At 70.4% G+C, this 57671-nt stretch carries 44 protein-coding genes (2 of these 44 running past the window's edge); 22 read left to right on the top strand and 22 right to left on the bottom strand.

Going from position 1 to position 57671, the window contains the following annotated elements; translation table 11 throughout:
- From DEU36_RS06930 to DEU36_RS06910, 5 genes are all read right to left on the bottom strand, one after another.
- A protein-coding gene (locus tag DEU36_RS06930; RefSeq protein WP_120263508.1) for a beta-galactosidase family protein crosses the window boundary here: on the bottom strand, positions 1 to 1106 show its 5' portion. 646 nt of this gene lie to the left of the window's left edge; only the first 1106 of its 1752 coding nucleotides appear in the window; its start codon is at positions 1104 to 1106; its stop codon lies beyond the left edge, outside the window.
- Positions 1103 to 2641 carry an alpha-N-arabinofuranosidase gene (locus DEU36_RS06925; protein WP_120263507.1) on the bottom strand — a complete coding sequence of 513 codons (1539 nt, stop codon included), beginning with the start codon at positions 2639 to 2641 and terminating at the stop codon, positions 1103 to 1105. Before DEU36_RS06925 ends, DEU36_RS06930 begins: the two co-directional genes overlap by 4 nt.
- Before the next feature lie 73 nt (positions 2642 to 2714).
- Positions 2715 to 4052: an extracellular solute-binding protein gene (locus DEU36_RS06920; RefSeq protein ID WP_120264413.1), complete on the bottom strand. Its 1338-nt coding sequence runs from the start codon at positions 4050 to 4052 to the stop codon at positions 2715 to 2717.
- A gap of 88 nt (positions 4053 to 4140) precedes the next feature.
- Complete coding sequence (locus DEU36_RS06915; protein ID WP_120263506.1) at positions 4141 to 5019, bottom strand: carbohydrate ABC transporter permease; 879 nt, start codon at positions 5017 to 5019, stop codon at positions 4141 to 4143.
- On the bottom strand, positions 5016 to 5939 hold the full coding sequence (locus DEU36_RS06910) for a carbohydrate ABC transporter permease (protein WP_120263505.1): 924 nt from the start codon (positions 5937 to 5939) through the stop codon (positions 5016 to 5018). The genes DEU36_RS06915 and DEU36_RS06910 overlap by 4 nt, the downstream gene beginning before the upstream one ends.
- 111 nt (positions 5940 to 6050) lie before the next feature.
- Between DEU36_RS06910 and DEU36_RS06905 the strand changes: the two genes are divergently transcribed.
- Both DEU36_RS06905 and DEU36_RS06900 read left to right on the top strand, forming a co-directional pair.
- Positions 6051 to 7094: a LacI family DNA-binding transcriptional regulator gene (locus tag DEU36_RS06905; protein ID WP_259455259.1), complete on the top strand. Its 1044-nt coding sequence runs from the start codon at positions 6051 to 6053 to the stop codon at positions 7092 to 7094.
- A gap of 220 nt (positions 7095 to 7314) precedes the next feature.
- Positions 7315 to 11217, top strand: a complete 3903-nt coding sequence (locus DEU36_RS06900; RefSeq protein ID WP_147374368.1) for a glycoside hydrolase — start codon at positions 7315 to 7317, stop codon at positions 11215 to 11217.
- 191 nt (positions 11218 to 11408) lie between these two features.
- Here DEU36_RS06900 and DEU36_RS06895 read toward each other — a convergent pair whose 3' ends face one another.
- From DEU36_RS06895 to DEU36_RS06860, 8 genes are all read right to left on the bottom strand, one after another.
- Positions 11409 to 13667: a beta-galactosidase gene (locus DEU36_RS06895; RefSeq protein ID WP_183045308.1), complete on the bottom strand. Its 2259-nt coding sequence runs from the start codon at positions 13665 to 13667 to the stop codon at positions 11409 to 11411.
- Positions 13664 to 14635, bottom strand: a complete 972-nt coding sequence (locus DEU36_RS06890; protein ID WP_120263501.1) for a serine hydrolase — start codon at positions 14633 to 14635, stop codon at positions 13664 to 13666. The genes DEU36_RS06895 and DEU36_RS06890 overlap by 4 nt, the downstream gene beginning before the upstream one ends.
- 48 nt (positions 14636 to 14683) lie before the next feature.
- Positions 14684 to 16123, bottom strand: a complete 1440-nt coding sequence (locus DEU36_RS06885) for an aldehyde dehydrogenase (NADP(+)) (protein WP_120263500.1) — start codon at positions 16121 to 16123, stop codon at positions 14684 to 14686.
- 25 nt (positions 16124 to 16148) lie between these two features.
- The gene (locus DEU36_RS06880; protein WP_259455258.1) at positions 16149 to 17282 is read right to left on the bottom strand and encodes a mandelate racemase/muconate lactonizing enzyme family protein; all 1134 of its coding nucleotides are present in this window, start codon (positions 17280 to 17282) and stop codon (positions 16149 to 16151) included.
- On the bottom strand, positions 17279 to 18178 hold the full coding sequence (locus DEU36_RS06875) for a 5-dehydro-4-deoxyglucarate dehydratase (protein ID WP_120263499.1): 900 nt from the start codon (positions 18176 to 18178) through the stop codon (positions 17279 to 17281). Before DEU36_RS06875 ends, DEU36_RS06880 begins: the two co-directional genes overlap by 4 nt.
- The gene (locus DEU36_RS06870; protein WP_120263498.1) at positions 18175 to 19110 is read right to left on the bottom strand and encodes an NAD(P)-dependent oxidoreductase; all 936 of its coding nucleotides are present in this window, start codon (positions 19108 to 19110) and stop codon (positions 18175 to 18177) included. Before DEU36_RS06870 ends, DEU36_RS06875 begins: the two co-directional genes overlap by 4 nt.
- Positions 19107 to 20441, bottom strand: a complete 1335-nt coding sequence (locus DEU36_RS06865; protein ID WP_120263497.1) for a Gfo/Idh/MocA family protein — start codon at positions 20439 to 20441, stop codon at positions 19107 to 19109. The genes DEU36_RS06870 and DEU36_RS06865 overlap by 4 nt, the downstream gene beginning before the upstream one ends.
- 129 nt (positions 20442 to 20570) lie before the next feature.
- Positions 20571 to 21563 carry a LacI family DNA-binding transcriptional regulator gene (locus DEU36_RS06860; protein ID WP_120263496.1) on the bottom strand — a complete coding sequence of 331 codons (993 nt, stop codon included), beginning with the start codon at positions 21561 to 21563 and terminating at the stop codon, positions 20571 to 20573.
- Positions 21564 to 21628: 65 nt separating this feature from the next.
- Here DEU36_RS06860 and DEU36_RS06855 point away from each other — a divergent pair, with 65 nt between their 5' ends.
- A complete protein-coding gene (locus tag DEU36_RS06855) occupies positions 21629 to 22714 on the top strand; it encodes a Xaa-Pro peptidase family protein (protein WP_259455257.1) in 1086 nt (361 codons plus the stop codon).
- A 112-nt stretch (positions 22715 to 22826) separates the two neighbouring features.
- The gene (locus DEU36_RS06850) at positions 22827 to 24224 is read left to right on the top strand and encodes a glycoside hydrolase family 30 beta sandwich domain-containing protein (RefSeq protein ID WP_259455256.1); all 1398 of its coding nucleotides are present in this window, start codon (positions 22827 to 22829) and stop codon (positions 24222 to 24224) included.
- Positions 24225 to 24320: 96 nt separating this feature from the next.
- Here DEU36_RS06850 and DEU36_RS06845 read toward each other — a convergent pair whose 3' ends face one another.
- Positions 24321 to 25601, bottom strand: a complete 1281-nt coding sequence (locus tag DEU36_RS06845; RefSeq protein ID WP_120263495.1) for an ABC transporter substrate-binding protein — start codon at positions 25599 to 25601, stop codon at positions 24321 to 24323.
- 152 nt (positions 25602 to 25753) lie between these two features.
- Positions 25754 to 26911 (bottom strand): acetylxylan esterase, encoded by a 1158-nt coding sequence (locus tag DEU36_RS06840; protein ID WP_120263494.1) that lies wholly within the window; start codon positions 26909 to 26911, stop codon positions 25754 to 25756.
- Positions 26912 to 27032: 121 nt separating this feature from the next.
- Between DEU36_RS06840 and DEU36_RS06835 the strand changes: the two genes are divergently transcribed.
- Both DEU36_RS06835 and DEU36_RS06830 read left to right on the top strand, forming a co-directional pair.
- The gene (locus DEU36_RS06835) at positions 27033 to 27965 is read left to right on the top strand and encodes a carbohydrate ABC transporter permease (RefSeq protein WP_120263493.1); all 933 of its coding nucleotides are present in this window, start codon (positions 27033 to 27035) and stop codon (positions 27963 to 27965) included.
- Positions 27955 to 28872, top strand: a complete 918-nt coding sequence (locus DEU36_RS06830; protein ID WP_120263492.1) for a carbohydrate ABC transporter permease — start codon at positions 27955 to 27957, stop codon at positions 28870 to 28872. The genes DEU36_RS06835 and DEU36_RS06830 overlap by 11 nt, the downstream gene beginning before the upstream one ends.
- A 17-nt stretch (positions 28873 to 28889) precedes the next feature.
- Here the strand turns inward: DEU36_RS06830 and DEU36_RS06825 are convergent, their stop codons facing one another.
- A complete protein-coding gene (locus DEU36_RS06825) occupies positions 28890 to 30848 on the bottom strand; it encodes a DUF6807 family protein (RefSeq protein WP_120263491.1) in 1959 nt (652 codons plus the stop codon).
- A 223-nt stretch (positions 30849 to 31071) separates the two neighbouring features.
- On the opposite strand from DEU36_RS06825, the gene DEU36_RS06820 reads away from it, so the two are divergent.
- The 8 genes from DEU36_RS06820 to DEU36_RS06785 all read left to right on the top strand — a co-directional run bounded on the left by DEU36_RS06820 (position 31072) and on the right by DEU36_RS06785 (position 40138).
- Entirely contained in the window at positions 31072 to 31815 is a 744-nt protein-coding gene (locus DEU36_RS06820) for a hypothetical protein (protein WP_120263490.1), read from the top strand.
- 49 nt (positions 31816 to 31864) lie between these two features.
- Positions 31865 to 33631: an ABC transporter ATP-binding protein gene (locus DEU36_RS06815; RefSeq protein WP_120263489.1), complete on the top strand. Its 1767-nt coding sequence runs from the start codon at positions 31865 to 31867 to the stop codon at positions 33629 to 33631.
- A gap of 97 nt (positions 33632 to 33728) precedes the next feature.
- Entirely contained in the window at positions 33729 to 34676 is a 948-nt protein-coding gene (locus DEU36_RS06810; protein WP_220700899.1) for a family 43 glycosylhydrolase, read from the top strand.
- Between the two features lie 184 nt (positions 34677 to 34860).
- On the top strand, positions 34861 to 36159 hold the full coding sequence (locus DEU36_RS06805) for an ABC transporter substrate-binding protein (RefSeq protein ID WP_120264409.1): 1299 nt from the start codon (positions 34861 to 34863) through the stop codon (positions 36157 to 36159).
- Between the two features lie 71 nt (positions 36160 to 36230).
- Positions 36231 to 37223: a carbohydrate ABC transporter permease gene (locus tag DEU36_RS06800; protein ID WP_120263487.1), complete on the top strand. Its 993-nt coding sequence runs from the start codon at positions 36231 to 36233 to the stop codon at positions 37221 to 37223.
- Entirely contained in the window at positions 37220 to 38146 is a 927-nt protein-coding gene (locus tag DEU36_RS06795; RefSeq protein ID WP_120263486.1) for a carbohydrate ABC transporter permease, read from the top strand. The genes DEU36_RS06800 and DEU36_RS06795 overlap by 4 nt, the downstream gene beginning before the upstream one ends.
- 2 nt (positions 38147 to 38148) lie before the next feature.
- A complete protein-coding gene (locus DEU36_RS06790; RefSeq protein ID WP_120263485.1) occupies positions 38149 to 38817 on the top strand; it encodes a hypothetical protein in 669 nt (222 codons plus the stop codon).
- Positions 38818 to 38857: 40 nt separating this feature from the next.
- Complete coding sequence (locus DEU36_RS06785; RefSeq protein WP_120263484.1) at positions 38858 to 40138, top strand: ABC transporter substrate-binding protein; 1281 nt, start codon at positions 38858 to 38860, stop codon at positions 40136 to 40138.
- Positions 40139 to 40145: 7 nt separating this feature from the next.
- Here the strand turns inward: DEU36_RS06785 and DEU36_RS06780 are convergent, their stop codons facing one another.
- A complete protein-coding gene (locus DEU36_RS06780; protein ID WP_120263483.1) occupies positions 40146 to 40907 on the bottom strand; it encodes a GntR family transcriptional regulator in 762 nt (253 codons plus the stop codon).
- A 152-nt stretch (positions 40908 to 41059) separates the two neighbouring features.
- On the opposite strand from DEU36_RS06780, the gene iolC reads away from it, so the two are divergent.
- The 7 genes from iolC to iolG are packed head-to-tail and all read left to right on the top strand — an operon-like array spanning position 41060 to position 49263.
- Positions 41060 to 42028, top strand: a complete 969-nt coding sequence (iolC, locus tag DEU36_RS06775; RefSeq protein WP_120263482.1) for a 5-dehydro-2-deoxygluconokinase — start codon at positions 41060 to 41062, stop codon at positions 42026 to 42028.
- The gene (locus DEU36_RS06770) at positions 42025 to 42903 is read left to right on the top strand and encodes a deoxyribose-phosphate aldolase (RefSeq protein WP_120263481.1); all 879 of its coding nucleotides are present in this window, start codon (positions 42025 to 42027) and stop codon (positions 42901 to 42903) included. Before iolC ends, DEU36_RS06770 begins: the two co-directional genes overlap by 4 nt.
- Before the next feature lie 26 nt (positions 42904 to 42929).
- Complete coding sequence (locus tag DEU36_RS06765) at positions 42930 to 44480, top strand: CoA-acylating methylmalonate-semialdehyde dehydrogenase (protein WP_120263480.1); 1551 nt, start codon at positions 42930 to 42932, stop codon at positions 44478 to 44480.
- Positions 44480 to 45391 carry a 5-deoxy-glucuronate isomerase gene (gene iolB / locus DEU36_RS06760; protein WP_120263479.1) on the top strand — a complete coding sequence of 304 codons (912 nt, stop codon included), beginning with the start codon at positions 44480 to 44482 and terminating at the stop codon, positions 45389 to 45391. The genes DEU36_RS06765 and iolB overlap by 1 nt, the downstream gene beginning before the upstream one ends.
- The gene (iolD, locus tag DEU36_RS06755) at positions 45388 to 47316 is read left to right on the top strand and encodes a 3D-(3,5/4)-trihydroxycyclohexane-1,2-dione acylhydrolase (decyclizing) (protein WP_396652156.1); all 1929 of its coding nucleotides are present in this window, start codon (positions 45388 to 45390) and stop codon (positions 47314 to 47316) included. The genes iolB and iolD overlap by 4 nt, the downstream gene beginning before the upstream one ends.
- Entirely contained in the window at positions 47313 to 48230 is a 918-nt protein-coding gene (locus DEU36_RS06750; RefSeq protein WP_120263477.1) for a sugar phosphate isomerase/epimerase, read from the top strand. Before iolD ends, DEU36_RS06750 begins: the two co-directional genes overlap by 4 nt.
- A gap of 22 nt (positions 48231 to 48252) precedes the next feature.
- Complete coding sequence (iolG, locus tag DEU36_RS06745) at positions 48253 to 49263, top strand: inositol 2-dehydrogenase (RefSeq protein WP_120263476.1); 1011 nt, start codon at positions 48253 to 48255, stop codon at positions 49261 to 49263.
- Positions 49264 to 49279: 16 nt separating this feature from the next.
- Here the strand turns inward: iolG and DEU36_RS06740 are convergent, their stop codons facing one another.
- The 5 genes from DEU36_RS06740 to DEU36_RS06720 are packed head-to-tail and all read right to left on the bottom strand — an operon-like array spanning position 49280 to position 57173.
- Entirely contained in the window at positions 49280 to 50992 is a 1713-nt protein-coding gene (locus DEU36_RS06740) for a hypothetical protein (RefSeq protein WP_120263475.1), read from the bottom strand.
- Positions 50989 to 54051 (bottom strand): glycoside hydrolase family 38 C-terminal domain-containing protein, encoded by a 3063-nt coding sequence (locus tag DEU36_RS06735; protein ID WP_120263474.1) that lies wholly within the window; start codon positions 54049 to 54051, stop codon positions 50989 to 50991. Before DEU36_RS06735 ends, DEU36_RS06740 begins: the two co-directional genes overlap by 4 nt.
- Positions 54051 to 54944: a carbohydrate ABC transporter permease gene (locus DEU36_RS06730; RefSeq protein ID WP_120263473.1), complete on the bottom strand. Its 894-nt coding sequence runs from the start codon at positions 54942 to 54944 to the stop codon at positions 54051 to 54053. Before DEU36_RS06730 ends, DEU36_RS06735 begins: the two co-directional genes overlap by 1 nt.
- The gene (locus DEU36_RS06725) at positions 54938 to 55885 is read right to left on the bottom strand and encodes a carbohydrate ABC transporter permease (protein WP_220700898.1); all 948 of its coding nucleotides are present in this window, start codon (positions 55883 to 55885) and stop codon (positions 54938 to 54940) included. Before DEU36_RS06725 ends, DEU36_RS06730 begins: the two co-directional genes overlap by 7 nt.
- 22 nt (positions 55886 to 55907) lie before the next feature.
- Positions 55908 to 57173 carry an ABC transporter substrate-binding protein gene (locus DEU36_RS06720; RefSeq protein ID WP_120263472.1) on the bottom strand — a complete coding sequence of 422 codons (1266 nt, stop codon included), beginning with the start codon at positions 57171 to 57173 and terminating at the stop codon, positions 55908 to 55910.
- A gap of 224 nt (positions 57174 to 57397) precedes the next feature.
- Here DEU36_RS06720 and DEU36_RS06715 point away from each other — a divergent pair, with 224 nt between their 5' ends.
- Positions 57398 to 57671 carry the beginning of an alpha-N-arabinofuranosidase gene (locus tag DEU36_RS06715; RefSeq protein WP_120263471.1) on the top strand. 1247 nt of this gene lie beyond the right edge of the window, so 274 of the gene's 1521 nt are visible here — the first part of the coding sequence; its start codon is at positions 57398 to 57400; its stop codon lies beyond the right edge, outside the window.

Raw genomic sequence — 57671 nt, 5'->3', positions numbered from 1 at the left:
AACGTCGGGGGAGCGACCGCCGCGCCCGCGCCGGCACTCGCCGCGGGCAGCCAGTCGCCCGTCGCCCGCAGCGCGACGGAGCGCACCGGTGCCGCCGGCCGAGCGGGGGGAACCTCGTCGGGGACGGGAGCGTATCGCGCGATGACCTCGCGGAACGCGTGGTACTTCTCGGTCGGGTGGCCCGATTCGTCGAGGGGCGCGTCATAGTCGTACGAGGTGACGATGGGGGCGTAGCGGCCCTTGTCATTGGCGCCGTTCGTGGTGCCGAAGTTGGTGCCGCCGTGGAGCATGTAGATGTTCACCGAGGCGCCGGCCGCGAGCAGCGCGTCGAGCTCGGATGCCGAGGCTGCGGCATCCGTGGTGTGGTGCACGCCGCCCCACCAGTCGAACCAGCCGTCCCAGAACTCCGAGCACATGAGGGGCCCGGTCGGCTGGTGCTCGCGCAGGGTCGCGAGCCGCTCGGTCGCGCGCGATCCGAACGACCCGGTCGTGTGCAGGTCGGGGAGGGTGCCCGCCGCGAGCATGTGGGGCTCGGGCTGGTCGACGGTGGTCAGGGGCACCGTGATGTCGCAGGCGCGGGTCAGCTCGGTGAGCGTCCGGAGGTAGTCGTGGTCCGAGCCGTAGGCGCCGTACTCGTTCTCGATCTGAACCAGCACGACGTTGCCGCCCCGGTCGATCTGACGTGGTGCCACGATCTCGTAGACGCGTCGCAGATACGCGCTGACCGCTTCGACGTACTGCGGCTCGGACCGGCGCAGCCCGATACCGGGGGTGCTGGTGAGCCACACCGGCAGGCCGCCGTTGTGCCACTCGGCGCAGATGTACGGGCCGGGGCGGACGATCGCGTGCATGCCCTCGGCCGCGATGAGGTCGAGGAAGCGTCCGAGGTCGTTCCAGCCCGTGGCATCCCATTCGCCGCGCACCGGTTCGTGGGCGTTCCAGGCGACGTAGGTCTCGATCGTGTTGAGCCCCATGAGTCGCGCCTTGCGGATGCGGTCGGCCCACTGGTCCGGGTGGATGCGGAAGTAGTGCAGCGCTCCGGCGATGACCCGGTGGGGGCGCCCGTCGAGGAGGAAGTCGGTCTCGCCGATGCTGAAGGTCGTCACGGGGTCACTCGATTCGTTCCGGGGTTCAGGCGCACGCTCACGCGCGCCCAGGAGAGCGGGGGAAGGGTCAGGGTCACGGCGCCGTCGCGGATGTCGACGGCGAGGGAGGCCGGTGCGACCGGCTGCGACGATGCGCTGTTGACGGTGTGCCGGTCGCCTCCCGCGGGGACGGTCAGCACGAGTGCCTCGGCGCTCGCGGCTGGTCGGTCGAGGTCGATCGTGACCGGCGTCTCGGCCTCGAGCCCGCGGTGAACGACGAAGACCGTCAGCTCGTCGCCCTCGAGAGTCGCGACGGCGTCGACGGCGCCCACGTCGCCGTAGCGCGCGGTCGCGATGACGCCGGTCTCGATGCTCGGGACGACGACGTTACCGGATGCCGCGGCCGCGGTGAGCTGGAACGGGAAGAAGGTGGTCTGCCGCCAGGCCACGCCACCCGGTTCGGTGCGGATCGGCGCGATGACGTTGACGAGCTGGGCGAGGTTCGCCATCGACACGCGGTCGGCGCGCCGGAGCATCGTGATGAGCAGGGACCCGACGACGACGGCATCGGTGACGGTGTAGTCGTCCTCGATGAGGCGCGGGGCGACCGGCCAGTCGCCGGTGAACACGGCGGGCTTGTCGACCTCGTTCCAGCGGGTCTGGTTCCAGACGTTCCACTCGTCGACGCTGATGCCGATGGGGGTCGTGATGCCGCGCTCGGCGCGCACCTCGTCGATGATGTCGGCGACCTCGCCGATGTAGGCGTCGAGGGCGGCGCCGGAGGCGAGGAAGCTCGCGGGGTCGCCCGGCGTCTCCTCGTAGTAGGCGTGCACGGAGATGTGATCGACGAGTCCCGCGGTGTGGCGGAGCACGGTGCGCTCCCACTCGCCGAACGTGGGCATCTCGTGGTTGGAGCTGCCGGCGGCGACGAGCTCGATGTCGGGGTCGATGAACCGCATGAGGCGGGCGCTCTCGGCGGCGAGGCGGCCGTACTCGTCGGCGGTCTTGTGGCCGATCTGCCAGGGGCCGTCCATCTCGTTGCCCAGGCACCAGAGGCGGATGCCGAAGGGCTCGGCGCGCCCGTTCTCGCGGCGGCGCTCCGACAGTGCGGTGCCGCCGGGGTGGTTGGCGTACTCGAGCAGGTCGGCCGCCTCGGCGACGCCCCGCGTGCCGAGGTTCACGGCCTCCATGAGCTCGAGTCCGGCCTGCTCGGCCCACGCGGCGAACTCGTGCAGACCGACCTGATTGGTCTCGGTGCTGTGCCATGCGGCATCCAGGCGCACAGGGCGCTGGTCGCGCGGCCCGACGCCGTCCTCCCACCGGTAGCCCGAGACGAAGTTGCCCCCGGGGTAGCGCACGACCGTCGCGCCCAGCTCGCGCACGAGCTCGAGCACGTCGGCGCGGAAACCGGCGTCGTCGGCGGTGGCGTGACCCGGCTCGAAGATGCCGTCGTACACGCAGCGGCCCATGTGCTCGACGAAGGTGCCGAACAGGCGTCGGGGCACGACGGGGCCGGGGGTCGCCGTGTCGAGCGAGATGCGGGTGGGGGAGGTCATTGCTCTTCTCCTGGGGGACATGGCGAGGGGCGGGCCGGACCGAAGCTCGATGCGACCCGCCCCTCGTCGGGCGTCACTTGTTGACGGTGAAGCCCTGGTCGTTGCCGTACTGCACGAGCTGGTCCTGCCAGGTGGCCAGACCCTCGTTCAGGTCGGACTTGGAGGCGTAGGACTGTCCGACGGTGTCGCTGAAGATGCTGTTGGCGTACACCTGGAAGGGCAGGTACTGCCATCCCGGACGCACGTCCTTGGCCGCCTGCACGAGCACCTCGTTGATCTTCTGGCCACCGAAGTAGTCGGGCGCCTTGTTCAAGAACTCGTCCGACTCGAGCTGTGCGTTCGTCGAGGGGAAGCCGCCGCTCTCGGCGAAGATCGTCAGGCTCTCCTCGTCGTTGTTCAGCCACTTCAGGAACGCGGCCGCGAGGGCCGGGTTCTCGCTCTGCTTGGTGACCGCCTGGCCGCCGCCGCCGTTCTCCGCCGACACCGGGGTGCCGTCGTAGGTCGGCATGGGCGCGACGCGCCAGTCGCCCGCAGCGTCGGCCACCGACGACTCGAGGTTGCCGGGCATCCAGGCGCCGATGACGAGGGTCGCGATCGAGCCGTCGCCGAGGCCCTTGAACCACTCGTCGCTCCAGCTCGGGGTGCTGGCGATCAGGTCGTCCTCCACGAGCGTGTTCCAGGTGTCGGCCCACTTCTTCGAGCCCTCGTCGGCGACGTTGATCGTCACGTCGGTGCCGTCTGCGGAGAAGGGCTGGCCGCCCGCCTGCCAGATCATGCTCGTGGCGAAGCCGGCGTCGCCGGTGTCGTTCGTGATCTTCTTCGTCGGGTCGGCGGCGGTGAGCTGACGTGCGGTGGCGATGTACTCGTCCCACGTCGTCGGCACCGTCAGACCGTACTGGTCGAAGACCGTCTTGTTGTAGAACAGCGCCATGGGGCCCGAGTCCTGCGGCAGGCCGTAGATCTTGCCGTCGAAGTCGACGGAGTTCCACGTCGAGGCGGTGTAGTCGCTCTCGAGGTCGCCGAAGCCATAGGGCGCGAGGTCGAGCAGGCCCTCGGTGAGCGCGAACTGCGGGAAGGCGTAGTACTCGATCTGCACGACGTCGGGAGCGCCCGAGCCCGCCTTGATGGCGTTCTGGAGCTTGGTGTACTCCTCGGTGTTGGTGCCCGCGTTGACGACGTTGACCTTGACCTCGGGGTACTTCTTCATGAACGCCTCGGCCTGCGCCTCGGCGGACGGGGTCCACGACCAGTACGTGATCTCGCCACCGGCCTTCAGCGCGGCGTCGAGGTCGTCGGGGTTGCCGCTGCCTGCGGCCGGGCCGGAGGACGAGCAGGCGGCCAGCACGAGGCCGGCGGCTGCGGTCAGGGCCACGACGGATGCGGCGCGACGCAGCGCCGATCCCTTGCGCATGGGTGTCATGGGAGTTCCTTCACTTCGTTGTTGTGGATTCGGGTCGTTGTGGATGGGGGTGGTGCGGGATACAGGGTCTCGGTTGTGCTCACTGCTTGACGCTGCCGGCGCTGAGGCCGGACTGCCAGAAGCGCTGCAGCATGAGGAAGGCGACGACGATGGGGATGATCGACAGCAGCGATCCGGTGATCACGAGGTTGTAGATCGGCTGCGCCGCGGCTCCCGTGGCCTGCGCGTTCCACTGGTTGAGGCCGACCGTGAGCGGGTACCAGGCGGGATCGCTCAGCATGATGAGCGGGAGGAAGTAGTTGTTCCACGTCGCCACGACGGCGAACAGCAGCACCGTGACGATGCCGGGCATGAGGAGCTTCGTCGAGATGGTGAAGAAGGTCCGCATCTCGCTCGCTCCGTCCATGCGAGCGGCCTCGAGCAGCTCGGTGGGCACCGCGTCGCTCGCGAACACCCACATCAGGTACAGGCCGAACGGGCTGATGAGCGAGGGGATGATGATCGCCCACGGGGTGTTCGTCAGGCCCAGCTGGCTGAACATGAGGAACGTGGGGACCGCGAGGGCGGTGCCGGGAACGGCGACGGCGCCGATGACGACGGCGAAGACCGCCTTGCGACCGCGGAAGTTGTACTTCGCCAGCCCGTAGCCCGCCATCGTCGCGAGGACCGTGGCCCCGCCCGCGCCGACGACGACATACAGCAGCGTGTTGCCCAGCCACCGCAGGAAGATGCCGTCGCGGTAGGTGAACGTCTCGACGATGTTGTTCCACAGGTTGAAGCTGTCGCCGAACCACAGCCCGAAGGTCGTGAAGAGATCGCCCTGGGTCTTGGTGGCGTTGATGACCAGCCAGAACAGCGGCAGGAGCGTGTAGAGGATGAACAGGCTCATCACGATGGTGAGCACGACCGACTTCCGCCGGGCGAACGGCGTGCTGCGGGCGAGGGCGGGGGCGGTCATCGCATCTCCTGACGGGATCCGCGCAACTGGACGACGTAGGCGATGACCGCCGTGATGACGCCCATGATGATCGCGACGGTTGCGGCGTAGTTGTACTGCTGGCCGGCGAACGAGAGGTTGTACGCGTACATGTTCGGCGTGAAGAACGTCGTGATGGTGTTCGGGGCCAGGGGCTTGAGGATGTTCGGCTCGTTGAAGAGCTGGAAGCTGCCGATGATCGAGAAGATCGTGGCGATGACGATCGAGCCGCGCAGGGCCGGGATCTTGATCGAGAGGATCGTGCGCCACGCGCCGGCGCCGTCGAGGGATGCCGCCTCGTACAGCTCGCCGGGGATGGTCTTGAGCGACGAGTAGAAGATCAGCATGTTGTAGCCGACGAACTGCCACGTCACGATGTTGCCGATCGAGACCATCATCCATTCGGGCAGGAAGGGCCGCAGGACCTGGGCGCCGAGGAGGTCGTTGATGTTCCCGGCCAGACCGAACTGGTCGCCGTAGATGTAGCCCCACATGAGCACGGCGACGACGGCCGGCACGGCGTAGGGCAGGAAGATGATGATGCGGTAGAAGCCCGAGGCGTGCAGGCGCGCGCTGTCGATCGCGAGGGCCGCGCCGAGGGCGAGCACGAGCATGATCGGCACCTGGATGAGCAGGAACAGCAGCACGCGGAGGAAGCCGTCCCACAGCTTCGGGTCGGCGAACGCCGTCAGGTAGTTCTCGAGGCCGACGAAGGCATTGCCGCCCACGATCTGCTCGCGGAAGAAGCTGAGGTAGAGCGCGTATGCGAGGGGAGCCAGGAAGACGAGGGCGAAGACGACGGCGAACGGGCCGACGAAGAGCCACCCGCGTTGTTCGACGCTGATCCGCCGCCGCTTCCGCGCGGTGCGCACGGCCGGAGGGGGTGCCGTAGTGGTCGTCATCGTCCGTGCCTCTTCTGTGATGCAGGCGCTCGCCGATTGAGCGCGGATGTTGACGTAAACATAACTCGGGCACGCTAGCATGTCAACGTCAACATCGAGGAGGATCCGGGCATGGGTGAAGCACGACCAGCCGCAGGCCCGGACACACGGCCGCGGCGTCGCGAGGTGTCGATGGCAGACGTGGCCGCGATGGCCGGGGTGTCGGGCCAGACGGTGTCGCGCGTCGCGAACGGCCGCGAGAATGTCGACCCCGAGACCCGCGCCCGCGTCCAGGATGCGATGGCGAAGCTGGGATACCGGCCCAACAGTGCGGCCCGCGCGCTGCGCTCGGGGCGCTTCCGCAGCATCGGCGTGATCATGTTCTCGCTGGCGAGCTACGGCAACACGCGCACGCTCGACGCCGTGGCATCCGTCGCCGCCGAGGCGGGGTACTCGCTCACCGTCATCACCGTGCAGTCGGCGACGCAGTCCGACGTCTCGGGAGCCTTCGTGCGCCTGGCCGAGCATGCGGTCGACGGCGTCATCATCCTGATCGAGACCCATCGGCTCGGCGAGCGCGAGCTCGCGCTGCCGACGGGTCTGCCCGTCGTCGTGGTCGACTCGAGCGCCGACTACCCCTATCCCGTCGTCGACAACGATCAGGCTCTGGGGGCGCGCCTCGCGACGGAGCACCTGCTCGACCTCGGCCACGACACCGTGAACCACATCTCGGGGCCGCGCGAGTCGTTCGCCGCAGAGCGCCGGCGCGCCGCCTGGCATGACACGCTCGTCGCGCGCGGAGCGCGGGTGCCCGAGGTGCACGTCGGGGACTGGACGGCGGAGTCGGGCTACGAGATCGGCCGCGCCCTCGCGGCGGACGACGCGGTCACGGCGGTCTTCGCCGCCAACGACCGCATGGCGCTCGGGCTGCTCCGGGCGATGCACGAGGCCGACCGCCCGGTTCCGGCGAGCATCAGCGTGGTCGGATACGACGATGCTCCCGAGTCGGCGAACTTCTGGCCGCCGCTGACGACCGTGCGTCAGCACTTCGATCGCATCGGTGCGGCGGCCGTGCGCTCGCTGCTCACCGAGATCGACGGGGGAGAGGTGCCGGCCGAGCGCACGCTCGTCCCGACCGAGCTCGTCGTGCGCGCGAGCTCCGGCACCCGCGCTTAGCTCGGGCCGGACTGCCCGGCCCGCCAAGCTCGGAGAATCGCGCGTTCCTCGGGCCGTTCGCGACATTCGCTCCGACTTTTGCGTGATCGTCCGAGTTTCGTCGTGAGGAACGCACCATTGCACCCGCGCACAGGAGTCGCTTAGGCTCGCTGTTGACGTCAACATGTTTACGTCAACATCACCCCTGAGGTCGCATCGGAGCGACCGGATAGGAATGACGATGAAGTCAGCTCGACTGTTGTCGATGACCTGTGCCGCTGCGCTCGCGGCCGGCGGACTCACCGCCGCGGCGGCTGCCACGCCCCCGCCGGCGCAGGCGGCGGGTCCCGCCGCCGTGCGCATCACCCCGAATCCCGCCACCGCCTCCGAGAAGCCCTTCGAGGGGTGGGGGACGAGCCTCGTCTGGTTCGCCAACGCGACCGGCGACTATCCCGAGGACGTCCGGCAGGACCTCTTCGACGCCGTGTTCGGCGACGACGGGCTGAATCTGAACATCGCGCGGTACAACATCGGCGGCGGCAATGCCTCCGACGTCCCGCCCTACCTGCGACCGGGCGGTGCCGTGCCCGGGTTCTGGAACCCCGACCTGCAGGCGACCGACGACGAAGGTGCGATCACGTCGACCTTCGCGGACCGTGACCGCTACCGGGATGCCTGGGATCCCGACGACCCGGACGCCTACGACTTCTCGCAGGACGCGGCGCAGCGCTGGTGGCTCGAAGCCCTCAAGGACAAGGTCACGCACTGGGAGGCGTTCAGCAACTCTCCGCCGTACTTCCTCACGCAGAGCGGCTACGTCTCGGGCGGCATCAACGACGCGACGAGCGAGCAGCTCGCCCCTGCCGACATGGACAAGTTCGCCGGCTACCTGGTGAACGTCGTCGATGAGCTCGAGCGTGCCCACGGCATTTCGTTCGACACGATCGACCCGTTCAACGAGCCCAACACCAACTACTGGTCCACCCAGATCCCCGACGGCGCGACCTGGCCCACCGGCGGACGTCAGGAGGGTGCGCACATCGGTCCGCAGGCGCAGGACGCGATGATCACGGCCCTCGCCGAGCGCCTCGCGCAGCCGGGGACGAACACGGATGCCGTGATCTCCGCGATGGACGAGACCAACCCCGGCATCTTCGCGACCAACTGGAACACGTGGTCGGCGCAGGCGAAGGACCTCGTCGACCAGTTGAACGTGCACACCTACGGCACCGGTGGGCGCCAGGTCGTCCGCGACATCGCGAAGGCCGCCGACAAGCCGCTGTGGATGAGCGAGGTCGAGGGCAACTGGACCGATCGCAGCAAGGGCTTCGTCACCGACGACATCGAGAACGGCCTCGGCATGGCTCAGCACATCGTCGGCGACCTGCGCGAGCTCGAGCCGGATGCCTGGGTGTTCTGGCAGCCGGTGGAGGACCTCTACAACATGGAGAAGGTCGAGAAGCTCAACTGGGGCAGCGTCTTCATCGACTTCGACTGCAACGCCGACGGGCAGTCCGAGCGTCGGCTCCGCGACGGTGACGCCGACCCCTCCTGCAAGGTGCTGACGAACGAGAAGTTCAACACCGTCCGCAACTTCACCCACTACATCACCCCCGGCGACCGGCTGATCGCCACCGACGACGCGCAGTCGACCGCGGCGATCGACGCTGACGGTGAGGGCGCCACGATCGTGCACGTCAACGCCGAGGCCGCCGACCGCACCGTCGAGATCGACCTGAGCGACTTCGGCACGGTGGCCCCCGGGGCGACGGTGACCCCGATCGTCACGACGCAGTCGACGGCGGCGGAGCCCTCGGTCAACGCACTCCAGCAGGGGCAGCCGGTCGCCGTGGATGCGGCATCCCGCACCGCCACCCTCACGGTTCCCGCCAAGTCGGTCGTGACCTTCGTGATCGACGGCGTCTCGGGCGTTTCATCGGATGCCGCCGCCTTCCGCGACGGCGAGACGGTGCAGCTCACGGGCCTGCAGAGCGGGCTCGCCCTCGACGGCAGCTCGACTCTCGCGGTCCGTTCGCTCGCCACCACGGCCGAGGCCGCCCGCGGACAGGCCTGGACCGTCCGCACGATCGAGGGCGCGGGCACCAACCGCCACCGCTTCACGTTGCAGAACGGTTCGGGGCAGTTCCTCGCTTCGCGCGGCACGGCCATGGCGCTCGTGGATGCCGACCCGGCGGCAGCCGCGGCCGATCCCGCACTGCAATGGATGGCCTCGACGACGGACGGTACGTACTACTCGGTGCTGAACGTCGCCGCGGAGCGCGTCCTCGACGTGAACGGCGGCAGCACGACGTCGGGCGCCGCAGTGGGCCTGTGGACCTCGAACGGCGGCGGGAACCAGCAGTGGCGCATCGCGAGCACGAGCGTGGTGGGCACCGAGCCCGTCACGGTCGCCACCGCGGTCGGCGTCGCCCCGACTCTGCCCGCGACCGTCGATGTGCGGTACACGGGAGGGATCGTTCGCACGGCGCCGGTGACCTGGCAGCTCGATGGGGTCGACTTCTCGCGCGCCGGTTCGGTGGAGGTTCGCGGCACGGGAACCGAGCTGTTCGGCGGCTCGTTCGACGCCACCGCGACGGTCGAGATCGGCGCATACACCGCGACGCGGCCGGCATCCATCACGGTGCCCGCGGGGAGTGCCCTCGACACCGTCAGGAGCATGGCCGACACCACGGTGCAGGCTGAGCTGCGCCCCTCGGGAGCTGGCTTCTCGGTCCCGGTCGAGTGGACGTGGGACGGCATCGCCGACGACGCGTTCGCGGGGCCCGGAACGGTGTCGGTTCCCGGCGTCGCGACCGGCCCGAGCGGTGAGAAGCTGGATGCTCGCCTGACGGTGATCGTCACGGTGGCGTCCGCGCGGAACGTCGCCCCGGAGAGCACCCCGAGCGCGACGTTCACCGAGAGCGCGCAGTACGACGTGCGCAACACGATCAACGGCAGCTCGACCGACAAGGGCTGGTCGAACTGGCGGTCTGGCACGAAGAACCCGCAGGACGCACTGAGCTACGTCCTCGCGCAGCGCGAGACCCTCACGCGTGTCGCCGTGCAGTTCTACCGTGACGGCAGCTCCCTGAGCTGGCCCGCGACCATCCGGGTCGACCACCGTGTGAGCGGCGGCGACTGGATCGAGGGTGATCTCGTCACGGTGCCCGAGCTCGCGACGGGTGCGCCTCGCGTCGAGGTCCCGGTCGCGGGCGCCGCAGACGAGGTCCGCGTCGTGATGAACGCTCGCCCCGACACGCACATGATCGTGTCGGAGGTCGAGATCTTCGCCGCAGCGCCCGCGCCGGCCGGAGTCGCGGATCTGGCACGCCTCACGGTCGGTGACGAGCCCGTCGACGGCTTCTCGCCCGACACGCTCGAGTACGCCGTCACCTCGACGGGGTCGGCGTGGCCTGTGCTCCATGCGGTCGCGGTCGACGAGGACGCCACGATCGTCGTGACCCAGCCCGGCGAGGAGGGGGCCGGCGACGCGCAGCTGATGGCGGCGGATGCCGCGGCAGCGGCCGATGACGTGGTCAGCAGTGCCGGGACGGTGACCGTGACGGCTCCCGACGGTGCCTCGCGCACGTACTCGGTGACGGTGAGTCGCGCGGTCGGCGTCGAGACGCCGGTGGTGTCGGGAGAGCCCCGCGTGGGTTCGACCGTGCGTGCGGTGGCCGCCACCGATCCGGCGGACGCGGCATCCGGGTACGTCTGGATGCGGGACGGGGTCGCGATCGACGGCGCCGTCGGCGACAGCTACGCGCTGGCCGCCGCCGACGAGGGGCGCGAGATCTCCGTCGAGGTGATCGCCGAGGCGCCCGGCTTCATCGACGGCAGCGCTCGCTCGGCGGCGATCGTTCCGACCGCCCCCGTCGTCGATCCCGGAACGGGCGGCGGCACGGACGGCGGCACCGACGGCGGTACCGACGGCGGTGCGGGAACGCCGGGCTCGAGCTCAGGCTCGGGTGGTGTGTCGGCGGGCGCGAACGGCTCCGCTGCCTCGAGGGACGCCCGCGACCTCGCGCGCACGGGAGGCGATGCCGACATCGCCGCGACGGTGTTCGGCGCGCTCGCGCTGCTTATGCTCGGCGCCGGAGCGCTCGTGCTCCGTCGCCGTCGCGTCGGAGCCCGAGACGCCTGAGCGCCTGAGGACCTGACGGCGGAGGTCGTGCCGATCGGCACGGCCTCCGCTTCGTCGCGACGCAGCCCCCCGGTGTCGCCGTCTTCGGAGAATCGCACGCTTCTCGGAGCCTCAGCCCGCGCAGCATCCGGTTTTCGCGTCATTCTCCGAGCTCGCGTACCTCGCCTACCTCGCCGGGCGCTGCCGGACCCTCAGGCGAGCCGTTGCCAGGGGCGCAGTCGCACCGTGGCTCGGAGGGATGTCGCCGCAGCGTCGGCTCGCCGTGACACCGCACCGGCGGCGAGGGCGATCGTCGAGGCGGGAGACAACGCCAGCACATCGACCATGATCTCGCTGGTCGCGGTCGCTCCGGCATCCCGCAGCGACAGCGACCAGCGCGTGCCGTCCCAGAAACGATCGTCGACCACGCGGCCGTCGACCACGACCCGTCCGACGTCGCCTGCCCAGTCGAGGTCGAGCGCGGCATCGGCTTCGGGATCGAGCGACGCCGCGGGGAGGTGAACCCGGTAGCGGGCCGCCCGCTCGCGGAACGCCTCGGCCGACGGGGCGCGGTGGCGCGGTCCGCCGAAGCCGTAGTCCGCGGGTGGCGCGTGCGGCTCGCGCAGCAGCTCGACCGACGCGCGCTCGCTCCCCGCCGCGGGCGGGGCCGATGCGTCGGCCGCGACCGTGGCGGTCGACCACTCCCGGGCGTGCGGGTCGTACCGCTGGGCCTCGACGGTGCCGCGCCCGAGGGTGCCGTCGGCATCCCAGGCGAGCTCACCGTCGGTCAGCCACAGCTCGGGGTGTGCGCCCGGTCGCACCCAGAGGCGGTCGGCATCGGACGCGGGCAGCACCACGACGTCGACGTCATCGAAGCGGATCGGGCGGTGCCCGGGCGTGACATCACGCGGCGCATCCCCGCCGACCGCGATCTCGACGGGGATGCCGTGGTCTTCGATGAGCACCAGCGTGGGGCGTGGCGCTCCGGTGAGGACCGTGACGAGGGACGCCGTCGCCCAGGCGATGCGCGCCCGCCCGACCGCGAGCCCGACGGGCCATCGCGCGAGAGTTCCGGCAGGCACCGTGACCGGCCGGGACGGGAAGACCGTCTCGGTGTCGCCGCGGACCACGCGCAGCTGCACGTCGGTCGCGTCCGTGACCTGGTCGAACGGCTGGTGGTGCGAGATCACGACGATGCCCTCGTCGGCCGCAGAACGGAGCGCCCACCGCAAGGTCGTCCCGTCGTCGAGCGACGCGGGGCGGACGTCGGGAAGCGACGACGACATGCCGGACAGGCGGTCGCCGAACGCCGAGAGGAAGGCGTGCTGAGCGCGCAGCAGCGGAGCCGATCCGGCGAGGTCGCCCGACTGCCCGATGGGCGCGTGGAAGTCGTACCCGAACTCCGGCATGTCGTTGGGATATCCGGTGTCGATCGTCTCCTGCAGGCCGGGACCCGGGTTCCGGCCGCCGACGAACATGTAGTACCCCTGCCATGCGGAGCCGTTGCCGATCTTCACGTGCGCGAGGGCGGCCACGTCGCGCCCGGCCAGGACCGGACGCCGGTGATACGCCGTGGCCATGCCTCCGCCCAGCTCGCACGTGGCCGGTGGGAAGCCGTGCAGATCGGCCGTGGCGCTCGCCGCGGCGAAGCCCTGGCTGGCCCGGACGTCCGCGCCCACGCCCGGGTCGTCCCAGTCGTGCGAGGGGAAGTAGTGCGCCCGGAACGTCGGGTCCCACGGTGCGCCGGGATCGACCCAGAAGCCGTCGGCGTAACCGCCGAAGACGGGCAGCACGTCGCCGTCGGGGAGCATCGCCCCGCCCCAGGCCGTCGCCGTCCACAGGGGTGCCGACATGCCCGCCTCGCGGGCGAGGCGCTGAAGGGTCACGAGGTGCTCGGGTCGGTCGTAGAGCTCGTTCTCGAGCTGGATGCCGATGACCGGGCCACCCGGCTGGGCGCGGCCGTCGAGGGCCGTGGCGAGCTGACCGAACCACTCGCGCACGAGCTCGAGGTACGCGGGGTCGTCGCTGCGGTGGGCGACCGGCGTCTCCTGCACCCAGTCGGGGAATCCGCCGTGGCGTGACTCGCCGTGCGCCCATGGCCCGATCCGCAGCATGACGTCGAGTCCGGCCGCGGCCGCGTCGTCGATGAACGCGCCGATGTCGAGGTGGCCGTCGAAGCGGGGCCGCCCGCGCTCGGCGACGTGGTGGTTCCAGAAGGCGTAGGTCGAGGCGACCGAGACGCCGGCGGCGCGCAGCTGCCGCATCCGTTCGGGCCAGCGATGCCTCGGCAGCCTGCTGTAGTGCACCTCACCCGACACCGGCACCCATCCCTCGCCGTGGCGGTACAGGGCGCGATCGGTGACGGAGATGCCGCGGGCGCGCTCGTGGGGAGCGGGCAGCGGCGCGGGCCGCTCGGGGTGGGGCCAGGCGACGTGGCGGACGGTCAGCGGCGCGGTCACGGGCTCGATCACCGTGCTCCGATGATCGCGTTGTCGAGTTCGTCGATGTCGACGCCCGGGCGCATCGCGCGGTTGGTCAGCAGCACCCACGCGATGCCCGCGCCCGGGTGGACCCAGAACTCCGTTCCCGCCCAGCCGCCGTGGCCGTAGGCGTCGCGATCGATCAGCCCGGGAGCCCGGGTGCGGAGGTTCCAGGCGAGCCCCCAGTCCTGGCCGCGCTCGGCCGGGTAGGGCTCCAAGCGCGGGATGTCGCCGGTGAGGGGTCGCAGCATCATCGCGAGGGTCGCGGGCGAGAGGATGCCGTCGCGGGCGCCGGCGTGGATCCGCAGCAGTTCGGTTCCGAGGGCGAGCAGGTCGTGCGCCCGTCCGGCGAGGCCGGCTCCGGGGTTGCGCTGCGCGGCGAAGGCCGCCATGTCGGCGCCCGCTCGGGCGGCATCCGCGATCGGTGCCGTGCCGTCGAGGTCGACGGACAGGCCGTCGGCGCCGATGCCCGACGCCCAATCGGCGATGTCATCGTGCCACGTGTGGCCGTTCACGCTCTCGACGAGCGCCGCAACACCCTCGAACGCGAGTGTGGAGTACCGCGAGGCCGTGCCCGCGGAGAAGTCGCGGCCGCGGGTCAGGAGCTCGGTGCGCAGCGGCACGCGGGTGTCGAGCGGCGGTTCGCTGATGCCGCTCGTGTGGCTCACCAGGTGCGAGAGGCGAACGGTGTCGTCCCGATCCTGGCCGAAGTCGGGCAGGGCGCGGGTCAGCGGCGTCTGCAGGGTGAGCCGGCCGCGCTCGATGGCGCGCGCGGCGGAGATGCCGAGCAGCGGCTTCGTGATCGAGAAGAGCGCGTACCGGTCGTCGACGTCGGCGGCGACGGCGTCGAGGGCGAGGATGCCGCGCGCGTCCGCGATGCCGACGACCGCGGACGGCAGCCGGCCGTCTCCCACATGTCGACGGGCCCAATCGAACGCAGCGGTGAAGCTCGAGGTCATCGCGCCAGCCTACGGGAAGCGTTTTCCGTCCGCGAGGAGCCCGACTGGCTACGGGAGCGCGAGCACGCCGTTGCGACGGTGCGGGATGCCGGGCAGTGCGTCGTCGCGCAGCTCGCGCGGCAGCAGGGCGGAGGGCGCGTCCTGGAAGACGAGCGGGCGCAGGAAGCGACGGATGGCGGTGGCTCCGACCGACGTGTGCAGGGAGGTGGTCGCGGGCCACGGCCCGCCGTGGTGCTGCGACCAGGTCACCGCGACACCGGTCGGCCACCCGGCGAACAGCACACGGCCGGCACGCTCCTGCAGCAGCGCGAGGGTCGCGGCGACATCGTCGGCCGGCTCGGAGTGCAGGGTGGCGGTGAGGCTTCCGGGCACGGCGGCGAGGGCTGCGCGGAGGTCGTCCTCTCCGGTGTACTCGACGAGGAGGGTGACGGGGCCGAAGCACTCCTCGAGCAGGACCTCCGGGCGGGCTGCGACGGCCGACGCGTCCGACACGAGCACGACGGGGCGTGCCCCTTCGCCCGCGACGCCCTCCGCCGCCACGCGCACCGACGCGTCGGCCTCGAGCGCTGAGATCCCGGACGGGAAGGCCTCGGTGATGCGGTCGGTCAGCAGCGGGCCGCCGGTCGTGCCGGCGGCTGCGCCGGCGACGGCCTCGACGAATCCACTGCCGCGGGGCACGAACACGACGCCCGGCTTGGTGCAGAACTGGCCCGCGCCGAGCGTGAACGAGGACACGAGTCCGCGGGCGAGCTCGTCGCCGCGGACCGCGACGGCCGCGGGCGTGACGACCACGGGGTTCACGCTGCCGAGCTCGCCGTAGAACGGGATCGGATCGGGGCGCCCCGACGCGAGGTCGAACAGGGCGCGTCCGCCCGATACCGAGCCGGTGAACCCCGCTGCTCGGACGAGAGGATGCTGCACGAGCGCGTTGCCGGCCTCGCGGCCCTCGACGAGCGCGAACGAGCCCTCCGGGGCGCCCGCACCGCGGAGCGCTTCGGCGGCGATCTCGGCCGTGCGGCGCGAGAGCTCGGGGTGCCCGGAGTGCGCCTTGACGATCACGGGGTTGCCGGCGGCGAGGGCCGAGGCCGTGTCGCCGCCGCACACCGAGAAGGCGAAGGGGAAGTTCGACGCCGAGAACACCGCGACGGGTCCGACCCCCACGAGCATGCGGCGCAGCTCGGGGCGGGGCGGCGTCGCGGCGGGGTCGGCGTCGTCGATCGTGATCTCGCGGAAGGACCCCTCTGTCACGACAGCGGCGAACAGCCGAAGCTGTCCCGACGTGCGGCCGACCTCGCCCCGCAGGCGCGTCTCGCCGAGGCGGGTCTCGCGATCGGCGATCGCGACGAGCTCGTCGGCGGCCCCGTCGAGGGCGTCGGCCAGGGCGCGCAGCCAGGCGGCGCGGGTCGCGGCATCCGAATCGCGCCAGATCGGGGCTGCCGCTGCCGCGGCGGCGGTCAGTTCGTCAATGCGATCGGGGGTCGTGGTCATCGCTGTTCCTCGTCGTGTTCGGTGGTCAGGCGTCGGTGATCGACGGATCGGTGATCGACGGATCGGTGATCGACGGATCGGTGAAGCGCAGGCCCAGGCCGAGATGGTCGGCTTCGCGCAGTCGGCCGCCGACGATCACGACAGGACAGGGGTCGCGCAGGGCGCCGAGTTCGGCGAAACCGGCGTCCTCGACGTCCTCCACCCAGGGTTCGGCGACGCCGCCGGGGAGGGTCAGTGCCAGCTGGCCCGACAGCTCCGGCAGCAGGTGCGGGTGCAGTTCGGCGCCGGCATCCTCGGCGACCGCGGCGATGCGCTGCAGCGGCGTGATCCCGCCGACGCGTACGACGTTGGGCTGGACGATCTGCGCGGCGCCCCGCCGCAGCATCTCGGCGAAGCGGTAGGCGGTGTGCAGGTTCTCCCCGACGGCGATCGGAATGCGCGGCCCGCCGCCGAGCCGACGTGCGAGCTCGGCGTGACCGTCGATGTCGTCGGCGCGCAGGGGCTCCTCGATCCAGCCGGGCTGAACCTCCGCGAGGACCTCGATCGACCGCGTCGCGCGGTCGAGCTCCCAGCGCTGATTGGCGTCGATCATCAGGCCGCGGTCGGGTCCCAGCACCGAGCGCACGGCGCGGAGCCGGTCGAGGTCTTCGGCGACGTCCGCCTTGCCGACCTTGATCTTCACCGCGCTGAATCCCCGGTCGACCCATCGCTCGACCTGGGCGACGAGTTCATCGATCGAGTAATGCAGGTTGACGCCGCTGCCGTACGCGCGCGCGCTCTCGCGCCGCCGTCCGATCAGCGTCGAGACCGACGAACCCGCTGCGCGCGCCGCGGCATCCCACAGCGCCAGGTCGAGGCCCGCGAGTGCAATCGTGGTCACACCGCCGCCGCCGGCCTCGTGCACGTGCTCCCAGAGCCCCTGCCACGCGTCACCGGGGTCGGCGGATCGGCCGACCGCGGCGGGGGCGATGTCGTGGCGCAGGAGCGCGAGCACCGCCTCGGCGCCGATCTGGGGTGTCCAGGCGAAGCCCCAGCCCTCGGCGCCGTCGCTGCGGCGCAGATGGGTCGCGATGACCCCGACCGAGGTGACATCGGCCGCCCACGGCCGGGTGAGCGGGATCCGGATCAGACGCGCGTCGAGTGCTGCGATCGTCGTCACAGCAGGGCGCGTCCGGCGTCGAGGATGGCCGCGAGGCGCGCTTCCTGATCGGCGGTGGGGTCGACGAGCGGGGCGCGCACGCCGCCGACGGCCTGGCCGCTCAGACGCAGCCCCGCCTTGATGAGCGAGACGCCGAAGCCGGGCGTCTCGTCGCGCAGCGCCACGAGCGGGGCGTAGAACGCGTCGAGCAGTACCAGGCGGCGCTCTTCGTCGTGCTCGATGTAGGCCCGGTAGTACGCGTTCGCGACCTCGGGGACCATGGCGAAAGCAGCGGACGAGTACAGCGGTACGCCGATGCCGCGGTACGCGGCCTGGGTGAGCTCGGCGGTGAGGAGCCCGTTGAAGAAGGCGAAGTCGTCGCGACCGGTGGCGGCGATCGCGCGGACGATGAGCTGCGTCGCGCCGATGTCGCCCGTGCCGTCCTTGAAGCCGACGACCCGCGGGTTCTGGGCGAGGCGGCGCATCGACTCGGGGGTGAACTGCGCGTTGGCGCGGTGGTACACGATCACGGGCAGATCGGATGCCGCAGCGATCGCCTCGATGTAGGCGACGAGTCCAGCCTGCGGTCCGCCGACGAGGTACGGCGGCAGGGCGAGCAGGGCGTCGGCCCCGGCGTCGGCGGCTGCGCGAGCCGTCTCGAGGGCGTGGCCGAGCGGACCGCCGGTTCCGGCGACGACGGGAACGGCGCCCGCGACGCTCGCGACCGCGGTGCGGACCACGGCGGCCGCCTCGGCGGTCGAGAGCGCGTGGAACTCGCCCGTCCCGCAGGCCGGGAACACGCCGCCGGCGCCGTGGCGGACGCCTCGGCCCACGTGCGACGCCAGCAGGTCGTGGTCGACGGCGCCGGAAGCGTCGAAGGGGGTGACGGGGAAGAAGAGGATGCCGTCGAAGTTCATGCCGGCACGTCCTTTCGGGTGTCGGTGAGGGAGGGGTCATCGGCCAGGGCGTCGCGCCACGAATGACGCGGCGCCCAGCCGAGCAGACGCCGCGCCTTCTCGTTGGAGAAGGCGGGAGTCGTGCCGGTGAGAACGGCGGCGACCTCGTGCGTGCCGGGGTGGAAGCGGGGGATGAGCTCGGCGAGCGGGTGGCGCGCGAGGGCGTCGTCGGCCCCGACGAAGAACGTCTCGGCATTCGGGATCGTCGGCAGGGCGGCCAGGAGAGTGTCGGCGAACGAGGCTACGTCACGTGCGTCGACGTAGTTGAACAGCGCAGGCGCGGCGAGGGCCGGGTCGTCGAGGCGTTCACGGACGGTGTGGCCCTGCTGCGTCGGCGCTCCGCGCCACTCTTCGGGCGCGATGACATAACAGGGGCGGAACGCGGCGAAGCGCACGGCGTCACCGGTCTGCCGGTGCAGCATCCGCATCGTCTGCTCGATGACGAGCTTCGACAGCGCGTAGCTGTTCCACGGGCGGGGCGGGGTGTCTTCGTCGAGGGGGAAGCGGTCTGGCACCCAGCCGCGCGGCGCGCCGTAACCCAGCACGGTGGGGCTGGAGGCGGCCACGACCCGGGGGATCCCGGCGGTGACCGCCCCGCCGAGCACCGAGACGGCCAGCGCGGCGTTCGTGCGCATGATGACGTCTTCGGGGGCGCTGAAGGGAACCGCGATGGCGGCGAGGTGGATGACCGCGGTCGCGCGCTGCGCGCGGAGTGCGGCGGCGGTGGCCTCGGCGTCGAGCAGGTCGATCGCGAGCTGATCGGCGCCCTGGAGCTCGGGGGCGTCGGAGACCGCGCGGTCGAAGGACACCACGCGATGGCCCGCGGCGACGAGGCCGCCGACGAGGCTGCGACCGAGGCGGCCCGCGCCGCCGGTGACGACGACCCGGCTCATGGGCGGCCGTCGAGCAGGCGGATGCCGAGCTCGGAGGTGTGCACGGGAAGCCCCGAGGCCAGCGACAGGTTGCCCGCGATGCCCACCGCGATCGACCGCACGCCGTCGGCCCACCCGGCGGGCCGGGCCAGCGGGTCGTCGCCGGGGCCGACGAAGACGTCGGCGAGCAGCAGCTCGTCTCCGCCCCCGTGGCCGCCCTCGCCCGACTCGATCGGGATCTCGACGGCGTCCTCCCAGTGTCGCTGGACGATCAGCCGCTCGCCCTGCGGGCGGAGCGAGACCGGGCCCCCGGCCTCGACCGCCGAAGGGTCGAGCACGGGGTGCAGACCCTCGTCCTCGAGGACGGCGCCGCGCTCGACGACCTCGAGCTCGGCGCGGCCCTCGGTGCCGTTGACGGCGACGCGGTATCCCTCCCACGGGGCGTGGGCGTTGAGCGAGTACGACATCGTCGCACCGCCGGCGTAGTCGACGACGAGTGCGAGGTTGTCCTCGATCGTGATGCCCGCGCCGAAGACGTCGCGATCGCGCAGGTAGCCGTCATGGCTCTCGGCCTCGAGGTACAGGGCGCGCAGGCGATCGTCGTCGCGCAGGTCGAGCTCGAACGGGTCGTGGCGTCCGTCGTGCGTGCCGCGCAGGGGGCGCTCGCCGAGTTCGCGGGCGCGGGCGTTCTCGGCCCCGTAGAAGCGCAGGCCGCCGGAGGCGAAGACGCGGCGCGGCTCGTCGCGGATCCACCAGTTGACGAGGTCGAAGTGGTGGCTCGCCTTGTGGACGAGCAGCCCGCCCGAGTGCACCTTCTCGCGGTGCCAGCGGCGGAAGTAGTCGGCGCCGTGCTTCGTGTCGAGCATCCACGAGAAGTCGACCGAGGTCACCCGTCCGATGCGGCCGTCCTGGATCACCTGGCGGAGCGCGCTGTTGCGCGGCGAGTAGCGGTAGTTGAAGGTCAGCACGACCGAGCGGCCCGTGCGCTCGACGGCATCCTCGATCGCGGCGGCGCTCGGCGCGTCGATCGTGAGTGGCTTCTCGACGACCACGTCGGCGCCGGCGTCGAGCGAGCGGACGATGAGCGAGGCGTGCAGGTCGTCACGCGCGGTGATGATCACTCGCTCGGTCTCGGAATCGCGGATCATCCGCTCGAGGTCGTCGGGCGACCACAGCGTCGGGGCCGGCAGGCCGCGCGCGATCAGCTGGTCGCGGTAATGCTCGGCCCGCACCGGGTTCGGCTCGCAGATCGCGACGAGCTCCGCCCGATCGGCGTGCGTCCCGGTGATGGCGTCGACGTACATCTGGGCGCGGTGTCCCGCGCCGATCAGGGCGTAACGCGTGCGGGTCATGGCTCTCCTTCGTGCCAAGAGCTGAGACGCCGCCGATATGGGAAAGCGCTCTCAGGAAACGTTTTCTCAGCGTAGCACGAGCCGCGTCGCAGGCGCGAGGGTGCGATGCGCAGCGCGAGGGCGCGGAGCTCAGGCGGCCGGGGCTCCGGTGCTGCCGCGCACGATGACCTCGGGCGAGACCGTGACAGCCGGCTCGGGTGTGCGGCCCTCGAGGAGATCGTGGAGCGCCGACCAGGCTCGAGCGCCGAGCTCTCCCATCGGCACGGCGGCCGTCGTGAGCGCGGGGGAGGTGTAGCGGGCGAAGGGGATGTCGTCGAAGCCGGCGATCGAGAGCCGGCCGGGAACGGGGATGCCGCGCTCGGTCGCCGCGCTCAGCAGGCCCATCGCCGACAGGTCGTTGAAGGCCAGCACCGCCGTCGCCCCGGATGACAGCACGTCATCGAGGGCGCCCGCTCCGCTGGCGAAGTCGACGCCGGCGGGGATCTCGACGATCTCGCAGTCCGGCAGCTCCCGCCGCGCGTCCTCGAGCGCGGAGAGTCGCTGCCCGCTCGAGGCGCTGCGTGCTGCGCCGGCGAGGTAGGCGAATCGGCGGTGGCCCTGTGCGTAGAGATGATCGATGATCGCGCGCAGCGGCGTCCGGTAGTCGGCGGCGACGCTCGGGGCATCGCCGGTGCGGTTGACCAGCACGACGGGTGCGACGTCGGCGACGACCTCGGCGAGCTGCTCATCGCTCATACGCGGCGCGCACAGGATCAGTCCGTCCGAGCGTCGACGAGACTCGAGCGCGAGCAGACGCTCTTCGTCGACGTGCTCGTCGGAGTCGGCGATGAGCACGTGGTACCCGTCGGCGACCGCTGCCCGGCTGAGGCCGCGCAGCATCCCCTGGAACGTCGGGTTCGCGAGGTCGGGCACCACGACCGAGATGGTCTGGGTGCGCCCGAGCACGAGGCTGCGGGCGAGCGGATTGGCCGAGTACCCGAGCTGGGCCGCCGAGGCCCGTACCCGCTCGGCAAGGGCTGGGTCGACGGTGGCGTTGCCGTTCATGACGCGCGAGACGGTGGCCAGCGACACGCCCGCGTGCGCGGCGACGTCGGTGATCGTGGTCTGCTTCGCTCCGGCCATCGTGCCCCCGCCCTCTCCGGTCCGGCCATACTATGCGAGGAAACGTTTTATGACAGGAGACGATGATGTCTGCGACGACCGCCGCGCGAGCGGTTCCCCCGGTGTCGACGGCAGAACGCGAGGTGAAACGCCGCCGCCTCGTCGCGGTGCGGGAGGATGCCGGCGCGGCAGCGCTCGTGCTCACGTCGCACGAGGCGCTGTCGTGGTACCTCGGCGGAGCGCGTACGCACGTCTCGCTCGCGGGCCCGCCCGTTCTGGCCGTGCGTGTCGCCGAGGACGGCGACACGCTCTTCGTCTCGGCGAACGAGGCCGACCGTCTGATCGCCGAGGAGCTCGACGCGGCCGGTGCCGCACGGGTCGTGCGGGTGCCCTGGTACGAGTCGGTCGTCGCCCGAGCCGGTGCCGGCGACGGCGACGACCGTGTGGTCGGTGAGGCGGAGGTCGGGGTGCAGCTGCGAGCGGCGCGAGCCGAGCTGGTTCCGGAGGAGGTCGATCGCTATCGCGCGCTCGGTCGCGACGTGGCCGAGACGCTGACGGATGTCGCTGCCGGGCTCTCGCCGGCGACATCGGAGCGCACCGCGGCATCCGCGCTCGCCGCCGAGCTCGTCGAGCGTGGGATCGACCCGCTCGTGCTCCTCGTCGCCGGGCACGCGAGGCTTCCGCACCGGCACCCGCTGCCGACCGAGGCGGCCCTCGGTGACCGGGCGATGCTGGTCGTGTGCGGCCGGCGGCACGGGCTGATCGCCAACGCGACCCGTTGGGTCGGCGCAGCCGGCGCCGACGACGACCGCATCCTCGCGGTCGAGGCAGCGTTCTTCTCGGCGACGCGTCCCGGGACGCGGCTCGACGAGGCGTTCCGCGCGGGGTGCCGGGGTTATGCGCAGGCGGGGTTCGCGCCGGACGAGTGGGAGCGACACCACCAGGGCGGTCCGACGGGCTACGCGGGGCGCGATCCCCGGGCGACCGCCGAGACGCGCGACATCGTCCGGTCGCCGCACGCGTTCGCCTGGAACCCGAGCGCGCCCGGTGCGAAGGTCGAAGACACGGTGCTCGTGTCGGACGCGGGTGTCGAGGTTCTGACGGTCGATCCGCGCTGGCCCACCACCACCGTCGGTGGCCTCGCCCGGCCCGTGGCGCGTCCGTTCGGCTGACGGCGCGTCTGGCGTCCGGCGCCCGTCGGGTTGCGGGGCTGCCATGATGGCGGGAGAACGCAGTGTCGCGTCGTCATGACGCGGGGCGTTCGCCTCCACCCGAAAGGCCCGCATGTCCGAGACCGCCGCAGCCCTCGACCGCAGCATCAGCTGGGTCAGCACCGATCGCGAGCATGCGTGGGTCGAGATGCCCGCGCCGCAGTTCGCGCCGTTGACGGGGATGCCCAACCTGCTGTTGCGCACGGACCGCCGGTACCAGACCGTCGAGGGGTTCGGTGTCTGCTTCAACGAGCTCGGCTGGCGGGCGCTGTCACGTCTGGGCGAGGCCGATCGGGCCGAGATCTTCGATGAGCTGTTCACGCCGGGTCGGGGCACGGGCTTCTCGGTGTGCCGGATGCCGGTGGGCGCGAACGACTTCTCGACCGATTGGTACTCCTACGACGAGGTCGCGGGAGACTTCGGGCTCGAGCACTTCTCGATCGAGCACGATCGCGCGTCGCTCATCCCGTACATCCATGAGGCGCTGCGGCGGCGGCCGGATCTGAAGCTGTGGGCATCGCCGTGGAGCCCGCCGTCGTGGATGAAGACGAACGGTCATTACGCCGCCGCGCTGCCGTGGCGGGGAAGCGACGTCGACAACGGCCTGCGGCCCGACCAGGTCGGTGTCGAGGGCACGGACATGATGATCCAGGAGCCGCGCTATCTGGACGCGTACGCGGAGTACTTCGCCCGATTCGTCAAGGCGTACCGTGCAGAGGGCATCGACATCTCGATGGTCATGCCGCAGAACGAGTTCAACTCGCCACAGGTGTTTCCGAGCTGCACGTGGACGCCCGAGGGGCTGGCCCGATTCATCGCCGTTCTCGGGCCCCGGATGCGGGAGCTGGGCGTCGACGTGTTCTTCGGAACGCAGGAGCGTCCGGCGCCGGAGCACCTCGCGACCGTGCTCGCCGAACCGGATGCCGGGCCGTTCATCTCGGGCGCGGGATTCCAGTGGGCAGGCAAGGGCGCCATCGCCGATGCCCATCGGATCGCGCCTCACCTGTCGCTCTACCAGACCGAGCAGGAGTGCGGGGACGGCCGGAACGACTGGCGTTTCGCGCGTTACACCTGGTCTCTCATGAGGCGCTTCTTCGAGGCCGGCGCCAACGCGTACACCTACTGGAACCTCGCTCTCGACGAGGGAGGAGTCAGCCGGTGGGGATGGGCGCAGAACTCCCTGGTCGTCGTCGATCCGGCGACCAACCGATTCCGTTACACCCACGAGTTCTTCGTGATGAAGCACCTCGCGCACCACGTGCAGGTCGGCGCGACGCGCATCGATGCATTCAGCTGGACGGGTCACGAGAACCAGCTCGCGTTCGAGAACCCGGACGGCTCGATCGTCATCGTCATGCAGAACGACCTCGCGGACGAGATGCCGGTGACGATCGCCCTCGACGGTGCGGCGTTCGACGTGGTCCTGCCCGCGGACTCGTTCAGTACGATCCGCATCGCCGCCCCCGCCTGACGCTGACCCGACGCGAATAGTCGTTTCCGCGTCGGGTTCGGCGCCGTTCGCGTCGGCTCGCGCGCCGGGATGTCGGACGGGGGCGAGTGGTGCTCGTCAGCTCGCGTCGAGCGCGGTCTGCACCTGCGAGACGAGTTCCGAGGCCGCCTCGGCGGAGGTCGCCTTGTCGAAGGTGACGTCGTCGAGCAGCTTCGTGATGATCGGGCCGAGCTGCGAGGTGGGCAGCGCCAGCGGGTTCTGCGCCGCCCCGCCGGCAGCGGAGAGGCGATCGATGAAGGCGACCTGGGCCTTCTCGGAGTCCGTGAACTCGGGGGTGATCGCCTCGAGCACAGCGGGCGTCGCGGGGATGCCGAGGGTGAGCTTGTTGAGGGGCCCGGCCTCGTCGCTGTTGAGGAGGAAGTCGATGAGCATCGCCGCTTCGCGCGGGTGCTTCGACTTCGACGAGACGGCGTACTGGACGGTCGGCTGGATGACGAGGCCGACCTTGCCGGCGCTGTCGCCCGGCACGTTGAGGATCTGCAGATCCTGACCGGATGCGGTGGCGTAGATGCCGGTGAAGTTGAGCGGGGCGAACGCCATGCCGATCTTCCCCTGGCCCATGAGGCTCTGCTCGAGGGAGGCCGACGCGTCCTCGGCCGCAGTCGACGCGTCGGGCGACCCTCCGCTGGCCTGGAGTTCCTTCGCGAACGTGAAGAACGCGTTCGCCGTCTTCTCGCTGACTCCGAACTCGCCGTCGGCGGTGTAGAGGTCTTCGCCGTTCTGGCGGGCGAAGGCCATGAGTGACTGGTCGTTCGCGATCTGCGCCGACCCGTAGACCCCGTCGCCGCTCTTCTCGGAGATCTGCGTGGCGATATCGATGTAGTCGTCCCACGTCCACGTCGTGTCGTCGGGCAGGGGGACGCCCGCCGCTTCGAACACCGCAGGGTTGACGATGATGCCGCGTGAGCCGACGCCGGTCGGTAAGGCGTAGAGCTTGCCGTCGATGATGCCCGCGTCGAGTGATCCGGGTGTGAACGAGTCCTGATCGACGTCGGATGAGATGTCGGCGATCGCGTTCTTCGCGACGTAGAGCGGGAGGGCGTCGTAGGTGATCTGCAGGGCATCCGGGGCGCCGCCGCCGGCGACCTGGGTCGCGAGCTTGTCGTAGTAGCCGTTGTACTCGCTCGGCTCGCCCGCGACGGTGATGTTCGGGTGGGCCTTCTCGAAGAGCGCGATCTGCTCGTCCTTGATGGCGTTGAGCTCGTCGCTGCCCCACCAGGCGAAGCGCAGGGTGATCTTCTCGTCGTCGTCACCGCCGGTGCCTGCGGCGCAGCCGGACAGCGAGACCGCGATCGCGACGCCGGCGGCGGCGAGGGCGAGGAGTCGTCGGTTGTTCATGGGAGGTCCTCTCGGGCGGGTGCGCCGCGGCGTCGGCGTCGACGTTCGCGGGAAGCGTTTTCTCGTCAGCGTCCCTCGACCGTGAGAAAACGCTTACTGACGGACGTTAACGCTCGCCCACCGCAATGTCAACGATGTGCCCCGAGGCGATCTCAGGCGCCGAGCCGGTCGGCCAGGAAAGCGCGGGCCTCGTCCTGCATCTCCCGCGAAGAGACGTGCCCCGCATCGTGGAACGAACCGGCGTACCCCGCCGACCCGACCAGAGCAGCGTCGGCGGCGCGCATCCCCGCGGCGGGGAACAGCGGGTCGTGCCGTCCGTACTGCACGAGCACAGCTTGTCCCTCGCGCGGTCGAGCAAGATCCGGCCAGTCTCCGGCCACCCGGATGCCGGGGCTGTGCAGCAGCCATGAATGGGTGTCGATCTCGGCGGGGACGAGCGAGGCGAAGGTGGCCATCATGCAGGTGACGACGGTCGCGGAGATGCGCCGGTCGAGGGCGGCCGCGAGCACCGCCCGTCCGCCGCCACCCGACAGGCCGAACACTCCGAGTCGGCCGGGGTCGACCCCCGGCATCTCGGCCAGGACGTCGAGCGCCGCGAGGTCGTCGCTCGCGACGGCGCCGGCGAGGCTCGACCCGAGCATCCCGGCGGCCTTGGCGAGCGAGTCCTCGTGCAGTGTCGAGATCGCATCGAACCGGTCGTCGGCGCTCGGGTCCTCACCGCGTTCGCGCCAGAGCGCTTCGCGGGCCGCGATGTGCTCGGCCAGGCGCGGCGTCGGCTGCGAGAGATCGAATGCGCGGCTGCCCCACGAGAACGTGTCGTGCACGAGCACGGCGAACCCGGCGCGGGCGAGGTCGTTCGCGGGCGCCCGACCGTCGTAGATGTCGCGTCTCAGCCTGGCGGCGGTCGGGTGTGCGGGGCGGTCGGTCTCGACCAGCTGTTCCGCCCCGACCGATCGGACCCCGCCGTGGCAGTGCAGCCCGAGCAGGCCGGGGAGGGGGGAGCGGATGCCGGCCGGGCGCAGCAGCCAAGCTCGGGTCCGCGGCCCGTACGGGAGCTGCCAGCTCACCTCCGAGCCGTCGACACCGCCGCTCGACCAGGTGCGCTCGACGCGGATACCGTCGGCGACCGGGCGTCGCACGCCGAGGACGTGGGCGAGCGTGTCGCCGCGCTCATCGCCGGGCCGATGCGGTGCAGTGCGCTCGAGGTATGCGGGCCAGTCGGTGTAACCGGTCAGGGGCCCGGCGGGGTGGGATGCGGCGTGTGCGGCGCCGCCGTCGGCGAGGGCGGGCGAGGGGTCAGGCGACGTCATCGTGGCTCCGATCGAGGGGACGCTTGTGTGTCCACGTCGATAGTGTATCTTCGCAGAAAGCGCTTTCTGAGCGCTCGGCATCGCTCGACGACGAAGCGATGGATGTGTCGAGGAGGACCGGATGAGCGCCATCGGCGAGCTGTCCCGGCTGCGGCGTCCCGCAGGGCGGGCTGCGCGGGAGAAACCGCGCGACACGAAGGCGGCGATGGTCTTCCTCGCACCGTGGCTCCTCGGTCTCGTGCTCGTGACCGTGCTCCCGATCGCGGCGTCGCTGTACCTGTCGTTCACCAAGTACGACCTGTTCAACGCCCCCGAGTTCATCGGGATCGACAACTACGTCCGCATGGCCCAGGACCCGCGCCTGGCGGCATCCCTCGGCGTCACCTTCGTGTACGTCCTCGTCGGCGTCCCGCTCGCCATGGGTGCGGCCCTCGGCATCGCACTGCTGCTCGACAAGGGGCTGCGCGGCCTGGCGTTCTACCGCTCGATGTTCTACCTCCCTTCCCTGCTCGGCTCCTCGGTCGCGGTGGCGATCCTGTGGAAGCAGATCTTCGGCGTCGACGGACTCGTCAACCAGTTCCTCGCGATCTTCGGCATCGAAGGCCCTGGGTGGATCTCCAACCCCGACACGGCACTGTCGACGATCATCCTGCTGAGCGTCTGGGGATTCGGCGCGCCGATGGTCATCTTCCTCGCGGGCCTGCGCCAGATCCCGGTGATGTACTACGAGGCCGCGGCGATGGACGGCGCGGGGTCCGCCCGGCAGTTCTTCTCGATCACGCTGCCGCTGTTGAGCCCGATCGTCTTCTTCAACCTCGTGCTGTCGATGATCGGCGCCTTCCAGGCCTTCACGCAGGCGTTCATCATCTCGAACGGATCGGGTGGGCCGTCCGACTCGACGCTCTTCTACACGCTGTACCTCTACCAGAAGGGGTTCACGGCGTTCGACATGGGCTACGCCTCGGCCATGGCCTGGCTGCTGGTGGCCATCATCGCGGGCTTCACCGCCGTGAACTTCGCTCTCTCCAAGCTGTGGGTGTTCTATGACGACTGAACTGATCACGACCGCCGATCGCAGGAACGCCCGCGAGCGTCAGCGTGCGCGTCGGCGCGAGGAGCTCGGCCTCGGACGTCGGAGCCGGGCGGGCGCGCTCGCGCGGCACATCTTCCTCATCGCGACGTCGCTGCTGATGCTCTACCCGCTGCTGTGGATGATCGTCAGTTCGCTACGGCCCAACGACGAGATCTTCCGCCTCCCGGGCCTGTGGCCGCTGTCGTTCGAGGTCGACAACTACATCCAGGGATGGAACGCGCTCTCGCCCTCGTTCGGCACCTACCTGTGGAACTCGCTCGTCGTGGTCGCGGGGTCGATCGTGGGAAACCTCGTGTCGTGCGCGATGGCCGCCTATGCGTTCGCCCGGCTGAACTTCCACTTCAAGCGCACGCTCTTCGCGATCATGCTCGTCACGATCATGCTGCCCGTGCACATCGTCATCGTGCCGCAGTACATCATGTTCAGTCAGCTCGGGCTCGTGAACACCTTCTGGCCGCTGATCCTGCCGAAGGCCCTCGCGACCGACGCGTTCTTCGTCTTCCTGATGGTGCAGTTCATCCGCGGCATCCCGCGTGAGCTCGACGAAGCGGCCCGCATCGACGGCGCCGGCCATGCCCGCATCTTCCTACAGATCCTGCTGCCGATGATGACCCCGGCGCTCGCGACGACCGCCATCTTCACGTTCGTGTGGGTGTGGAACGACTTCTTCGGGGCACTGATCTACCTCAACAACCCCGACCTGTTCACCGTGCCGCTCGCGCTCCGCCAGTTCATGTCGGCGCAGGGGGCCTCGAACTTCGGCGGCATGTTCGCGATGTCGGTGGTCTCGCTCGTGCCGGTGTTCCTGGCGTTCCTGTTCGGCCAGCGCTTCCTCATCCGAGGCATCGCGACGACCGGCATCAAGTAGCTGCCGGTCGCGCGGGGTCAGGCGAGGAGCGCGCCGACCTCCGCGTCGGTCACACGGCCGTCGGCCACGAGCAGGCGGTAGGCGCGCCGGACCGGGGCGTCGGGGGATGCCGCCACCGCGCGGTCCCACGCGAGCGCTGCGCCGATGCCGGGGTAGCCCGCGACGCGGACGAACCACGGATCCGCGGCAGACACCTCGTCGGCGGCCGCGAGCGCCACGGTGGCTTCGGCGGGTGCGCCACCGGTCGGTCCGGCGAAGGCTGCCGACCACGCGAGCCAGGGAGCGATCGTCCCGTGCACCGCCTCTTCGCCGCGAGCCGAGGGCGTACGCACGTCGACGTCGCCGCAGGCGGGGAGGCGCCAGGCGAGACCGCCGTAGCCGCCCCCGACGCGTCCGTTGCTGCCCGGCCCGCCCAGCATCACGGCGCGGTCGGTCGACGGCGACAGCTCGAACGACAGGCCGATGACGGCGGCGCGATCGTCGCGGTGGGTCACCCGCAGCTCTCGCCGTTCGCGGACGACGACGCTGCCGTCGGGACCGATCCAGCGCAGGTCGAGGACCGCGCCATCGTCGAGCTGCTCGACGCGGGCGATCTCGATGCGTCCGTGATCGCCTCGCCAGATGTAGTCCTCGCCCGGCGTGTAGGTGCGGCCGCCCCAGAAGTTGGTGCCGTCGACATCCTGCAACGCGACGCTGACCCCGAGATGCCAGTCGTGGTCGGCGGGATGATGATCGGTCACGACGACGCCGCCCGGTGTGCGCAGCGGATGCAGGTAGGGGCGCGGGCTCGACGAACGCGCTGCGTCGGCACCGTCGACCAGCTCGGCGAGCGGCGAACCGGTACCGGGCAGGGTCAGCACGACCTCGGGGGCCGTGCGACGCGCCCACGGCAGGTGCAGCTCGCCGAAGGTCGCTTCGGCGTCGACGGCGCGGATGATCGTGTCCTCGATGCCGTCCACGACGAGCCGGCGCGCGGGGCCCTCGCCGCGCGCCGTCACGAACGCGGGGTCGATCTCGTGCGGCGCGGTGCGTCCCACGGCGTCGATGACGGCGACGAAGGCGCCCGATGCCGACAGGGGAGACAGCAGGGCGACGCCATCGTCGCGGTGATCGAGGAGGTTTTCGAAGAGGTCGTCGCGCTCGAAGTGCTCGCTGCGGCCGTCGACCTCGACGACGTCCTCCGTGTAGAAGAAGCGTGCCGTGCGGCGGCGTCCGTGCACCTCGACGTACGGGTCGACCTGTTCGTCCGCGCACAGCGTGAGTCCGGCGGTGACGCGGATGCCGCGGGTGGTCGACACTCGCAGCAGGCTCGTGTCGTCGCCCTCGATGGCGTTGGCGCGGTAGAGGTCGGCGGCGACCTGGGTGATGTCGGCGACGGCGGTCGTGCCGGCGATCGCGAGCGCGGTGGCGGTGGCGTGGGCGAGCGGGTTGGTCGTGACGCCGTCGACGACGGCGACGCCGTCGAGCTCGCGGCGTCCGGCCCAGCGGCTGCGCTCCCAGTACGCGCGATCGCGCGCCCAGAGGCCCACTGCCCCGATGGCGCGGACCGGACCGAGGTCGAAGCGGTCTTCAGCGAATGCTCGGAGCGCCCGTGATCCGAGGCTCTGGAAGCCGACCTGGATGCGCGCCCCCGAATGTGCGGCGGCGTCCTCGAGCACGCGCAGGTCGGCGAGCGTCAGGACGGGGGGCTTCTCGAGGTACAGGTCGATGCCGCGGCTCACGACCGTGCGCGCGAGTTCGAGGTGCGTGTGCAACGGGGTGGCGACGATGACGACGTCGATGTCGTCGGTCGCCGCGAGCAGCGAGGTGAGGTCGGGGAAGACGCGCGTCTCGGCAGGCAGGGCGCCCGGTGCCGGCGGACGGGGGTCGGCTGCCGCGACGAGCCGCACCCGATCGCCCAGGCGGCGGAGGTTGTCGAGGTGCACGGTTCCGTAGCCGTGGACACCGACGAGGGCGATGGTGGTGGTGCGTGGCATCCGATTCTCCTGACGTCGCTCCCATCATGTCAGCAAGCGCTTTCCGTCGCCCCATCCCGCGCCATTGCGGCGTGTGTTCCGGTGCGTGGCTCGGCGCTCCGGTCGGAGGCGGCGAAGCGACACCATACGGCAGTCGGCGCGGACGGTCGATGGGGAGGGCTGCCCACGACGCGGCGGACCCGCGCGCGTTAGCGTCGAGGCACATCGATCCGAGGAGACCGCCATGGCATCACCCGCATCCCGCATTCCGCACGCTCGGCTGCGCGCCGGTCTGGTCGTCGCAGCCCTGGGTCTCGCGGCGTTGACGGGCTGCACTCCGTCCGCCGCGCAGGGCGGCGAGTCGCCGAGCGCGGCGGCCACCGCGACGACCGCGCCCTCGACCACGGCGACGGCGCCCGCGGCGGCATCCGGTGCCCTCGATCGTGATGAGCTCGCGGGTCTGTTCAGCGGCATCCAGTTCCGCGCCGCCGAATACGACTCGATCGCGGCGATGCTCGAGTCGATCTATCCCGGGCTGACGGTGTCGGATGCCGCGTGCCTCGCGCCCTTCGGGGCCGGGTGGGAGTCGGCGGGCGACGCCGTGGAATGGGGCACGAGCAACGATCGGTCGATGACGGCGGTCGTGGCGTCGGCGGCCGACGACGCGGCTGCCAAGGCGCTCGTGGCACAGGCCGAGGAGGCGATCGCACGTTGCGCGAACGGGCGGGAGTTGTTCGCCATGCAGGGCGTGCCCGTGACGACCGCGGTCGAGCCCTTCGACGTCGCCGTGACCGGAGCGGACGACGTGCAGGGGTGGCGCGTGACGGGAGACGTCGGCGGCTCGCCGTTCACCCTCGTCGGCGCGACCGTGCGCACGGGGCAGAACGTGCTCGCCCTCGTGGGCTGGGACCCCGAGACGAGCGCGGACTACGTGCCGCAGGCGACGCAGCTGTTCGTCGATCGCATCGCGAGCGCGACCGCGAACTGATTCGCGCCGAGGGGTGTGCCGCCGCGCGGTGTGCGCTTAGCATGGTCACGTGGCTCGGAAACCGCTTTCCCGTCCCGCGGACCTGATCGACGGCGCTCGTCCGGCTCGATCCGTCCTGCGGCTGCTCGCCCGTCGGCCCGGACGCATGAGCATCGCGATCGGCGCCTTCGCGCTGAAAGAGATCCCGATGTGGTTCCTCCCGGTCATCACGGCGGCGATCATCGACATCGTCGCGGGCGGGGGAGAGGTGACCGCGGTCGTCGGGTGGTTCCTCGTCGCGGCCGCGTTGCTGCTGCAGAACTACCCGAACCACATCCTCTACACGCGCAGCTTCATGACCGTCGTGCGCGACACCGGCGCCGACCTGCGCAACGCGCTCGCCGCGCGGCTGCAGAGCCTGTCGATCGGCTATCACTCGCGGGTGAGCTCGTCGATCGTCCAGACGAAAGTCGTGCGCGACGTCGAGAACGTCGAGCTGATGCTGCAACAGGTCACCCACCCGCTGCTCTCGGCGACGATGGTGATGATCGGCGCCCTCACGATGACCGCGATCGCGGTGCCCCAGTTCCTGCCGGTCTACGCTCTCGCGGTGCCGATCGCGATCGGCATCCGGTACGGCATGCGCAACCGCTCGCGGGAGCGCAACGCCGTCTTCCGCCGCGAGGTCGAGGTGCTCTCGGCGCGGGTGGGAGAGATGGCGTCGCTCATGCCGGTCACCCGCGCCCACGGCCTGGAGGAGACGGCGGTCACCCGCGTCTCGCACGGCGCCGAGGGGGTGCGGCGCGCAGGGCTACACCTCGACATGCTCAACGGTCACGTCGCGTCGATCTCGTGGGTGGCGATGCAGCTGCTCGGCGTCGGATGCCTCGTTCTCGCCGCGATCTTCTCGCTCACCGGCATCCTGCCGATATCTCCCGGCGAGGTCGTGCTGCTCTCGACCTACTTCACTCTGCTCACGCAGGGGCTCACGCAACTGCTGATGCTCATCCCGGTGGGCGCTCGCGGACTCGAGTCCGTGCGCTCGATCGCCGAAGTGCTGCAGGAGCCCGACCTCGAGCAGAACGAAGGCAAGCGCCGCGTCGACCGCGTCATCGGCGACATCCGCCTCGAGAGAGCGAGCCACCGTTACGCGGGGGCGAGCGAGGACGCGCTCCACGAGATCGACCTGCACATCCCCGCGGGGTGCACGTACGCGTTCGTCGGCTCGTCGGGATCGGGTAAGTCGACGCTGCTCAACCTCGTCCTCGGTTTCGTGCGGGCCACGAGCGGGCGACTGACGATCGACGGAGCCGACGTGCAGGAACTCGACCTGCGCACCGTGCGGCGCTCGGTCTCGGTCGTGCCGCAGGAGTCGGTGCTGTTCGAAGGCACGATCCGCGAGAACATCGCCTACGGGCTGCCCGACGTCGCAGACGAGCGCATCGAGCAGGCGCTGCGCGATGCCAACGCGTGGGAGTTCGTCAGCGGCCAGCCGGACGGCTGGGACACGGTGGTCGGCGAGCGGGGAGCGCGTCTGTCGGGAGGGCAGCGTCAGCGGCTCGCGATCGCCCGTGCGCTGGTCCGCGACCCCCGCATCCTGCTGCTCGACGAGGCGACCTCGGCGCTCGACCCCGAATCGGAGGAGCTCGTGAAGGAGGCGCTGGGCAGGCTCATGACCGGTCGCACCACCCTCGTCGTCGCCCACCGCCTCTCGACGATCCGCCAGGCCGACCGCATCGTCGTGCTCGAGCGGGGCCGCATCGTCGAGCAGGGCTCGCACGACGATCTTCTGGCCGCCTCCGGCCGCTACGCCCACCTGCACGCCACCCAGTCCTGACCCCCCACCCCCCCCGTCGACTCGCCAGAAAGCGCGGATGTCGGCGCCCCCGCACCCGCGATACGTGGCGAGTCGACGGGGGAAGAGAGGAGAACCCGTGCTCAGAGAGATCTACCGGGATCCGGTGTACGACGGGGCGACCGATCCGGTCGTCGTCATCGACCGGGGTGCGTGGTGGATGTTCTACACGCAGCGCCGCGCGACGCACCCCGACCCCGGACCGGGAGTCGCCTGGGTGCACGGCTCGCGCATCGGAGTCGCACGCTCGCGCGACGGCGTCGACTGGACATACGCGGGCACGCTCGAACCGGATGCCGGCGGCCTCACTCTCGTCGCCGGGGCGCCCCCGGCGATGGTCGACCGCACGCACTGGGCGCCCGAGGTCGTGTTCGACGGCAGCGGATGGCGGATGTACCTGACCGAGATCGACGGTGTTCCCGATCGCTGGCCGGGTCACGCCCGCGCGATCGTGGAGTACCGCTCGACCGACCTCGTCTCGTGGCATCGCACAGGCCCGCTCGATCTCGCGAGCGACCGCGTCATCGATGCCGGGGTCGCGCGCGGCCCCGACGGGAGGTGGCGGCTCTGGTACAAGGACGAGGCCGCCGACTCGATCACGCGGGTCGCCGTCTCGGACGACCTCGCGTCGTGGGTCGACGGCGGCGTCGCGATCGGCGGGCGTCCGCACGAGGGACCCAGTGTCTTCGAGCTCGATGGGCGGTGGTGGATGATCGTCGACGAGTGGCGGGGGATGGGGGTCTTCGTCTCGGACGACACCGTCCATTGGGTGCGCCAGGGCGGTGCCGACGAGGTCGTGCTCGGAGCCGGAACCGTGCCCGGCCAGGGGTTCGGGCACCACGGAGCCCCGGTCCGCGACGGAGACGCCCTCTGGTACTACTTCTTCGCGAAGCCGGCCACGACTCCGGATGCCGGTGGCGACGGGGCCCATGCCGACGACGTCGAGGGCCGCCGGTGCGCGGTGTACCGGGTGCGGCTGGGTGTCGACGGGGGTCGTCTGATGTGCGAGGCTGAGCCGGCGGACTGAGACCGGTCACAGCCGCGAGATCACGGGTGCGAATCGGTTGGCCCGAGTTTCTTGCGAAACGTTTCACGGCGTAGTACCGTTGCCGGCAAGCGCTTTCCCGACAGCGGGGCGGCGCGCACCTGCACACACGGACAATGGACGTTCGCGCGCACCGAGACGACGACGTTCGGCAGAGAGGACAATGATGTTCAGCAGAAAGCGGGCACTGGCCACGGTCGCCATCGCGACGGGCGCCGCGCTCACCCTGGCGGGCTGTGCCGGCGGCGACACCCCCGCCGCGGACGCGACCTTCGATCCCGACGAGAAGGTCACCCTCAACCTCGCGTTCTGGGGCAACGACGTTCGCGCGGAGCTCTACAACGAGGCGATCGCGGCCTTCAACGAGGAATACCCGAACATCACGGTCAACGCGACGTTCCTGACCTTCCCCGAGTTCTGGGAGAAGCGTCAGACCGAGGCCGCCGGCGGCGGGCTCCCCGACGTCATGCAGTTCGACTACTCGTACCTGCGGCAGTACTCCGAGAACAACCTCCTGCTCGACCTCGAGCCGTACCTCGGCGACATCATCGAGACCGACGCGCTGCCGCAGAACATCCTCGACATCGGTGTCGTGGGTGACACGACCTACGGCATCGCGACGTCGACGAACGCCTGGGGCATGTTCACGAACCCGAAGCTGATCGAGCAGGCCGGTGTCGAGGAGTTCGACGGCGGTTCGTGGGACGACTACTCGGACTGGATCGCCAGCGTCACCGACGCGTCCGGGGGAGCGTACTGGGGCGGCACCGACTACACCGGGCGCATCCAGAACTTCGAGCTCCAGCTTCGCGCCGAAGGGTCGCAGCTGTTCGACGAGAACGGCGAGCCCGGCTTCGACGAGGCGCGACTGACCCAGTTCTGGGAGGACGGCGCCGAGCTCCGCGAGAGCGGGGCCGTCATCGGCCAGCAGCGCCTCGAGGAGGCCCTGCCGCTCTCGGGCTTCGACGCCGCTCTCACGGCGAGCGAGCTGACGTGGGACAACTTCGGCGGCGGCTACCTGGGCAACCTGGGCGAGGGATACACCGAGCTCGGACTCGTCGCCCCGCCGGTCACGAAGGAGGGCGCGAAGGACCTGTACCTCAAGCCCTCGATGCTCCACACGATCTCGGCGAAGACCGAGCACCCCGCTGCCGCGGCGACGCTCGTCAACTTCCTCGTGAACTCGCCCGAGTCAGGCGAGATCTTCGGCACGAACCGTGGCCTGCCGGCCTCGCAGACCGCTCTCGACGCGGCCGACCTCGACCCGCTGAGCCAGCAGGTCAAGGAGTACGAGGAGTCGATCGCCGACCGCCTCGGCGACGCGCCGCCCGTTCCGATCGTCGGCTACGGCACGATCGAGGAGGAGTTCCGCAAGCTCGGCACCGAGCTCGCCTTCGGCACGATCACCGTCGACGAAGCCGTCGATCGCTTCTTCTCGCAGATGGACATCACCCTCAACGGATGACCCGCTCCCGCGGGCCGGCGCTCTGCGCCGGCCCGCGGGCCCCGCATCCTCCCCGCATCCTCAGGAGCATCGTGACCACTACCGCCACACGGGTGATCGTCACCAAGGACTCGTCGCGCCGCGGCCTCGTCCGCAAGCAGCGGCCCGAACACCTCGACCGCCCCGGCGCCCGCAAGCGCGCCGTCCGCGAGAACATCGCGGGGTACGGCTTCCTCCTGCCGTGGCTCGTCGGGTTCTTCGGGCTCACGCTCGTTCCGATGGCGTACTCGCTGTACCTGTCCTTCACGAGCTACAACATCTTCTCGCCGCCGAAGTGGATCGGCTTCGACAACTACATCCGGCTCTTCACCAACGACCCGAGCTTCATGCAGTCGGCGCAGATCACCCTGATCTACGTGCTCGTGGGAACGCCGATCTCGCTGATCGCCGCTCTCCTGATCGCGCTGCTGCTGAACTACCGCGACCGTGGTGCGGCGTTCTTCCGCTCGGCGTTCTACGCCCCCTCGCTCATCGGCGCCTCGGTCTCGGTCGCGATCGTGTGGCGTGCGATGTTCGCCACCGACGGCCCCGTCGACAACGGCCTGAACGTGTTCGGCATCGACCTCGGCGGATGGATCGGAAACCCCGGGCTCATCCTGCCGATGATGATCCTGCTGGCCGTCTGGCAGTTCGGCGCGACGATGGTGATCTTCCTCGCCGGCCTCAAGCAGATCCCGAAGGAGCTGTACGAGGCGGCCGAGATGGACGGGGCGAACGCCGTCCGCCGCTTCCGCGCCGTCACGGTGCCGATGCTCTCGCCCGTCATCTTCTTCAACCTGCTGCTCGGCCTCATCGGCGCGTTCCAGGTGTTCGGGTCGGCCTACATCATCTCCAACGGCACCGGCGGCCCCGCCGGGATGACGAACTTCATCACGGTCTACCTCTACAAGACCGGATTCGCCGACGGCCGCATGGGATACGCCGCCGCGATCGCGTGGGTGCTCCTCGTCGTCGTCGCCATCATCGCCCTCATCCTCTTCCGCACCCAGAAGTCGTGGGTGCACTACTCGGGAGACAACCGATGACCACGTCACCCACCTCACCGCTCACGAGCGAAGCCATCTTCGCCGAGCAGCAGACCACGCCGATGCCGCCCGCGCGACGCAGGGTCAAGCGCAAGACCTGGCAGACGATCATCTGGTTCGCCGTGCTGATCGTCATCACCGCCGTCGTGCTCTACCCGCTGGTCTGGCTGCTGCTGTCGACGTTCAAGCCCAACAGCGAGTTCGGCCAGAACATGGGGCTACTGCCCAACGCGCCGACGATCGAGAACTACATCAAGGTCGCCGAGGGCATCGCGGGCGTGCCGATGTGGCGCTTCTTCGCCAACTCGCTGCTCATCGCCGGTGTCTCGGTGATCGGGACCGTGCTGTCGTCGGCGCTCGCGGCCTACGCCTTCGCCCGCCTGCAGTTCAAGGGACTCGGCATCCTGTTCGCCGCGATGATCGGCACGCTGCTGCTGCCGTTCCACGTCGTGATCATCCCGCAGTACATCATCTTCAACAATCTGGGGATGGTGGACACGTACTGGCCGCTGCTGCTGCCGAAGTTCCTCGCGACCGAGGCGTTCTTCGTGTTCCTCCTCGTGCAGTTCATCCGGCAGATGCCGCGCGATATGGACGAGGCCGCGAAGATCGACGGCGCGGGACACCTGCGCATCTTCTGGTCGATCATCCTGCCGCTCATCAAGCCGGCTCTCATCACGTGCGCGATCTTCAGCTTCATCTGGGCGTGGAACGACTTCCTCGGCCCGCTGCTCTACCTCACGAGCCCCGAGAACTACCCGCTGCCGATCGCGCTGCGCCTCTACAACGACCAGACCTCGTCGAGCGACTACGGCGCGACCGTGACGGCGTCGTTCATCGCGTTGGTCCCGATCCTGCTCTTCTTCATCGTCTTCCAGAAGTTCCTGGTCGACGGCGTCGCCACGCAGGGTCTGAAGGGCTAGCGATGTCGACCGACGAGCGTCCCCGCACGCGGCGCGCACAGCGTGACGCGGTGCGGGCCGACCGCTCCGGCAGCGGACCGACCCTCGAGGCGCGGCCGCAGCTGCGGCATCCCGGCGCAGCAGGGGCGTTCGCCCTGCTCGGCGAGGTGCTGCTGATCGGGCTGCTCATCGGCGTCGTCTCGCTCGCGGTCGTCACGCTTCCGGTCGCGCTCGCGGCGGGGGTGCGGCATCTGCGTCGCTACGTCGCCGCCGACGATTCACGGCTCTCACTGTTCTGGGCCGATGTCCGCTCGGGGCTGCTGCCGGGCGCGGCCGTCGGTCTCGTGGCGCTGGTCGTGACGCTCGTCCTGCTGCTCGACATCGACCTGGCCCGGTCGGGGTTCCTCCCCGGTGGCGCCGTCGTCGAAGCGGTCGGCTGGGCGGGGCTCGCCGCTCTCGCCGTTGCCCTGCTCCTCGCCGCCGGGGCATGGAGCCCCGAGCTCGGCTGGCGGGGCGCGATCCGATCGATCCCGGATGCCGCACGCGGCGACCTCGCCGGAACGCTCTACCTCCTCGCCACGGCGGCCTTCGTCGTGGTGGTCACCTGGGCGCTGCCGCCGCTGTTCGTGGCCGGCATCGGATGCGCGGCGCTCGCCGTCGTCGCGATCCCGGCGCGACCGCGCCGCACCTGAGACCCGTCCCCCCGGGCCCGCTCCCGATGAAAGGACTCCCATGAAGGCCAACCGCCTGCTCGCAACCGTCGGCATCGTCGCCGCCGGCGCGCTGGCACTGACCGGATGCGGCGGCGCGCAGACGCCTCCCGCAGCCGCGTTCGATCCCGACGAGAAGGTCACGCTGACCTATGCGTTCTGGGGCAACGACGACCGCGCGAAGCGCTACGACGAGCTGATCGCGGCGTTCAACGAGGAGTACCCGAACATCACCGTCAACGTCAGCTTCACCGACTTCCCGAGCTACTGGGAGAAGCGGCAGACCGAGGCCGCAGGCGGGGGACTGCCGGATGTCTTCCAGTTCTCCGACAGCTACCTGCGGCAGTACGGCGAATCGGGCAACCTGCTCGACCTCGCCGAGGTCGCCGACCAGATCGACATGACCACCTTCGACGACGGGCTCCTCGGCACCGGAGCGCTGAACGGCACGCAGTACTCGCTGCCGACCGGCTACAGCCTGTGGGCCAACTTCGTCAACGACGACCTCGTCGCCCAGGCCGGCGTCGCGGCCCCCGACGGCGGCACCGACTTCGCCGCATTCGACGAGTGGATGGCCGAGGTCACCGACACGACCGGCGGCTCGATCTACGGCGGCACCGACTACACCCAGCGCATCCAGGTGTTCGAGCTGGCGCTTCGCGCCGACGGCGGCAACCTGTACACCGACGACGGCGAGCTCGGTTTCACCAAGGATCAGCTGCGCGAGTTCTGGGAGAGTGGGGCAGGCCTGCGCGACGGCGTCACCGTGCCGCAGCAGCGTCTCGAGGAGCTCTCGCCCAAGTCGGGCTTCGGGGCGGCTCTGACAGCCAGTGAGATGAGCTGGAGCAACTTCCTCGGCGGCTACCTCGCCGACTCGGGCGCTTCGTCGATCTCGATCGTCGCCCCGCCCACGGCCAAGGAGGGCTCGAAGGACCTCTACCGTCAGGCTGGCCTCCAGGTTGCGATCTCGGCCAAGACCGAGCACCCGCAGGCGGCAGCGCTGTTCCTCGACTTCGTCGTGAACTCCGAGGCGGCGGGTCAGGTCTTCGGCACGACGCTCGGGTTCCCGGCGTCGACGTCGAAGCTCGCCGGCGCCGCCCTCGAGGGCGCCGACAAGCAGGTCGCCGACTACATCGAGTCGGCCGCCGACCGCATCGGCGATGCTCCGCCCGTGCCCGTCGCCGGGTACGGCTCGCTCGAGCAGACGTTCTGGGAGCTCGGCAAGTCGCTCGGCCTCGGGACCACCTCGGTGGACCAGGCTGTGGATCAGTTCTTCTCCGAAGCCGAGGTCGTGCTCGGCTGAGCACCCGTCAGCGGGCGACGACCGTCGTCTCGAAGGTGTACATGTCGGGTCGGTAGCAGTGGTGACCGAACTCGATCGCGCGGCCGGTGTTGTCGAAAGCGATGCGCTCCATCGTCAGCACCGGTCCGCCGCGCTCGGTTCCCAGCAGCGTGTGCTCATCGCCCTGGGCGCGGCGGGCGCCGATCTTCTGCTTCGCGATGCGGATCGCGATGCCGCGGGCGCGGAGGAGCTGGTAGAGCCCGCGCTCTTCGAGGTCGTCGCGACCCAGGTCGGCGAGGTCGGCGGGAAGATAGTTCTCGAGGATCGCGATCGGCGTCGAGCCGGTGAGCCGCTGTCGGCGCAGGTAGAGGATGTCGGAGCCTTCCGCCACCCCGAGGGCGATCGCGCTCGCCGCGTCGGCAGCGCGCACCTCGTGCTCGAGGACCCGTGTCGCCGGACCCTGCTGGGCGTTGTCGAGGTCTTCGTACAGGCTCGTCAGTTCGACCTGGCGCGTGACCTGGCCCTGCACGACCTGCGTGCCGACGCCGCGGCGGCGGACCAGGAGCCCCTTGTCGACCAGCTCCTGGATGGCGCGACGGATCGTGGGCCGGGAGAGGCCGAGTCGCTCGGCGATGGCGATCTCGTTCTCGAGGCGCGCGCCCGGCGCGATGTTCCCCGTGCGGATCTCGTGCTCGAGCCGCGTCGAGACCTGGAAGTACAGCGGAACGGGGCCGGTCCGATCGAGTTCGGCGCCGATGCTCTCGGGCCAGACGGTGTCGGCGGTGGTCATCGTCGTGTCATCCCCTCGACGCGCCGGGTGCGGAAGCGCGAATGTGCCGACAATATATCTTTTTCGCCCTGGGCGGCAGTCACCCTTGTCTCCCCGTTTGCTATTGAGCTATTGTTAGGACATGACCGCCGCAACGGAGAGAACGGTAGCCCGTGCACGACAGCGTTGAGACCGCTCCGGGCGCAGATCTCCTCGCGCTCGGCCGATTGGGGGTGGACCTCTATCCGTTGCAGCACGGTGTCGGATTGGAGGACGTGTCGACCTTCGGGAAGTTCCTGGGCGGTTCCGCCGCGAATGTCACGGTCGCAGCGGCGCGCCATGGTCGCGCGAGCGGTCTCGTATCGCGTGTGGGCGATGACCCGTTCGGCCGCTACCTGCTCGCCGAGCTCGAACGCCTCGGTGTCGATGCCTCCGGGGTCGGGGTCGACCCCGTCCTGAAGACGCCGATCACGTTCTGCGAGATCTTCCCTCCCGACGACTTCCCCCTGTACTTCTACCGCGAGCCTTCGGCGCCCGACCTCAACATCGAGGCGTCCGACCTCGATGCGGAGTCGATCCGGCGCGCGCGCATCCTGTGGGTCACCCTCACGGGCTTCAGCCGCGAACCGAGCCGCGCCGCCCACCTGGCCGCGCTCGACGCGCGCCAGCGCCGTTCCCACACTGTCCTCGACCTGGACTTCCGGCCCATGTTCTGGGACGACCGGGCCGATGCGACCGCGTTCGCGAAACACGCCATCGGTCACGTGGACATCGTCGTCGGCAATCGCGAGGAATGCGAGGTCGCCGTCGGTGAGACCGATCCCGATCGGGCCGCAGAAGCGCTGCTCGCACGGGGCGTCTCTCTCGCGATCGTCAAACTCGGACCGCGAGGCGTGCTCGCGCGCACGGCTGACGAGAGCGTCATCGTGCCGCCGCATCCCGTCGAGGTCGTGAACGGACTCGGTGCGGGCGACGCGTTCGGCGGCGCGCTGTGCCACGGCCTTCTCGAAGGGTGGGGGCTGGAACGGATGCTGCGCTTCGCGAACGCCGCCGGCGCCATCGTGGCATCGCGTCTGGAATGCTCCACCGCCATGCCCACCACAGCAGAGGTCGAGGGCGCACTGACGGAGGTCGGTCGTTGAGCCGCGTCGATATCGAAGCCGTCCGCGAAGCGCGTGCGGAGCGACCCGAGCGGATCGCCCGCGCCTTCGCGGAACGGCGGCGGAGGCCGCTCACGCGCGGCGACGGACGTCTGTTCATCGTCGCCGCGGACCACCCCGCCCGCGGGGCTCTCGGGGTGGGGGGCAATCCGCTCGCGATGGCCGACCGTGACGGCCTCCTGGAGCGCCTGGCGATCGCGCTGTCGCGCCCGGGCGTCGACGGGGTGCTCGGAACCCCCGACATCATCGACGACCTCGCCCTCCTCGGGTTGCTCGATGACAAGATCGTCGTCGGCTCGATGAACCGCGGCGGGCTGCGGGGTGCGAGCTTCGAGATGGACGACCGCTTCACGGCCTACGACGTTCCGACGATGACGGCGAGCGGGATCGACTTCGCCAAGACGCTGATGCGCATCGACCTCGCCGACGCCGCGACGGCGGACACCCTCGAAGCGACAGCGCGGGCCGTGACGCAGGCCGCAGCCGCCAAGCTCCCCATCATGCTCGAGCCCTTCCTGAGCCGCCGCGTGGACGGGACGGTGGTGAACGACCTCTCCACCGAGGCCGTCATCCACTCGGTCGCGATCGCGTCGGGGCTCGGCGCCAGCAGCGCCTACACCTGGATGAAGCTGCCGGTGGTCGAGGAGATGGAGCGGGTCATGGCCGCGACGACCCTTCCGACGTTGCTGCTCGGCGGCGACAACGGCGCATCGCCCGACGAGACCTACCGCTCGTGGGAGAACGCGCTCGCCCTGCCGGGCGTACGCGGGCTCACCGTTGGCCGCACCCTCCTGTACCCGCACGACGACGACGTCGAAACGGCGATCGACATCGCCGCACGGCTCGTCCACCCCTGACGCCCGATTCCGAGAGGACCCCCCTCATGGCTGCATCCGCGACCGCCGACCCGACCGGCGACGTCCCCGTCATCCCGCACTGGATCGACGGAGCCGAATACGCGCCCGACGGCACCCGGACCGCACCGGTCTTCAACCCGGCGACCGGGCGGGTCAGCGGCGAGGTGGCGCTCGCCGACGAGCAGACGATCGAGCGGGCCATCGCGTCTGCGCGGCGAGGGTTCGAGGTCTGGTCCCGGTACTCCGTCGCACGTCGCCAGAGCGTGCTGTTCGCGTTCCGTGAGCTGCTGAACGCCCGCAAGCCCGAGCTCGCCCGCATCATCACCGCCGAGCACGGCAAGGTCGTCTCGGACGCGATGGGCGAGATCCTGCGCGGCCAGGAGGTCGTCGAGCTGGCGACCGGGTTCCCGCACCTGATCAAGGGCGCGTTCAGCGAGAACGCATCGACGGGCATCGACGTCTACTCCATCAAGCAGCCTCTCGGAGTCGTCGGCATCGTGTCGCCGTTCAACTTCCCGGCGATGGTCCCCATGTGGTTCTTCCCCGTCGCGCTGGCCGCAGGCAACGCGGTCGTGCTCAAGCCGAGCGAGAAGGACCCCTCCGCGGCGCTCTGGCTCGCGCGTCTCTGGCAGGAGGCCGGACTCCCCGACGGCGCGTTCACGGTGCTGCAGGGAGACAAGCTCGCCGTCGATGGCCTGCTGGAGAGCCCCGACGTCGCATCGATCTCGTTCGTCGGCTCGACTCCCATCGCGCAGTACATCTACGAGACAGCCTCCCGCCACGGCAAGCGCGTGCAGGCGCTCGGCGGCGCGAAGAACCACATGCTCGTGCTGCCCGACGCCGACCTCGACCTCGTCGCCGATCAGGCCGTCAACGCCGGGTACGGTGCGGCGGGGGAGCGCTGCATGGCCATCAGCGTGGTGCTCGCCGTCGAGCCCGTCGCCGACGCGCTCATCGCGAGGATCGGTGACCGCATCGCGGCGTTGCGCGTCGGCGACGGCTCGGCCGACACCGAGCCCGACATGGGGCCGCTCATCTCCCGGGCCCACCGCGACAAGGTCTCGGAATACGTCGACATCGCCGAAGCCGATGGCGCCCGCATCGTCGTCGATGGGCGCCGGTTCTCGGTGGCCGGGCACGAGGACGGGTTCTTCTTCGGGCCCACGCTGATCGACGGCATCCCGACCTCGTCACGCGCCTACCAGGAGGAGATCTTCGGACCCGTGCTCGCGGTCGTCCGCGTCGCGACCTTCGAGGAAGGCGTCGCGCTCATCAACTCCGGTCGCTTCGGCAACGGAACCGCGATCTTCACGAACGACGGCGGCGCCGCACGCCGGTTCCAGAACGAGGTCGAAGTCGGGATGATCGGTATCAACGTGCCGATCCCGGTGCCGGTGGCCTACCACTCGTTCGGCGGCTGGAAGCAGTCGCTCTTCGGTGATGCGAAGGCGTACGGCGTGCACGGTTTCGAGTTCTTCACGCGCGAGAAGGCGGTGACGAGCCGGTGGCTCGACCCGGCGACCCGGGGCTCATCCGAGCACGGCGGGATCAACCTCGGCTTCCCGCAGAACTCCTGATGAGCGCCACCTGGTTCCACCGGCGCGGCGCGCTCGCGCACGGCGTCTGGGAGAGCGTCGTCGACGCGGCTCTTCCCGGGTGGCAGCACACCGGGTTGCACGTGGCCGAGCTCGCGGAGGGTGACGAGGTCGCGCTCGACGACGACGGCGCGGAGCGGATCGTCGTGCCCCTGCGCGGCAGCTTCACCGTCGAGCACCGCGAGGGTCTCGAGCCGCGGAGGACGGTCCTCCGCGGACGTCCCTCGGTGTTCGCCGGCCCGACGGACGTCCTGTACGTCTCGGCGGGGTCGACGCTTCGCATCACCGGCGTCGGTCGGGTCGCCGTCGCCTCGTCGCCCACCGACGAGCGGCACCCCAGCCGTCACATCACCGCCGACGAAGTGGCTGTCGAACTGCGCGGCGCGGGAGCATCGAGCCGTCAGGTGCACAACTTCGGCACCCCGGGCTCGCTCGATGCGGCCCGTCTCATCGTCTGCGAGGTGGTGACCCCGGCGGGGAACTGGTCGTCGTATCCAGCCCACAAGCACGACGAGCACGTGCCCGGCCACGAGAGCCGCCTCGAGGAGATCTACTACTTCGAGAGCGCGCCCGTCGCCGGTGCTGGCCCGGCGGCGGACCCCGATGCGGCATTCGGGCTGTTCTCGACGACCTCCTCGCCCGTCGGCGAGATCGCGATCGACGAGCAGGTGCGCACGGGGGACATCGCTCTCGTGCCCTACGGTTATCACGGTCCCGCCGTGGCAGCCCCCGGCTACGACCTCTACTACCTGAACGTCATGGCCGGCCCGGGGCCCGAGCGGGCCTGGCTCATCAGCGACGACCCCGCCCACGCCTGGGTGCGCGAGACCTGGCGCACCGAGCAGATCGATCCGCGCCTGCCATACGGCGGCGGCGCCGACGAGGAGAGATGATGACCCGCACGAGACGGATGACGGTCAGCCAGGCGCTGGTGGAGTTCCTCGCGCACCAGTGGACGGTCGACGGCGACATCCGCGAACGCACGATCCCCGGAGTGCTCGGCATCTTCGGCCACGGCAACGTCGCCGGGATCGGACAGGCCCTCGCTCAGCTGAACGCGAGCGCCCCCGACCTCATGCCGTACCATCAGGCGCGCAACGAGCAGGCGATGGTCCATCAGGCGGTCGGCTACGCCCGGATGCGGCGGCGGCGGGCGACGTTCGCGGCAGCGGCATCCGTCGGCCCGGGCGCCACCAACATGCTCACGGGCGCCGCGCTCGCGACGACCAACCGGCTGCCGGCGCTCCTGCTTCCGAGCGACACCTTCGCCACCCGCGTCGCCGACCCGGTGCTCCAGCAGCTGGAGCAGCCCGGCGACATCGGCCTCACCGTCAACGACGCCTTCCGGCCGCTCTCGCGGTTCTTCGATCGGGTCCAGCGTCCCGAACAGCTCTTCTCGATCGCGCTGGCGGCGATGCGCGTGCTGACCGACCCGGTCGAGACCGGCGCCGTGACGATCGCGCTCCCCGAGGACGTGCAGGCCGAGGCGATCGACGTGCCGCTGGAATTCCTGGCCGACCGCGAATGGCACGTGCGTCGCCCGGTGCCCGAGGCAGGCCCACTCGCCCGGGCTCTGGAGGCGATCGCGACCGCGGAACGCCCGTTGATCGTCGCCGGGGGCGGCGTGATCTACTCCGGCGCCGAAGAGGCGCTCGCCGAGTTCGCGAGCCGCACCGGCATCCCGGTCGCCACGACGCAGGCCGGCGGCGGGTCGATGCCCTGGGACCACCCGCAGTACGTCGGGGCGGTGGGCTCCACCGGTACGACAGCGGCGAACTCCCTGGCCGCAGACGCGGATGTCGTCATCGGGATCGGCACGCGCTACAGCGACTTCACCACGGCGTCGCGCACGGCCTTCCAGCACCCGTCGGTGCGCTTCGTCAACGTCAACGTCGCATCGTTCGACGCGCACAAGCACGGCACCGATCTGCCGGTCATCGCCGACGCCCGCGAGACGCTCGTGGCGGCCCTGCGCGACCTGGCCCGCCACCACGTGTCGCGGGAGTACGCCGCACGCATCGCCGAGCACAAGGCGAGGTGGGACGCCGCGGTCGACGCGGCCTTCGTCGCCTCGCACCTCGACCGGCCCGGACAGCCCGAGCTGATCGGCGCGGTGCACGCCGCCACCGACCCCGCCGATGTCATGGTGCAGGCCGCCGGATCCCTGCCGGGCGACCTCCACAAGCTCTGGCGTGTTCGCGATCCGCTCGGCTACCACGTGGAGTACGCCTTCTCGACCATGGGGTACGAGATCGCCGGTGCTCTCGGCGCGAAGCGCGCGCTGCTCGCCGCCGGCGACGACCGCGACGTCATCACGATGGTGGGCGACGGGTCGTACCTGATGCTGCACTCGGAGCTCGCGACCGCCGTCGCCGAACGCATCAAGATCATCGTCGTGATCGTCCAGAATCACGGCTACGCCTCGATCGGGCATCTCTCCGAGACGGTCGGATCCGCGCGCTTCGGCACGCGCTACCGCATGCTCGACGACGAGGCACGCAACTTCGAGAGCGGGCAGACGCTGCCCGTCGACCTCGCCGCCAACGCCCGCAGCTACGGCGTCGACGTCATCGAGATCGCGCCCGGACCGGATGCCGCGGCGCAGCTCACCGCCGCGGTGACGCGCGCGAAGGCCGCCGACACCGCCACCGTCATCCACGTCGAGTCCGACCCCCTCATCTACGCCCCGGACGGCTCGGGCTGGTGGGATGTGCCCGTGGCCGAGGTCGCCGAACTCGAGACGACGGCGCGTGCCCGTGAGGATTACGAGCGGCAGCGCGGCACGCAGCGGCCCCTGCTGGGACAGGAAGAAGCATGAAAGCGACGGTCGCCGGAGCGCCCGTGAGCTTCGGGGTGTTCGAGCTCACCCCCGACGGCGCCGAGACCGTCACGGCGGACGAGATGCTCGAGGCCCTCGTCGCGACGGGTTACGACGGCGTCGACCTCGGGCCGGCGGGGTTCCTCGGCGAAGGCGACGCCCTCGCCGAGCGTCTCCGGCGGTTCGGGCTCGGCCTCGCCGGCGGGTGGGTGCAGCTGCCGTTCTCGGACGACGAGGCGTTCGCCGCGGCCCTGCCCGAGCTCGAGTCGGCGCTGCGCAGCTTCGTCGCCGCGGGCGAGGCTGTGGGCGGCCGGCTGCCGTTGCCGACGCTCGCCGACGACGGCTCGGCCGCGCGCCGCGCCGCTCCCGGACGCGGCGCAGAGGTCGACCGGCTCGACGATGCCGCGTGGGATCGCCTCGCACGCAACGCCGAACGCGCGGTCGCGCTCGTGCGCGCCGCCGGACTCGAGCCGACCTTCCACCACCACGCCGGCACGTTCGTCGAGTCACCCGCCGAGATCGACCGCTTCCTCGGACGCGTCGACATCGGCCTGACCCTCGACACGGGGCATCTCGCCCTCGGCGGCGGCGACCCGGTCGACGCGGTGCGCCGTTGGGGCGATCGCATCAACCACCTGCACCTGAAGGACGTCGACCTCGGCCGCCTGCGCGCGGTCCTCGCCGCGGGCGGGGGGATGCGCGAGGTCTGGTCATCGGGCGTCTTCGTCGCGTTCGGGCACGGCGACCTCGACGTCGTCCCCGTCATGGCCGCGATGGCCGAGCGCGACTTCGATGGCTGGGTCGTCGTGGAGCAGGACGTCCTGAACGGCCCCGAGACCGCGATCGACGCCTTCCTGCGCGAGCGCACCGCCGACCAGCAGACCAACCGCGACGCGCTGCGCGACTGGCTGTGACCCACGACAGACGGAGAGAACCGTGACCACTTCCCCCATCCGCTTCGGACTCATCGGCACCGGTCGCATCGGCCAGGTCCATGCCGTCAACATCGCCGCGTCGCCCGACACCACGCTCACCTGGGTCGCCGACCCGTTCATCGCCGGCGCCACGGGCGTCGCCGAGCGCTTCGGCGGCCGCGCGACGGAGTCCGCCGACGAGATGCTCGCCTCGGGCGACGTGGACGCGGTCATCATCGCGTCGCCCACCCCGACGCACGTGGACCTCATCGCGGCGGCCCTGGACCGCGGCATCCCGGTGCTGTGCGAGAAGCCGATCGATCTCGACCTGGCTCGCGTCGATGCTCTCCGGCCCCGCGTCGCGGCGAGCGGCGTGCCGGTGGCCCTCGGTTTCAACCGCCGCTTCGACCCGGCGTTCGCCGAGGTCCACGCGCGCGTCGGCGCCGGCGAGGTGGGCGAGCTCGAGCAGCTCACGATCATCAGCCGCGACCCCGCCGCGCCTCCCGCGTCGTACATCGCGGTCTCCGGCGGCATCTTCCGCGACATGACGATCCACGACTTCGACATGGCGCGCTTCTTCGTGTCCGACATCGTCGAGGTCTCCGCGACGGCCACGACGACGTTCGACGCCGGGGCCCGCGAGCACGGCGACGTCGACACCGCGGTCACCGTGCTTCGCGCGGCATCCGGTGCGATCGTCACGATCATCAACTCGCGCCACAGCGCGAGCGGATACGACCAGCGCCTCGAGGCGTTCGGCGCTCGCGGCTCGCTGCAGGTGGCCAACGCCGGGACGAGTCTCGTCAGCGCCTCGACGGCGGCGAGCGTCGAGGCCCGTCCGCCGTACCAGGACTTCTTCCTCGAGCGTTACGCCGCGTCGTACGCCGCCGAGCTGGCGGAGTTCGTCAAGGCCGTCCGCGGCGAGGCGTCGACGAGCCCTTCGTTCGAGGACGGTCGTGCCGCGCTCGTGCTCGCCGATGCCGCGCAACGTTCGCTCGCCGAGCGCGTCGCCGTCGCGGTCTCGTTCGACTGAAGCCGGGCGAGGCGCGTCAGCGTACGCGGCGCAGGACCACCTCGGCGCGACCGGGCGTCGTGCCGGTGAGGTAGACGCGCGGCCCGCCGAGGGCGTCCGTGCCGCCGAGATAGGTGTAGTCCTCACCCGGAAGGTAACCGGCGGCGCCGGGCACCCCGCGATCCGCTCCGGCTGAAATGCCGAACTCGATGGCGTCGTCGCCGACGCGGTAACGCGCGGTGCCCGCAGCCAGGACGGCGGTCCCGTCGGGCGCCGGCTCGACGCCCTCGAAGGTCCCGCCGGGCCGGAAGGCGAGTTCCAGGCTCCACGTGCACAGCGGCCCGTCGGTGTCGATCACGAGGTCGGCACCGCTTTCGGAGGGAAGCACCGCGATGCGCGTGTGCAGCGCGACCTCGTCGCGGGGGCGCACGTCGAACGACATCGCCGCCGAGAACCGGCCTTCGTCGACCAGGCGGTAGTCGCCACCCGCTCGGTGGCGCTCGGTGGCGAGCGGGCCGAAGTAAGCGGGAGAGAGCCGCTCGTCGAGGACGAACTCGTCGTCGGAGACGGTCAGCGAGTCGGCTCGGAACGGGCCGAGCCCGAAGAAGTGACGTGACAGGCGCGCCGATTCGAGCACGGCCGCGCCCGCGAACAGACGCAGGAACGTCGGGTTCGTGGCGAGACCCGAGCGGATGCGGCCGGCCGCGGCATAGTCGGAACCGCCGAACACGGTGATAGTGCGCTCGGGCGTGTGATCGACGACGAGCCCGGACGACGGCCACACACTCCGCAACCGTGCCGCGGGGGCCGCGGTGTCGGGGAGCGGTCCCGCGATGGCCGGGTGCAGCAGCACGTCCGCCAGTGCCGTCTGGGGGTCGATGACCGGCTCGGATGCCGCGACCCGGGCCGCCCACGCGAGATCAGCGCGGCCGGTCTCGATCGCGAGCCGGCGGTAGAGCGTCGCGAAGGGGGCGAGCGGGAACCGCGTCTCGCGCTGGTCCTGGCGGCGGGAGTGCACGGTCTCGACCGATCCATCGGGCTGGATCAGGCCGAGCGTGGACGCGAGGTTGCGTTCCACGACGGCACGCAGCGCGGGCAGGTCGAGGATGTCGGCGACGGCGAGCAGCGACGGGTTCGAGACGTAGACGGCGTAGTTCGCGCTGCGCTCGGAGTACTGGCCGTCGGGCGCGATGTCGATGCCCTCGGCGAGCCAGTGCCGGGCACGCTCGACCAGCCGTTCGTCGGGCCGGTGCCGGTGCAGGCGGGCGAGCGCCGCCGTGAGCTCCCACCGGTGGTTCGGGGTGTGCACACCGCCGGCGAGCATCGCGGGTGCTGCGCGGTCGGCGATGGCCCCCAGCATCGTGCCGAGGGCGCTCAACCGATCGTCGCCCGAACGCCGGATGAGCTCGAGGATGTCGCCGACGTCGTTGATCGTGAAGCCGCTGTCGGGCGGCGACTCGACGTTGTCGCCGCCGAGGAACAAGCCCGTCGGCGACTGCAGCTCCGCGAGGACCGAGGCGTACCGCTCCGCGCGCGCCACGGCGGCGGGGTCGCCGGTGAACACCGACGTCGGGGAGAGGTAGACGGCCACCAGGAGCTTCGCGCGTCGCATGGACTCCCGGTGCGGGCCGAGCGGCGCTTCCGCGACGTCGACGGGCTCATCCATCAGGGCAGCGGCCGCGGCGTCGGCGGCGGCCACGACATCGGTCAGGAACGTGTCGGGCGGGAAGATCTCGGTGTCGCGGCTCATGGGGTCTCCGGGGTCAGCAGGCGGGCGCGCAGGGTCGCGACCTCGAAAGCTCGCAGGTCGAGGGCGACCGTGCGATCGTCGCGCAACGTGGCGGCGCCGGCTCGGCCGCCGCCGACGGTCTCGACGAGATCGCAGACCTCGAGCGAGGCGAGCGGCACGTCGAACCGGAGAGCGCCGGACGACCGCGCGCCGCGCTGCTCGAACACCCGGACGATCAGGTCGCCGCTGCCGTCGGCGGCGAGCTTGACGGCCGAGACGACCACGTCGGTCCCGTCGCTCGCGACGAGCGGCGCGACGGGACCGGACCCGTCGACCTCGCGCAGCGGCGAGCCCACGATCGTGCCCCAGTGGGCCGCATCGGTCGTCGTCTCGGCCGGCGCGAAGATCGAGACGAACTCGTGCGTGCCCTGGTCTGCATCCGGATCGGGGAATGTGGGCGCACGCAGCAGAGACTGTCGAACGGTCGTCACGGTTCCCTGTTCGTCCGTCGTGCGCGTCGCGTCGTGTCCGTACAGGCCGTCGTTGACGATCGCAGCTCCGGTACCCGGCTCCGCGACGTGCACCCACCGATGTGCGCAGACCTCGTAGCGTGCGGCATCCCACGACGTGTTCGCGTGCAGTGCACGACGCACGTGTCCGAACTGCGTCTCGTAAGCGGCGTCCTGCGCGTGCACGGCGACGGGGAAGGCGAGTTTGAGCAGGCGATGCCGCTCATGCCAGTCGACGCGCGTGCGGATGCGCACGGCGCCGCCGACGGGGTGGATGTCGACCCACTGCTCCACCTGGCCGTGGGGGAGGGGGTGGACGACGTGCACGGCTCCGCTCTCGGTGAGCCGGGCCGCGCCGCCGTCGACGTCGGTCGTCGTGAGGCGGTACGAGGCGTCGAGCTCCCAGGCGTCCCATTTCGCGGGAGCATCGACATGCAGCTGGAGCAGCCCGCCTCGATGCCCCGCCGGGATGAGCTCCCGGCCGTCCGGCAGGGCGCGGACGCTGCGCAGCGTGCCGTCGGGACCGACGAGGACGTCGATGCTCTCCGAGCGCAGCCGGAAGCCGTCCGCGACCGGTTCGGCCGAGAACGGTGCCGCGGCCGGGGCAGGTCCTGCGGCCCCGGGGGAGATCGCTCCGATGGGCGAGGACGCGGGGTTCAGCGCGAGCCGGGTCGAGCCAGACCCGACCAGAGCGGCGATCGCGGCAGCGATGATCGCCTCGAGACGCGCGGTCGTCTCAGCGTGGGACCGCTCTGCTTCGCGATGGACCCACGCGATGGCGCTGCCGGGCAGGATGTCGTGGAACTGCAGCAGCAGCACTTCGCGCCAGAGCTCGTCGAAATCTGCGGCGGGGTAGGGCGTGCCGCGCCGGACGTGGGCCGCGGCGCTCCACAGCTCCGCCTCGACGAGGAGAGCCTCGTTGCGCCGGTTGCCGCGCTTGGTGCGCATCTGCGACGTGTAGATACCGCGGTGGAACTGCAGGTACATCTCGCCCGCCCACACCGGCGGGGCCGCTGGTTCGTCGGCGGCCTCGACGAAGAACTCGCGCGGAGTGCCGAAGGTCACGGTGGGCGATCCTTCGAGATCGGCCTGCAGTCGCGCATCGGTCATCATCTCGCGGGTGGGGCCGCCGCCGCCGTCGCCGTATCCGAACGGCATGAGCGATCGCGAGCTCGCGGCGTGATCGGCGAAGTTCCGCACGCTGCGGGCGAGTTCGGTCGGACGCATATCGCCGCTGTAGGTGTTGTTCGGCGGGAAGTGCGTGAAGATCCGAGAACCGTCGAGGCCCTCCCACACGAACGAGTGGTGGGGCATCGTGTCGCCGTCGTTCCAGCACATCTTCTGCGTGAAGAACCAGCGCAGCCCGGCGCCGCGCAGCAGCTGGGGAAGCGATGCGGGAAAGCCGAACGAGTCGGGCAGCCAGCCGACGTCGCTCCGTGCCCCGAAATGCTCCTCGAAGAACCGGGTGCCGAAGAGCAGCTGGCGCGCGACCGATTCGCCGGAGGGCATGTTGACGTCGGATTCGACCCACATGTTGCCGACCGGCACGAACCGCCCCTCGGCGACGCGCTCGGCGACGCGGGCGAACAGCTCGGGATCGCTGCGGCGCACCCAGTCGAAATGCTGTGCCGACGAGCTCACGAAGACCGCATCGGGGTCGGCGGCCATGAGGTCGAGGACGTTGGCGAAGGTCCGGGTGACCTTCCGCACCGTCTCGCGCGTCGGCCACAGCCAGGCCGAGTCGATGTGCGCGTGCCCCGTCGCCGTGATGCGGTGCGCGGATGCCACGGCCGGCGACGCCAGCAGCGGCGCGAGCATGTCTCGGGCCGCGTTCGCCCCGTGGGACGGATCGTCGGGGTCGACCGCGTACAGCGCGCGCTCGAGACCGTCGAGGATGCGGGCTCGGCGCGGATCCGTCGGCGACAGCTCGCGTACGAGACCCACGAGGACGATGACCTCGCGACGCAGGCGTTCGACCGTCTCGTCGACGAGTCGCACCTCCATGTCGCCGAGACGGTAGAGCGGGGCGGCGCCGGCGGTGGCTTTGTCGCCGAGCGCCGTGGGGGCGAAGGCGAGCGGGCTGCGGAAGTCGTCGCCGCCGGAGAGGTCGGGGTTGGCGGCCGCCTCGACGGTGAACGAGAACTCCTCGCCCGCGCCGGCGACGACCGGGACGTGATGGTTGCGCGGCTCGAGGCCCTTGACGACCGACCCCGCGGTCGTGCGCACCAGCCCCTCGCACTGGAAGCCGGGCTTGGCCTGTGAGAACCCGAGGTCGAGCGACAGCTCGACGCGGCCGTCGCATCCGGCCCACTCCGCGGGAACCCGACCCTCGACGAGGAACCACGTCGTGCCCCACGCCCGGCCCCAGGCGGAGCCGGGGTCGATCGGAGTGAAGTCGGCATCGCGCCGCATCCGCTCGACCGACACCGGCTCGCCCGGCAGATCGCCCTCGTCGGGCACCTGCCAGGCCGAGACCGTCAGGGGGCGCCGATCGGCGACCACCGCGCGTGCGAGGTGGTCGCCGACGAAACGATCGACGCGTTCGAGGATCAGGTCGTCCCGCGCGGGCATCAGTCCTTCAGCCCCGCATTGATGTTCGACGACGTGATGTACCGCTGGAAAACGAGGTACAGCGCGATCAGGGGGAGCATCGAGAGCACGGAGGCCGACAACAGGATCGTCCACTCGATGTTCTCGGCGCCGACGAGGGCGCGCAGGGCGATCTGCAGCGTGAACTGATCGGGGTTGCCGAGGATGATGAGCGGGAAGATGTAGTCGTTCCAGCGCCACTGGAACGACATGATGGCGAGCGTCAGTGCGATGGGGCGGGCCAACGGCATCATGATGCGGAAGAAGATGCCGAACTCGCTCGCACCGTCGATGCGTGCCGCCTGCATGAGCTCGTCGGGGATCGTGATGAAGAACTGCCGGAACATGAACACTCCGGTCGGCGTGATGATCGACGGGATGATCACACCGGCGAGCGAGTTGTAGAGCCCCAGGTCACGGATGACGATGAACAGCGGGTTGAGGATGACCTCGCCCGGCAGCATCGTCATCGACAGGATGCAGAGCCCGAGCACGCTCAGCCACGGGTTCTTGTACTTCGCCAGGGCGTAACCGGTCATCGCGCAGAGCGCGACGGTCAGGACGGTGGTGACCGTCGCCACGATCGCGGTGTTGAGGAAGTAGCGCGCGAAGTCGATGCGCTCGAGCGCCGCAGCGTAGCCGTCGAGCGTCCACTCCCGCGGGAAGAACGACAGCGGGTAGCTGAAGAGCTCGCTGCCGGGCTTGAACGACGAGAGCAGGAACCACAGCAGCGGGAAGAGCATGAGAACCGCGAGCACCCAGAGCATCGTCGTGGGGAGGATCGACTTGCGGATGCGGCCCTGCGTGCGGCGGCGGCGCTCGTAGCGCTTGGTCCGCTTGTCGTCGGGGACGGTGATGGCGTAGGTGGTCACCATGCGTTGTTGCTCCTCCGGCTGATGCGCAGCTGGATCACGGCGATGATCATGAGGATCACCAGGAGGACCATGGACGCCGCGCTGGCGTAGCCGATCTCGGATTGCTTGAAGCCGGTCTCGTAGATGTACTGCACGATCAGGCGGTTCTGGGTGCCGGGGCCGCCGCCGTTGAGGGATTGGATGAGCGCGAACTCCTTCATGTGCCCGAGGGTCGACAGGAGGATCACGAGCACCGAGGTCGGGGCGATCGAGGGCAGGGTGATGTTGCGGAACCGCTGCCACCCGTTCGCGCCGTCGAGCTCCGCCGCCTCGTAGTACGACTTCGGCACGTTGTTGAGCGCGGCGACGAACAGGAGCATGTTGAAGGCCGCTCCGCCCCAGGAAGACGCCACGATCACGACGAGCAGCGACAGGTCGGCGTTCGACGACCACGGCACGCCTTCGCCGCCGAGGGTGCGGATGATGAAGTTCACGAAGCCGAAGCTCTCGCCGAACATCCAGCGCCAGATGACACCGGTGACGATGGGGGAGACGAGCCAGGGCAGGAAGAAGATGATGCGGGCGGCCGTCTTGCCTCGTGCCCACACCGCGTTGATGGCGACCGCCATCGCGAGCGAGAGCGCGTAGCTGAGGGGAACCGCGAACAGCGTGAAGACGAACGTGCGGGCCAGCGCGCCGTAGAAGCCCGGATCGGTCATCAGCTCGACGTAGTTGGCGAGGCCGACGAACTCGGCGTCGCCCCAGCCGCGGAAGTCCGTCAGCGAGTACGAGAGCCCGAGCACACCCGGCCACAGGAAGAACAGCGCGAACAGCGCGGCGGTTCCCACCGTGAAGATGAACGGCGCGAGCCGGTAGCGCCCGAAGACGCGCTTGCGGGGACGGGGCGCGCCGGGCGCCCCCGCCGTGGGGGCGGAGGCGTCCGGCGTGATGGTTGCAGTCATGCGATGGGCTCCCCTGGGGAGGTCAGTTCATCTGTTCGGTGGAGATGGAGTTGATGTTCGCCACGGTCTGCTCGAGCGTCTGCTCGCCACTGAGGTACTTGACCGTCTCGTCCTTCAGCGGCTCGCTGTCGATCGCGAGGCCGGTGTAGCTGTTCTTCAGACCGTCGACGGTCTGACGGGCGGCGATCTCGGGCGACTCGGCGATCTCGCCGTTGTAGAGGTCGAACGCGTACGCGTCGTCCTGGTAGGTCACCTCGAGACCTTCGAGGGCGGGCAGGCAGCCGGAGACCTCGCAGTATGCGCGGTAGTTCTCGGGCTGGTACATCCACTTCACGAAGTCGAGCGTCTCCTTCTCGACGCCCGTGCCGTCGTACGCGACGATCCACGAGGCGGCGCCGTAGTTGGTCGAGCGGACCGGCTGCTGGGGCAGCGGCACCGACAGCCACTCGAAGTCGGTGATGTTCGACTGGAAGTCGGCGATCTGCCAGACGCCCGACATGTAGCCCGCGACGCGACCGCTCTTGAAGGTCGCGCTGGGGTCGTCGCCAGCAGCCCAGACCGCCTTGGGCATGAACCCGTCGTCGTTGAGCTTCTTGAAGTACTCGAGGGCCTTCTCGCCCTCGGCGTCGAGGGCCCAGGTGCCGTCGCTCTGCTCGGTGACGCCCTGGCTGCCGAATTCGAACAGGAAGGCGCGCAGGCGGTGCGCGGAGCTGTCCATGACGGCGCCGAACTCGGCATCGGTCTTCTCGACGACCTCGTTCGCGCGCTGGACGTACTCGTCCCACGTCCACTGCTGGTCGAGGGATGTCGGGTACTCCACGCCGGCGGCATCCCACAGCGACTTGTTGATGAACATACCGACGCCGGTCAGTGTCGTCGGGAGGGCCTTCACTTTGCCGTCGCCCGGGTCTTCGACGCGCAGGGCCGGGATGACCTTCGCCTCTTCGGCGATGTCGGTCAGGTCGAGCATGCGCGCGGTCCAGGCGGGGTCGGCGTCGGGTGCCGCGGCGAGGGCCGGGAGGTCGTTGGCCTGCGACGCCGTGCGCAGGCGCGTGCGCAGGTCGTCGTTGGGGACCTCGACGACGTTGACCTTGACGCCGGTCTCCTCCTCGTACTTCTCGGCGAGCATCGCGTAGCCGCCGCCCTGCGCGGCATCACCCGACTGCACGAACTGGAGGACGACCTGATCGCCCTCTCCGCCGCCCTGAGACGAGCAGCCAGCGAGCGCGAGGGCGCCGATCGTTGCTCCGACGAGGACGGTGGTGCGAATGGTGCGGGAACTCTTCACTGCTTCTCCTTCACACGCGCTCTGCGGTGAGCGCTCGATCGTGTCGCGTCAGGCCGTGGTGCAATTGTCGGCATGTCATGACAATGTGGGTGAGACATACGGTAGCCCCCCGCCGCCCATCCGGCAAGCGCTTCCCGTTTCGGCGGTGTAAAAGCTGAGTGAGGGATGAATGTTACCGGTAACGTGACAGATCAACGTCCTTCGCCAACGCCGGAAAGGTCCTCATGAGCACCCACGGATCCCTCGATCCCCAAGCCGTCCTCACCGTCGTCGATCGGCGCATCTTCGGGGGCTTCGTCGAGCACCTCGGGCGCCACATCTACGACGGCATCCACGAGCCCGGTCACCCGACCGCGGGCCCCGACGGCTTCCGCCGCGACGTGGTCGATCTCGTGCGCGAACTCGGGGTCTCGACGATCCGGTATCCCGGTGGCAACTTCGTCTCGGGCTATCGCTGGGAAGACGGCGTCGGTCCACGCGAAGAGCGTCCGCGGCGCC

Origin of the sequence: Microbacterium sp. AG238, assembly GCF_003610405.1 — a bacterium.
Classification (GTDB): Bacteria; Actinomycetota; Actinomycetes; order Actinomycetales; family Microbacteriaceae; genus Microbacterium.
This window is presented reverse-complemented; position numbering and strand designations above follow the sequence as displayed.

Excerpts from the sequence above, each read along its gene's own strand:
- DEU36_RS06925 (WP_120263507.1), bottom strand. The coding sequence starts at position 2,641 with ATGACCTCCCCCACCCGCATCTCGCTCGACACGGCGACCCCCGGCCCC.
- DEU36_RS06920 (WP_120264413.1), bottom strand. The coding sequence starts at position 4,052 with ATGCGCAAGGGATCGGCGCTGCGTCGCGCCGCATCCGTCGTGGCCCTG.
- DEU36_RS06915 (WP_120263506.1), bottom strand. The coding sequence starts at position 5,019 with ATGACCGCCCCCGCCCTCGCCCGCAGCACGCCGTTCGCCCGGCGGAAG.
- DEU36_RS06910 (WP_120263505.1), bottom strand. The coding sequence starts at position 5,939 with ATGACGACCACTACGGCACCCCCTCCGGCCGTGCGCACCGCGCGGAAG.
- DEU36_RS06905 (WP_259455259.1), top strand. The coding sequence starts at position 6,051 with ATGGGTGAAGCACGACCAGCCGCAGGCCCGGACACACGGCCGCGGCGT.
- DEU36_RS06900 (WP_147374368.1), top strand. The coding sequence starts at position 7,315 with ATGAAGTCAGCTCGACTGTTGTCGATGACCTGTGCCGCTGCGCTCGCG.
- DEU36_RS06890 (WP_120263501.1), bottom strand. The coding sequence starts at position 14,635 with ATGACCTCGAGCTTCACCGCTGCGTTCGATTGGGCCCGTCGACATGTG.
- DEU36_RS06885 (WP_120263500.1), bottom strand. The coding sequence starts at position 16,123 with ATGACCACGACCCCCGATCGCATTGACGAACTGACCGCCGCCGCGGCA.
- DEU36_RS06875 (WP_120263499.1), bottom strand. The coding sequence starts at position 18,178 with ATGAACTTCGACGGCATCCTCTTCTTCCCCGTCACCCCCTTCGACGCT.
- DEU36_RS06870 (WP_120263498.1), bottom strand. The coding sequence starts at position 19,110 with ATGAGCCGGGTCGTCGTCACCGGCGGCGCGGGCCGCCTCGGTCGCAGC.
- DEU36_RS06865 (WP_120263497.1), bottom strand. The coding sequence starts at position 20,441 with ATGACCCGCACGCGTTACGCCCTGATCGGCGCGGGACACCGCGCCCAG.
- DEU36_RS06860 (WP_120263496.1), bottom strand. The coding sequence starts at position 21,563 with ATGGCCGGAGCGAAGCAGACCACGATCACCGACGTCGCCGCGCACGCG.
- DEU36_RS06855 (WP_259455257.1), top strand. The coding sequence starts at position 21,629 with ATGTCTGCGACGACCGCCGCGCGAGCGGTTCCCCCGGTGTCGACGGCA.
- DEU36_RS06850 (WP_259455256.1), top strand. The coding sequence starts at position 22,827 with ATGTCCGAGACCGCCGCAGCCCTCGACCGCAGCATCAGCTGGGTCAGC.
- DEU36_RS06845 (WP_120263495.1), bottom strand. The coding sequence starts at position 25,601 with ATGAACAACCGACGACTCCTCGCCCTCGCCGCCGCCGGCGTCGCGATC.
- DEU36_RS06840 (WP_120263494.1), bottom strand. The coding sequence starts at position 26,911 with ATGACGTCGCCTGACCCCTCGCCCGCCCTCGCCGACGGCGGCGCCGCA.
- DEU36_RS06835 (WP_120263493.1), top strand. The coding sequence starts at position 27,033 with ATGAGCGCCATCGGCGAGCTGTCCCGGCTGCGGCGTCCCGCAGGGCGG.
- DEU36_RS06830 (WP_120263492.1), top strand. The coding sequence starts at position 27,955 with ATGACGACTGAACTGATCACGACCGCCGATCGCAGGAACGCCCGCGAG.
- DEU36_RS06825 (WP_120263491.1), bottom strand. The coding sequence starts at position 30,848 with ATGCCACGCACCACCACCATCGCCCTCGTCGGTGTCCACGGCTACGGA.
- DEU36_RS06820 (WP_120263490.1), top strand. The coding sequence starts at position 31,072 with ATGGCATCACCCGCATCCCGCATTCCGCACGCTCGGCTGCGCGCCGGT.
- DEU36_RS06805 (WP_120264409.1), top strand. The coding sequence starts at position 34,861 with ATGTTCAGCAGAAAGCGGGCACTGGCCACGGTCGCCATCGCGACGGGC.
- DEU36_RS06795 (WP_120263486.1), top strand. The coding sequence starts at position 37,220 with ATGACCACGTCACCCACCTCACCGCTCACGAGCGAAGCCATCTTCGCC.
- DEU36_RS06790 (WP_120263485.1), top strand. The coding sequence starts at position 38,149 with ATGTCGACCGACGAGCGTCCCCGCACGCGGCGCGCACAGCGTGACGCG.
- DEU36_RS06785 (WP_120263484.1), top strand. The coding sequence starts at position 38,858 with ATGAAGGCCAACCGCCTGCTCGCAACCGTCGGCATCGTCGCCGCCGGC.
- DEU36_RS06780 (WP_120263483.1), bottom strand. The coding sequence starts at position 40,907 with ATGACCACCGCCGACACCGTCTGGCCCGAGAGCATCGGCGCCGAACTC.
- DEU36_RS06765 (WP_120263480.1), top strand. The coding sequence starts at position 42,930 with ATGGCTGCATCCGCGACCGCCGACCCGACCGGCGACGTCCCCGTCATC.
- iolB (WP_120263479.1), top strand. The coding sequence starts at position 44,480 with ATGAGCGCCACCTGGTTCCACCGGCGCGGCGCGCTCGCGCACGGCGTC.
- iolD (WP_396652156.1), top strand. The coding sequence starts at position 45,388 with ATGATGACCCGCACGAGACGGATGACGGTCAGCCAGGCGCTGGTGGAG.
- DEU36_RS06750 (WP_120263477.1), top strand. The coding sequence starts at position 47,313 with ATGAAAGCGACGGTCGCCGGAGCGCCCGTGAGCTTCGGGGTGTTCGAG.
- DEU36_RS06740 (WP_120263475.1), bottom strand. The coding sequence starts at position 50,992 with ATGAGCCGCGACACCGAGATCTTCCCGCCCGACACGTTCCTGACCGAT.
- DEU36_RS06735 (WP_120263474.1), bottom strand. The coding sequence starts at position 54,051 with ATGCCCGCGCGGGACGACCTGATCCTCGAACGCGTCGATCGTTTCGTC.
- DEU36_RS06730 (WP_120263473.1), bottom strand. The coding sequence starts at position 54,944 with ATGGTGACCACCTACGCCATCACCGTCCCCGACGACAAGCGGACCAAG.
- DEU36_RS06725 (WP_220700898.1), bottom strand. The coding sequence starts at position 55,885 with ATGACTGCAACCATCACGCCGGACGCCTCCGCCCCCACGGCGGGGGCG.